General features: G+C 64.7%; 41 protein-coding genes. 14 read left to right on the top strand and 27 right to left on the bottom strand.

Annotated features, from left to right (window positions below):
* Nucleotides 1-142 precede the first annotated feature (142 nt).
* Nucleotides 143-328, bottom strand: coding sequence for a hypothetical protein (locus AAGA68_23475; protein ID MEM9388036.1), 186 nt, complete (start codon nucleotides 326-328; stop codon nucleotides 143-145).
* A 172-nt stretch (nucleotides 329-500) separates the two neighbouring features.
* On the opposite strand from AAGA68_23475, the gene soxR reads away from it, so the two are divergent.
* Entirely contained in the window at nucleotides 501-992 is a 492-nt protein-coding gene (gene soxR / locus AAGA68_23470) for a redox-sensitive transcriptional activator SoxR (GenBank protein MEM9388035.1), read from the top strand.
* A gap of 8 nt (nucleotides 993-1,000) precedes the next feature.
* On the opposite strand, the gene AAGA68_23465 is transcribed toward soxR, so the two are convergent.
* From AAGA68_23465 to AAGA68_23450, 4 genes are all read right to left on the bottom strand, one after another.
* Nucleotides 1,001-2,053, bottom strand: a complete 1,053-nt coding sequence (locus AAGA68_23465; GenBank protein MEM9388034.1) for a coproporphyrinogen III oxidase — start codon at nucleotides 2,051-2,053, stop codon at nucleotides 1,001-1,003.
* 74 nt (nucleotides 2,054-2,127) lie between these two features.
* Nucleotides 2,128-3,879, bottom strand: a complete 1,752-nt coding sequence (locus tag AAGA68_23460) for an NADP-dependent isocitrate dehydrogenase (protein ID MEM9388033.1) — start codon at nucleotides 3,877-3,879, stop codon at nucleotides 2,128-2,130.
* Between the two features lie 137 nt (nucleotides 3,880-4,016).
* A complete protein-coding gene (locus AAGA68_23455; GenBank protein MEM9388032.1) occupies nucleotides 4,017-5,012 on the bottom strand; it encodes a hypothetical protein in 996 nt (331 codons plus the stop codon).
* An 83-nt stretch (nucleotides 5,013-5,095) separates the two neighbouring features.
* Nucleotides 5,096-5,563, bottom strand: a complete 468-nt coding sequence (locus AAGA68_23450; GenBank protein ID MEM9388031.1) for a DUF302 domain-containing protein — start codon at nucleotides 5,561-5,563, stop codon at nucleotides 5,096-5,098.
* 154 nt (nucleotides 5,564-5,717) lie between these two features.
* On the opposite strand from AAGA68_23450, the gene AAGA68_23445 reads away from it, so the two are divergent.
* Nucleotides 5,718-7,667: a cation:proton antiporter gene (locus AAGA68_23445; GenBank protein MEM9388030.1), complete on the top strand. Its 1,950-nt coding sequence runs from the start codon at nucleotides 5,718-5,720 to the stop codon at nucleotides 7,665-7,667.
* Entirely contained in the window at nucleotides 7,668-8,339 is a 672-nt protein-coding gene (locus AAGA68_23440) for a hypothetical protein (GenBank protein MEM9388029.1), read from the top strand.
* Nucleotides 8,340-8,397: 58 nt separating this feature from the next.
* On the opposite strand, the gene AAGA68_23435 is transcribed toward AAGA68_23440, so the two are convergent.
* Nucleotides 8,398-10,365 (bottom strand): hypothetical protein, encoded by a 1,968-nt coding sequence (locus AAGA68_23435; protein ID MEM9388028.1) that lies wholly within the window; start codon nucleotides 10,363-10,365, stop codon nucleotides 8,398-8,400.
* Between the two features lie 134 nt (nucleotides 10,366-10,499).
* Complete coding sequence (locus tag AAGA68_23430; GenBank protein MEM9388027.1) at nucleotides 10,500-11,390, bottom strand: 1-acyl-sn-glycerol-3-phosphate acyltransferase; 891 nt, start codon at nucleotides 11,388-11,390, stop codon at nucleotides 10,500-10,502.
* Nucleotides 11,391-11,514: 124 nt separating this feature from the next.
* Here AAGA68_23430 and AAGA68_23425 point away from each other — a divergent pair, with 124 nt between their 5' ends.
* Nucleotides 11,515-12,024 (top strand): gamma-glutamylcyclotransferase family protein, encoded by a 510-nt coding sequence (locus AAGA68_23425; GenBank protein ID MEM9388026.1) that lies wholly within the window; start codon nucleotides 11,515-11,517, stop codon nucleotides 12,022-12,024.
* Between the two features lie 17 nt (nucleotides 12,025-12,041).
* On the opposite strand, the gene AAGA68_23420 is transcribed toward AAGA68_23425, so the two are convergent.
* From AAGA68_23420 to AAGA68_23405, 4 genes are all read right to left on the bottom strand, one after another.
* Nucleotides 12,042-12,416, bottom strand: a complete 375-nt coding sequence (locus AAGA68_23420) for a DUF2237 domain-containing protein (protein MEM9388025.1) — start codon at nucleotides 12,414-12,416, stop codon at nucleotides 12,042-12,044.
* Between the two features lie 10 nt (nucleotides 12,417-12,426).
* On the bottom strand, nucleotides 12,427-14,373 hold the full coding sequence (locus AAGA68_23415) for a gamma-glutamyltransferase (protein MEM9388024.1): 1,947 nt from the start codon (nucleotides 14,371-14,373) through the stop codon (nucleotides 12,427-12,429).
* A 97-nt stretch (nucleotides 14,374-14,470) separates the two neighbouring features.
* Nucleotides 14,471-15,499, bottom strand: coding sequence for a putative sulfate exporter family transporter (locus tag AAGA68_23410; protein ID MEM9388023.1), 1,029 nt, complete (start codon nucleotides 15,497-15,499; stop codon nucleotides 14,471-14,473).
* Between the two features lie 91 nt (nucleotides 15,500-15,590).
* Nucleotides 15,591-16,160, bottom strand: coding sequence for an adenylate kinase (locus AAGA68_23405; GenBank protein ID MEM9388022.1), 570 nt, complete (start codon nucleotides 16,158-16,160; stop codon nucleotides 15,591-15,593).
* Between the two features lie 234 nt (nucleotides 16,161-16,394).
* On the opposite strand from AAGA68_23405, the gene AAGA68_23400 reads away from it, so the two are divergent.
* Nucleotides 16,395-17,630, top strand: a complete 1,236-nt coding sequence (locus tag AAGA68_23400; protein MEM9388021.1) for an MFS transporter — start codon at nucleotides 16,395-16,397, stop codon at nucleotides 17,628-17,630.
* Here the strand turns inward: AAGA68_23400 and AAGA68_23395 are convergent.
* Genes AAGA68_23395 through AAGA68_23380 form a run of 4 tightly spaced genes read right to left on the bottom strand, consistent with a single transcriptional unit; the run spans nucleotide 17,594 to nucleotide 19,508 of the window.
* Nucleotides 17,594-18,271 (bottom strand): SdpI family protein, encoded by a 678-nt coding sequence (locus tag AAGA68_23395; protein ID MEM9388020.1) that lies wholly within the window; start codon nucleotides 18,269-18,271, stop codon nucleotides 17,594-17,596. The genes AAGA68_23400 and AAGA68_23395 overlap by 37 nt on opposite strands.
* Entirely contained in the window at nucleotides 18,264-18,554 is a 291-nt protein-coding gene (locus AAGA68_23390) for an autorepressor SdpR family transcription factor (GenBank protein ID MEM9388019.1), read from the bottom strand. The genes AAGA68_23395 and AAGA68_23390 overlap by 8 nt, the downstream gene beginning before the upstream one ends.
* A gap of 13 nt (nucleotides 18,555-18,567) precedes the next feature.
* Nucleotides 18,568-19,146, bottom strand: a complete 579-nt coding sequence (locus AAGA68_23385) for a hypothetical protein (GenBank protein ID MEM9388018.1) — start codon at nucleotides 19,144-19,146, stop codon at nucleotides 18,568-18,570.
* Nucleotides 19,147-19,154: 8 nt separating this feature from the next.
* Nucleotides 19,155-19,508 carry a hypothetical protein gene (locus AAGA68_23380; GenBank protein ID MEM9388017.1) on the bottom strand — a complete coding sequence of 118 codons (354 nt, stop codon included), beginning with the start codon at nucleotides 19,506-19,508 and terminating at the stop codon, nucleotides 19,155-19,157.
* A 287-nt stretch (nucleotides 19,509-19,795) separates the two neighbouring features.
* Between AAGA68_23380 and AAGA68_23375 the strand changes: the two genes are divergently transcribed.
* Nucleotides 19,796-21,562 carry a hypothetical protein gene (locus AAGA68_23375; GenBank protein MEM9388016.1) on the top strand — a complete coding sequence of 589 codons (1,767 nt, stop codon included), beginning with the start codon at nucleotides 19,796-19,798 and terminating at the stop codon, nucleotides 21,560-21,562.
* Nucleotides 21,563-21,722: 160 nt separating this feature from the next.
* Here the strand turns inward: AAGA68_23375 and AAGA68_23370 are convergent, their stop codons facing one another.
* The 8 genes from AAGA68_23370 to AAGA68_23335 all read right to left on the bottom strand — a co-directional run bounded on the left by AAGA68_23370 (nucleotide 21,723) and on the right by AAGA68_23335 (nucleotide 28,778).
* Nucleotides 21,723-22,874 carry a peptidoglycan-binding domain-containing protein gene (locus AAGA68_23370; protein MEM9388015.1) on the bottom strand — a complete coding sequence of 384 codons (1,152 nt, stop codon included), beginning with the start codon at nucleotides 22,872-22,874 and terminating at the stop codon, nucleotides 21,723-21,725.
* Between the two features lie 479 nt (nucleotides 22,875-23,353).
* Nucleotides 23,354-23,863 (bottom strand): hypothetical protein, encoded by a 510-nt coding sequence (locus AAGA68_23365; protein ID MEM9388014.1) that lies wholly within the window; start codon nucleotides 23,861-23,863, stop codon nucleotides 23,354-23,356.
* Nucleotides 23,864-24,119: 256 nt separating this feature from the next.
* Nucleotides 24,120-24,554, bottom strand: coding sequence for a hypothetical protein (locus tag AAGA68_23360; protein MEM9388013.1), 435 nt, complete (start codon nucleotides 24,552-24,554; stop codon nucleotides 24,120-24,122).
* Between the two features lie 45 nt (nucleotides 24,555-24,599).
* The gene (locus tag AAGA68_23355) at nucleotides 24,600-25,775 is read right to left on the bottom strand and encodes an HDOD domain-containing protein (protein ID MEM9388012.1); all 1,176 of its coding nucleotides are present in this window, start codon (nucleotides 25,773-25,775) and stop codon (nucleotides 24,600-24,602) included.
* Nucleotides 25,775-26,530, bottom strand: coding sequence for a HAMP domain-containing sensor histidine kinase (locus AAGA68_23350; GenBank protein MEM9388011.1), 756 nt, complete (start codon nucleotides 26,528-26,530; stop codon nucleotides 25,775-25,777). The genes AAGA68_23355 and AAGA68_23350 overlap by 1 nt, the downstream gene beginning before the upstream one ends.
* A gap of 53 nt (nucleotides 26,531-26,583) precedes the next feature.
* Entirely contained in the window at nucleotides 26,584-27,720 is a 1,137-nt protein-coding gene (locus AAGA68_23345) for a response regulator (GenBank protein MEM9388010.1), read from the bottom strand.
* A gap of 226 nt (nucleotides 27,721-27,946) precedes the next feature.
* Nucleotides 27,947-28,411, bottom strand: a complete 465-nt coding sequence (locus AAGA68_23340; GenBank protein ID MEM9388009.1) for a hypothetical protein — start codon at nucleotides 28,409-28,411, stop codon at nucleotides 27,947-27,949.
* Nucleotides 28,412-28,454: 43 nt separating this feature from the next.
* A complete protein-coding gene (locus tag AAGA68_23335; GenBank protein MEM9388008.1) occupies nucleotides 28,455-28,778 on the bottom strand; it encodes a hypothetical protein in 324 nt (107 codons plus the stop codon).
* Nucleotides 28,779-28,916: 138 nt separating this feature from the next.
* On the opposite strand from AAGA68_23335, the gene AAGA68_23330 reads away from it, so the two are divergent.
* Entirely contained in the window at nucleotides 28,917-29,411 is a 495-nt protein-coding gene (locus AAGA68_23330) for a GNAT family N-acetyltransferase (GenBank protein ID MEM9388007.1), read from the top strand.
* Nucleotides 29,412-29,423: 12 nt separating this feature from the next.
* On the opposite strand, the gene AAGA68_23325 is transcribed toward AAGA68_23330, so the two are convergent.
* Nucleotides 29,424-32,324, bottom strand: coding sequence for a GGDEF domain-containing protein (locus AAGA68_23325; GenBank protein MEM9388006.1), 2,901 nt, complete (start codon nucleotides 32,322-32,324; stop codon nucleotides 29,424-29,426).
* 196 nt (nucleotides 32,325-32,520) lie between these two features.
* On the opposite strand from AAGA68_23325, the gene AAGA68_23320 reads away from it, so the two are divergent.
* Nucleotides 32,521-33,609: a galactose oxidase gene (locus AAGA68_23320; protein ID MEM9388005.1), complete on the top strand. Its 1,089-nt coding sequence runs from the start codon at nucleotides 32,521-32,523 to the stop codon at nucleotides 33,607-33,609.
* Between the two features lie 11 nt (nucleotides 33,610-33,620).
* Entirely contained in the window at nucleotides 33,621-34,547 is a 927-nt protein-coding gene (locus tag AAGA68_23315; GenBank protein ID MEM9388004.1) for a DUF2817 domain-containing protein, read from the top strand.
* On the opposite strand, the gene AAGA68_23310 is transcribed toward AAGA68_23315, so the two are convergent.
* The gene (locus AAGA68_23310) at nucleotides 34,544-37,495 is read right to left on the bottom strand and encodes a S8 family serine peptidase (GenBank protein MEM9388003.1); all 2,952 of its coding nucleotides are present in this window, start codon (nucleotides 37,493-37,495) and stop codon (nucleotides 34,544-34,546) included. The genes AAGA68_23315 and AAGA68_23310 overlap by 4 nt on opposite strands.
* Before the next feature lie 166 nt (nucleotides 37,496-37,661).
* Here AAGA68_23310 and AAGA68_23305 point away from each other — a divergent pair, with 166 nt between their 5' ends.
* The 3 genes from AAGA68_23305 (at nucleotide 37,662) to katG (ending at nucleotide 41,399) form a co-directional block, all read left to right on the top strand.
* A complete protein-coding gene (locus tag AAGA68_23305; GenBank protein ID MEM9388002.1) occupies nucleotides 37,662-38,444 on the top strand; it encodes an alpha/beta fold hydrolase in 783 nt (260 codons plus the stop codon).
* Nucleotides 38,441-38,821, top strand: a complete 381-nt coding sequence (locus AAGA68_23300; protein MEM9388001.1) for a hypothetical protein — start codon at nucleotides 38,441-38,443, stop codon at nucleotides 38,819-38,821. The genes AAGA68_23305 and AAGA68_23300 overlap by 4 nt, the downstream gene beginning before the upstream one ends.
* Nucleotides 38,822-39,146: 325 nt before the next feature.
* Complete coding sequence (gene katG, locus AAGA68_23295; protein ID MEM9388000.1) at nucleotides 39,147-41,399, top strand: catalase/peroxidase HPI; 2,253 nt, start codon at nucleotides 39,147-39,149, stop codon at nucleotides 41,397-41,399.
* On the opposite strand, the gene AAGA68_23290 is transcribed toward katG, so the two are convergent.
* Nucleotides 41,400-41,630: a hypothetical protein gene (locus AAGA68_23290; protein ID MEM9387999.1), complete on the bottom strand. Its 231-nt coding sequence runs from the start codon at nucleotides 41,628-41,630 to the stop codon at nucleotides 41,400-41,402.
* A gap of 473 nt (nucleotides 41,631-42,103) precedes the next feature.
* Between AAGA68_23290 and AAGA68_23285 the strand changes: the two genes are divergently transcribed.
* Nucleotides 42,104-42,733: an OmpW family outer membrane protein gene (locus AAGA68_23285; GenBank protein ID MEM9387998.1), complete on the top strand. Its 630-nt coding sequence runs from the start codon at nucleotides 42,104-42,106 to the stop codon at nucleotides 42,731-42,733.
* 16 nt (nucleotides 42,734-42,749) lie between these two features.
* Here AAGA68_23285 and AAGA68_23280 read toward each other — a convergent pair whose 3' ends face one another.
* Nucleotides 42,750-43,601 carry a DUF2189 domain-containing protein gene (locus AAGA68_23280; protein MEM9387997.1) on the bottom strand — a complete coding sequence of 284 codons (852 nt, stop codon included), beginning with the start codon at nucleotides 43,599-43,601 and terminating at the stop codon, nucleotides 42,750-42,752.
* A 271-nt stretch (nucleotides 43,602-43,872) separates the two neighbouring features.
* Here AAGA68_23280 and AAGA68_23275 point away from each other — a divergent pair.
* Nucleotides 43,873-44,191: acetyl-coenzyme A synthetase N-terminal domain-containing protein (locus AAGA68_23275; GenBank protein ID MEM9387996.1), on the top strand; the 319-nt coding region annotated here is incomplete at its 3' end.

The following is a 44,191-nucleotide window of genomic DNA, read 5'->3' as shown; positions in this document are numbered from 1 at the left end:
GTGTTGAACAGTGCACCCTGCGCTGTGGTAACGTCGTCCATTGGAAGGCCTTCTTTGTGTCCGAAAGTGCTGTGTCGTAACACCTTTCTAACACATCGAGGGCCTTCTTCTCTTTTGGCTCATGAATAATCCAGGCTAGTAGCTAGGTGGCCTTGGTGCGAGTGATACCGCAACGGCTGCAACGCTGCGTCGTGATGAGTTTACCCTGCTTGACGTCGAAGCGACGTTCCTTATCCACCACCCACCGGTGCAGTCCGCGAGCGCACAGGGTCTTCCCCTCGGACTGCTTCTTTCGGGAGGGCTTCTTGAACGGCAAGATGTCAGCCATAGCATTGGCTCCGACGAGGAACCCCTCCATTGTATGCACTGCGCCGGGTGCCTGCAGCACCGAACGATTCAAGTAGCCCGTCCATGCGGGTCATGCGACCGAAGAGGGGACCGGCGGCGCGCTTGCAAGGAGGCAAGCCTGTGCCACTTCGACTTGAGCCGGAGGGAACGTAATGGCAGAGCGGTCCGATTCCCACCCGACGGTACCCCCTCTGCCCTCGCAGGAATGGCTCACGATCGGCGACGTCGCAACGCGCACGGGGCTCGCCGTCTCGGCCATCCGCTACTACGAGCAGGAAGGCCTGGTCCACCCAGTTCGCACCCACGGCAAGCAACGCCGCTACCGTCGCGCCGACGTTCGCCGCCTGTCCTTCATCATCATCGCCCAGCAACTCGGCTTCTCCTTGAGCGATATCCGTACACGCCTAGAGGCGCTGCCCGACGGCCGCACACCCACCCGCCGCGACTGGCAGCGCATCAGCCGCGCCTTCCGCGATGACATCGAGGAGCAAATCGAGATTCTAAAGCGCACCGCCGCCCGCCTGGACGGTTGCATCGGCTGCGGCTGCCTATCCTTAAAGCACTGCCGCCTCTACAACCCCGAGGACCGCGCCGCTGCAAGGGGCCCTGGTGCCCGCTGGCTCCTGGGCGACCCCGACGACTAAGCGAACGCTCAGGCAGTTTCGTGGTTGGCCACCGTGGGTGGAACCACGTCCCCTGCAGCCTGCAACTCCAGCGCCTTGGGGTGCAGCTGGTAGTGGTAGCGGACGGCTGCGGCCAAGCGTTGCTTGCGTGCCTCGTCCACTGGGCATACGCCCGCGTCTTGCCCCAACGCCTCGATCAGGCTGCGCAGCAGACGATCTTGTGGTGGCGCCATACGCGCGACCCATGACGTCAGCAGTCCCGCGTCCACGAAGGGCGGCAGAGACCCCATGATGCCAACGTCGTTCTGGTCGTGGACCAGCAACCCGCTAGTGGTACCGCGGTCGAGGGTGAGCACCTGGAACAGGTACACTGAGTGGTAGGCCAGCTGCCCTGCGCGCTGCTCGGTGGTGGGCGCCGCCGATCGAGCCAGAGCATCCGACAGGATAGCGAGGTAGCTGTCGATGGCCGCCTCGCCGACACCGCAAGCCAAAGCTGCGTCCTCCCCAGGGTCGTTCGAGAAGAAGTGCTCCAGGTAGAAATGGGCGACGCCGCGATGGCGCTCGAGAGCGGGTATGTAGAAGTAGCGCTCGCCCTGGGCCTTGGCATGCTCGAATTGCTCGGGTGCCGCGGTCTGCAACGCCTCCAAGAAGCGGCCTGTGTCGTCCGCGTGGGGGTGGGAAGGGTTGAGATCCGCCATCACGCGCCAGTACCCAGCACCATCCTTGCGTTCCGTGAAGCTCACATGGATGTGAACGGACGGCGCCAAGGGGTGGCGCGGGTGGATGATCGTGGAGATGGCATTGGCCGAACCGAGCTGCTTCTGCGGCGTATCGTCGTAATGCACCTGGGAGACGTTTACGGAGCCGCGCCAGAACACATCACCCTCGCCCGTCTCGTAGCGCACACCGCCACCGTGGCGCCCCCCGTCGCGCAGCCAGTCGACGGCGCTCAGGTGCTGGTCGCTGCCCCGATTCCTCGCGAGAGCCTCGAGACCGGCGACGAACCGCTTCTGTAGCCCGCGAACTATGGCCAATGCCGCTTGCGCCGCGTCCGAGCGAGCGGCCACCTGCTTGCTGTTCATTGAGAGAGGTCCTGTTCCCACTGCTGCGCCCATTGTCGCTGGCGAGGCGACACGGTCCCCATTTCGGAAAACCCCTATGCCGAAAGAGCCTGATCCAGGCGCGTTTCGATAGCGTCGAGGAAGCCCTGCATGTCCACTATCTGCTCTCCCTGCGGATCGTTGGTCTTGCCGCGCAGATCCGGGGTCACGATGTAGTCCCCCACCGTGTCGATGAGGGCTTGCTTTAAGGTCCTCGCGTAGGCGCTGAGCGCCTCGTTATGGTCTCGGTCTGCGCGGGTCTGCAGGGCGTTGGCAACGGCGAAGATCAAGGCGGACGAGTTGAAGTGCGATTCCTTGCCGTCTGTTTCGACGTAGCGCAGGTAGAGGTCGTGGGCCGTGCCGTGGGGGGCCTCGAACAACATGGTGCCGTCGTTGCTCTCGATGATTGAGCTGGCCGTGGCGAGGCTGCCACCGAGCGCGGCTGATATGTCGGAGAAGATATCCCCGTCCAGATTCTGAGCAGGATACAGCGCATTCCGCGGCGGATCGGTGATCATCTTCGTTAACTGGCGAGACGGGCGCATGATCATGAAGGAAGGCATGCGCGTGCCGTGCGCGGCAAGCTCCTTGCGCACCTCGGTGATAACGGTGCTGAACACATCGTCGTACTCCATGTACTCGCGCTTGAGCCCAAAGTACACCTCCTTGTCCTTGCGTGATGCGTCGCGGAAGACCTGCGTCACCCAGTCCTTGATCGCTTCGCGATCGTTGTGCATCAGAAGGATCGGATCACCCTTGCTGACCTTGCGCGCGTGCCTTTCTACGCCGTCGATGACGACCTTGAGCATCCCGTCCTCAGGCGCGGCGGCATTGAAGCTACCGTACTGGTCGCCGCCGCCGGCACTCATGCGGGAAATGGACACGTGCGCTTCGCGCTGGGGGATCCCGAAGCGCTTCAGGCGCGTCACCAGCTTGTAGAGCTTACGGCCAGTGGTGTTGTCAGGCACGCCCCACAGGGCACGCTCTGGCGGGTTGGCCACGATGCGGGCGGCCTGGGCGTCGATGAGTTCGTAGTGGTACGACAACCCCGCCCCCGCCAGTCGGTCCTTGTAGTGCTCCTCGTAGATCTCTTCGATCGCGGCCCGCATGACCCCGTCGTAGCCGGGGATCACGGTGTCCTTCAGGCCCAGGTAGACGTCGCGCTTCTCATCGAGTGCTCGAGCGAAGAAGCGATGTGCCCACTCGCGGACCCGTTCCATGTCGTTGCTGGCGATTAGCCAGGGATCGCCGCGCCAGATGTCGCGCCTATGCAGCTCCACGGGATCGCCGCTCGCCCCCACAAACAGCAGCTTGACCACGCCGGACACCTCGGACAGGCCATTGGCACTGTCTTTGATGCCGCCCGTCTCCATCGTGTCCACTTCGATATCACGGCCGACCCAACCTGGCCGGCTGATCTCGATGTTGTGAAACAGGATGTCCTCGCGCGTGATGTTGCCACCGATGCCCTTGCGGATCGCACCGTTCGGCGAGCGCGTCGCGAGGCGGTGCAGCGCCCCCTCCTGCACGTGCGGGTGCTTGGCGAGAAGACCCTCAAGCTGTCGCCTGTTCACGGTCATGCCGGCGTTCTTGACCCCTACACCGCACGACTTTAGTGCGTCGATGGCGTCGGTGACTACCACCCCGTTGGTGAGCAGCCTGTTTTCCGCCGAGAGATCGAACTCCACCAAGGGGATGGCGAGGCGCGAGGTGACGAACTGCTCCAGGATACGCTCGAAAGCCACCTGGGCCATCTCATCGCCGTGAAGGATTACCAGGGGGCCGGAAACCTCGATCTTCTCTGCCATGAACGCTCCAGTGTCCGAGGCCCGGCAAGGGCACTTCGGCTAAGTGAACTCTTGGGTGAACAGGGGCGAGGGCGGAGCCTGCGCCCCGCGCGCCCCTGCTGCCTAAGATGATACCGCAAAAGGAAAAAATCTGCCGCCTAGAGGGCCAGCGCGGCCCGGCGCAGCACCTTGCCCCAGTGCTTGTCGGCCAGGTACGCCCAGCTAGCGGGATCCTCCAGCACGCGATCTTCGAAGAATGCCGCGTAGTGCTTCACGAGCGCGGTCGGGTCGGCGCTGATCAGGGGCACACCCAGCTGGGGCATCACACGCCCCTGCCCCCGGCAGCTGAACCAAAGCGGTACCAGGGGCACACCCCGCTTGGCGGCGAGGTTCGCTGCCCAGGGCGAGAGGCTTACGGACACGCCGAAGATCTCCGTCTGGACCGTTTCAGCCCCGCTGACCACGTTGTCCACCGTCGCGGCGATGGCGCGACGCTCGCCGAGAGCGCGGAAGATCGCCCGTGACAATCCCATGGGGTTGCCGCCGCGAACCATCAGCACCTGCACCCGCATGCGTTCGAACATCTCCAGGGCCAAGCGCGTACGCGCGGCCGTGTTGGAGTTCTTGGCCACCAGGAGCATCGGAAATGCCTGGTTCAAGCGGGCCGCCGCGAAGGCGCTGGCGTAGTTGTGTGCCACGGCCAAGACGATACCTTCGTATTCCGTTAGTAAGCGCTCGACCATCGCGCTCTGCTCCGTTGGTAGTTCCACGCGCGCCAGCGCTGCGTCGAGCCCGCGGCGCCGCAAGTCCAGGTAGGCCTGGAGCGTGGCGCACCCATTGTCCAAAAAGCGGTGGTAGATCGCTCGGGGATCCGCGGGCCCTGACCTGTCCGAGGCCACCGCCGCGAGATCCATGAGCGCCTGGCGCAGGGGATTGGCACGCCAGTGATAGGCCCAGCGGAGCAAGCGGGCGGCCACGCGAACGGGCACCATCACAACCCAGTCTGGCGCTCGCTTGGCCAGGCTGTGCAACAGCGGCAGCAAGAGGTTCTTCAGGCCACGCCCGCTAAACCTGGAACGGCCGGCGACCGCCTCCGACCGCCCTTTCTCCACCACGGTCAGCTCGCCGAGGTACAGCGCCGACGAGCGCAGCACGATCGCGGTCGCCGCGCCACGCTCGCGGAGAGCCTCCCCAGCACCCTGGGATGGCGACCGAGGGGCACCTGCCACGGGGCGGCCTAGGGAGCGGCCGCCGCCGTGGTGAAACCCTCTAAGGCCTTGGTCATCCGCTTGACTATCTGGTCGCGATCGCCGATGTGGTGGCGTGCGGCGAGTGCTGCGGGTGCGGTGTAGGACAGGTGCACGGTGCCGTCCAAGTCTTCGTAAGCGACCACGCGGATCGGCAGATCGAGGCCAACGCTTTGCGCACTGCTCATCAGCGCCGTACCCACTTTTGGGTTACCGAAGATCAGCAGCTGGGTGGGCCGTAGGGCCCTTTCCACCTTGGCGGCACCGGCCGCATGGTCGATTCGGGCAAACACGGTAAACCCCTTCTCGCGCACGATCGCCTCCAAGCGATCGAGGGTCTGCGTAACGGAGTGCGCGCTCGTGCGCGTCACCAGCGCGTCCTCGTGCGCAGCCATGGCGACCTGGCTGACACCGATTAGAGCGAAGGCGGCACACAGGCCTGTGATGAACTGACGCATAGTGAATTCCTTTGCAAGTGAGCGTACTTAGACGAGAGGATACCGGCTAGATATCACCGAGGCCTCCCGAGCGCTGCCGCCGCCTCGGGCCAGAGCACCGGCGATGCCCTACACTGCGGTCCCCTGTGCTGCGAAAAGGCCGATTTTCCCGTCCATGACCGATTACCTGCTGCTGATTTTCCTCTTCCTTGGTGCCGGCGTGTTCACCGTGCCCGTGGCCTCCCGGCTCGGCCTGGGCAGCGTCCTCGGCTACCTGATTGCCGGTATCGCCCTCAGCCCCTTACTCCACGCACTGCAGGTCGATGTGGTGGCGATTCAACACTTCGCCGAGTTCGGCGTAGTGATGATGCTATTTCTCGTCGGCCTTGAGCTCGAGCCGGATCGCCTGTGGGCGATGCGCTCGCGCCTGTTGGGCCTCGGCGGCCTGCAGGTGCTGGGCACCACGGCTGCGATCACCGCCCTTACGATGGCCCTGGGCCAGCCGTGGTCGATCGCCCTCGCCGCCGGTCTTGTGCTCTCCCTGTCCTCCACCGCCATCGTCCTTCAGACACTGAACGAACGTGGGCTGATGAACTGCGAGGGGGGACGCGCCTCCTTCTCAGTGTTGCTCTTTCAAGACATCGCCGTCATCCCGATGCTCGCGTTCATCCCCCTACTCGCCCTGCCCGAGCTCAGCCTCGCGCCCTCGGCGGACGTGGCCATGGCTGCGGTGGGCGAAGGCACGCCCCACGCGCCCGCGGCCAACGGTGGTCACGGCGGCGGCGAGGCGATGAGCCTGGTGGCCGGCCTGTCCGGGTGGCAGCGCATGCTCGTGACCTTAAGCGCGATCGCGGGAGTCATCTTCATCGGACGGCGAGTCACGCCGTACATCTTCCGCTTCATCGGTGTCGCCCGCCTGCGCGAGTTGTTTACGGCTGCAGCCCTAATGATCGTCGTCGCCATCGCCCTGCTCATGGCGCTGGTCGGGCTTTCACCAGCCCTCGGCACCTTCCTCGCTGGCGTTGTGCTGGCCGAGAGTGAGTACCGCCACGAACTCGAGGCGGATATCGATCCCTTCAAGGGCTTACTCCTTGGCCTATTCTTCATCACCGTCGGTGCCAACATCGACTTCGGCCTGTTGGCCGCCGAGTGGTCCCTGGTGCTTGGGCTGACCCTATGCCTGATGTTGGTTAAGTTCACCGTACTGCAGGGGCTCGCACAGATATTCTCCCTGCGAGGCACCGATCGATGGTTGCTTGCCTTCGGTCTGGCACAGGCGGGCGAATTCGGCTTCGTGCTGCTGGCCTTTACCGTCGCCAACGGCGTCATTCCCGGACTGCTCGCCGATCGCCTGCTGCTGGTGGTCGCGCTGTCCATGCTGCTCACGCCCGTGCTCTTCATCCTCTACGACCGCCTGATCGTGCCGCGCTACGCCGTCGGTCAGGAGCAAGAGGCAGACGACATCGATCGCGACTGCGACATCATCGTCGCGGGCCACGGCCGCTTCGGCGGCATCGTCAACCGCATGCTTCGTGGCGCAGGATTCGAGACTACGGTGGTCGACTACAGCTCCTCGCAGCTGGAGATGTTGCGTACCTTCGGCTTCGAGGTGTACTTCGGCGATGCCACCCGCCCGGACCTCCTGCACGCGGCCGGCATCGACAAGGCGCGCCTCTTGGTTATCGCGATCGATAACAAGCAGCAGATCACCGAGCTCACCCGCTACATCATCGAGCACTACCCCAAGGTGCACGTGCTCGCACGGGCCGTGGATCGCCTCCATGTGTACGACCTGTACAGCGTGGGCTGTCGCGACATCATCCGCGAGACCTACGACAGCTCGATTCGCGCTGGACGCTCGGCCTTCGAAGCCCTCGGGTTCTCCCGCGAGGAGGCGGTACGCATGGCGGGCGAGTTCGAGAAGGTAGACCGCCAGGCCATGCTCGAGGTGGCGCCCCTGTACGACATCAACATCCCCCCGATGGAGAACGCGCCCTACGTACAACGGGTAAAGGAACTTCGCGCTGAGTGGGAGGCGCAACTGCGCGGGCGCATGAATCCGCCCAAGCCGACGGCAACGGAAGCGGCACAAGCACCGGTGCCGCGCCCTGAGGAGGGCGCCTGAATGAAGCGCACGGGCGCCTTGACGCTCACCGCGTTGATCGGATTGCTCGCATTGGCTCCGGCCGACGCCGCCCCCCGTCTGAAGCAGACCCTGTGGACGATTCGGACCTTCGAGGCTCCGCGGCCGGTAATGCTGCGCGCGGGCCCTGCCCTCGAGGAAACAGTGCTGCGCGAGCTGAGTAGCGGCGCGGTGTTGCGTGACCTGGGATGCGTCGATGTCGGTCCCGACCAGGCGTGGTGTCGCGTCGCGCTCTACGCCAACCGCCAGGTGCGTGGTTGGATTCCGCGATGGACCCTGCGCCCGGCCACGAAGCAGGACCTCGAACCACCGCGGTCCCCAACCCGGCCGGCACCGACCGCACCCGCACCGAACCGCGAGCTGCTGACTTACGATGCGATCGGGGCCGTGCCGTGCTCCGCGCCCCGCGATGACGTCGCCGAGCAATGCGCCGCCCGCCTCGTGCGTGACGGGCGCGGCGCAACCCTTCTCCTCGCAAGCCCCGCCAAGGCCAACGAGCACACCCTGCGTGTGCTGCGCTACGAGGACGGCGAATTCCGCTCCCGCGACGGTACCTTCACGTGGGCCTTGGCCGAGGGCGACGGCCGCTGGCGCGTCAGCATCGGCAACCGCGAGCACTACCTAATCGATGGCACCTGGTTGCGGAGGCGATAAAAAAGCGCCCGATCCACCGCACTGGATCGGGCGCAACGGGAGGCCCGGTCAGGCCTAGCTAGAGCGCGCTGGCTGGCGCGCGCAACACCACCACGAGGCTGCGTGCCTCCAGCGTGGTGGCTAGCGGGGCGTATGCACCAGCCGCCGTGATGCTGCGTACCAACGTCGTGCCGTCCAAACGTAGGGCGAGCGCATCGGCGAAGGTCGCGAAGTCCTCGAACATCTCCGTTCCCTCGCCATCCACGATGGCGTAGCGACTCGCCTCGCCCGCCGGCACCAGCGTCGGCAGGATTTGCGGCGCCCCGAGTGGCACGCGCAAGCCCGGCACGCGGATCCGCCCACGCTCCAGCGCCTCGGCGTTCAGAGCCACACCGTCAGCGCCTATGCTAGAGAACGCTTGATCGCCAAGGGCGGGGTTAAAGATGAAGCGGAATACGGCGCGCAGGCCTTCGAACTGGACCGTGGTGAATGCCTCGAAATCCGGCGGCGCTTCGCCGAAGGTGTTTACGTAGCCGAACACCCGCGCCGCGCCCCCAACTGGCGCCTCAGCGCCAAGCCCGTTCGTATCGATCTCGTAGGCAGTAGGGTCAGCGTCCATCTCCGGCGCAAAGCCCGTACCCGAGAAGTCGAACACGTCGGATCCGCGCGTATTCATGAAGGCTAGATCCAAGGTCAGTAGCCCGGCTTGGTTGTCCGCCACGATGCCTGATACCTGGGAGCGCAGGAGCTGCACCCGACCCTCGGTGGCGTCGAGCTCGAGCGGAGGCAGGATCAACGGCGCGGCGGGGTCGATCTCCCCGTCGTCGTCATCGTCCTCATCGATCACCGGCACGTTAGCGACGCCGAAGATCCGCACCTGTTGACCCACTGAGATGGCGCTGGTGGTCAGCCCCTCGATCGGGTCGACCGGTCGCGTAACTTGGGTGGCGGGCCCAACGCTCACCGTGACCGAATCGAAGAAGGCACTCGGTTCATCACCCGAGCGAACCACGGTGGCACCGCGCACAGTGAATTCATCGCCTTCCCGAGCGACCACCGTCCCCACCACCGTGTCGCTCTCGATGCCCGGCACGCTGCTGCCGGCGAGCACGCTGTCTGCGGTGAAGCTGGCCTCACCAGTCGACAAGATACCGAAGGCGACCGTTAGCGTGTCCTCGGGCAATGTAGCCAGAGCAGCGAGACCCTCGGCGCCGGTCAACAGCTCGCCGTCGATGTCGTAGGTGGTCTGATCGGTGACGCGCACGGCAACATCGCCGAAGCGCCCGTCGCCACGACCCAGAGGCCGCACGTCTACCTCGTAGGCGCTGCCGGTGGTGTCGACCGCTTCCAGCACACCGCGTACGCGCAGCTCCTTCTGCTCGATTGGGTTCACCTCGGCGAGAAGCACTGGCTGCACGGTCACCAACGGCGGCGACACCTCGGCGTCCACCTCGTTGGACGACTCCAGGTCGAAGTCGAGCGCCAGCAGCGCGGCACGACCTGCTGCAATCGAGAACTGGGTACGATCGGTCAAGGTCACCTCGATCGTGGTCTGCGCAAGGGCGTTGCCCTCAGCGTCGACCACGCTCGCCAGCACAGCTTCCCCGTCCTGCTCCACCACCACCTCGGCATTGGTGAAGTCCAAGGTCATCGAGCCACCCACATAGGTTCCGGGTGGCAGCCGTGGAGCGCCGAGCAGTTCGGACAGCTCCACGTAGTCGGCGAAGTCGATTCGGGTGGTCCCGGGAAGGGTTTCCACGATGTCACCGCTGGCGCGTTCCAAGCGCAGGGACACGATGTCAACGGCGTAGCTCAAGACGTCGCCATCCGCATCCGTTACGGTGACCACGCCCACACCACAGCTGTCGAAGGTGTCCGCGTCGTTTGGGTCACAGACGGACACCGGCGTGTCACCACCGTCTCCGACCGGTCCCGGGTTGTCTAGGTTGGCGCTGCCACCGCCTCCTCCACCGCAGCCAGCAGTGACCGCCAGCAGACCTACGCCGGCCAGCGTCGAAATCCATCGCAGCCTGTTCATGATCTTCATAGCAAACTCCGATCCGCATAGTGCGTTCGTTGATATCACGACCCAGACAACGGACTGGTGCACGGGCGGTTGACGCGAGCAAGCAGAAGATCAACGCGCTGTCGCCTGCCCGCGACAGGTGACAAGTCCCCGAATCAACAGAGCTTTTTACGATCGATTGGGACGTAGGAGGGGGAATCGAGGAAGGGGAGATCTAGCTCTTCGGGAAGCACGCGCTCCACGTAGTGTTTGAGGCTCACAGTCAGCGCCTCGTTGGTAGTTTGCTCGAGGGCGGTCACGTCAATCGTCGGTCCGAGGCGCAGCGTGAAGCGCCGACCGGCCTTGTTCATGAACTCATGGAACAAGGTGATGTCTCGCAGCTCTTGCGAGAGGCGATGGAACAGATGGAACAGCAAGGAGTAGGGCCCTGCCACGTGCAGGGGCACGAGGGGAACAGCGTGCTTGCGAGCCAGCGCGACCGCGGAATGCTCCCAGGGAGGATCTTGTAGCCTACCGTCGATGTGCTTGGACATCAGGCCCGCAGCAAAGATCACCAGCGCCTTCTGCTGCTGAAGCGCCGCGCGAGCCATTCGCAGGGCTACCTTAGTCGACCTAACGTTCCGTTTCGCTGGTGGCCAGACGACGGGTATCAGCACGTCGTCGAAGCGTGGACAGATCCGCTGCGCGTCTGCGTTGGCGAGGAATCTCAGATCCCCACGCACCTGTTTCAACGCGTCGAACACTGCGATCCCATCGGCGATCCCGGTGGGGTGGTTGCACACGACTACGCATGCCCCCGAAGGCGGTAGGTGATGCAGCCCCTCGGCGAGCACCTCAAGGCCCAGCAGCTCACTGATGTAGTCGAGCGCCTCTTGCCCGCCGAGGGGCGCTATCGCGTCGGCCATGCGACGCGCCTTGTGGTATCCGAAGAATGCGTCGCGCAGGGGGCCCAGGAGCGGCCACCAACGGCTGCGCAACAGGCGTGGCGCGCGCTCGGTGAGCATCTGATCGATGATGTGCAGGTCATCGTTGGTGTTGGCAGCCACGCTAGGCTCCATCCGTGGCGTGCTGGGGAGGATCGAGCATGGTGCCTCCCGACGCCGCGACGCAAGGCGAGCCTGGCGTGTGCGAAGATCGAGTGCCCGGTCGCGACCTGAGAAGCAGCGCCCCATGATCTACTTCGCCTACGGCTCCAACCTGCATCCGGAACGCCTGCGCCGACGCGTGCCCTCGCGCCAGGCCCTCGGTGTCGCCATCCTCAGCGGCCACACGCTGACCTTCACCAAACGCGGAGCGGACGGGTCGGGAAAGTGCGCGATTGTGCCGACGGATGACCCGCAAGCAAGCGTCTACGGCGTGCTGTACCGCATGGCACCAGACGATCGCCTGAGCTTGGACCACGCGGAGGGTGTGCACGGCGGTGGATACGTCCCGATCACCGTTGAGGTGACGCACCGAGATGGAGGGACAGTTGAGGCCTTCACGTACTTGCCCCCGAACCGCTTCATCGACCCCGCCCTGCAGCCCTACGATTGGTACAAAGCCCTTGTGGTGCACGGTGCCCGCCATCACGCGCTGCCAGCCCGGTGGGTATCGCAGCTCGAAGCGGTGGCAGCGATGGCAGATCCGGATGCGCAGCGTGCTAGCCTCAACGCGCAGATCCTCGCCAGCCTTCGCTAGGTGCTGCTTCGTTCAGCTCAGGCGGTTAGCGCGTAGGACTCGAGTATCTCCATCGGCACGATTTCCAAGGCGCGCTGATGGGTCGCCGCCAAATCCACCTTCGGGCCCGCATCCTCGTGCACAGCCTGCAAGAAGCGCGACGCACAGACGCACCAGCGATCACCCGGCTTCAGCCCAGGAAACTGGTATTCGGGACGCGGCGTGGAGAGATCGTTGCCGAGGTACTTTGACAGGGCGAGAAACTCCTCGGTCATCACCGCACAAACGGTATGGCTGCCAGCATCCTCGGCGCAGGTGTCACACATGCCGTCGCGGAAGAAGCCCGTAAGCGGATCCTGAGAGCACGGCTGCAACGGTTCGCCGAGGACGTTGAGTGATGCAAGCTTCTCCATGTGTGTCCTCCTACCAGGCGATGCCGTAGTCATCGCCATAGTCGCTGGCGCCGCCCCACAGGGTGCCGTGTTCGGCGTCGATCCAGATGGCCGTGATCGGGCTGTAGGTGCGGTCAACCATCTCCACCGAGTAGCCCATCTTCGTGAGCTGCGCACGCACCCACTCGGACACCTTGGCGGTCACCTGCAAGCGCCCGGGCTGCGCCTTGTGCGCCCCGAAGGAACTCTGCATCTGAAAGCTAGTGATATTGTGTGCTTCTGCCGCCTGCTGAACATCCATGCCGAACTCGACGATGTTGAGGAAGAACTGCAGCAGGTTCTGATCCTGAGTGTCGCCTCCCTGGACGGAGAAGGCCATCATCGGCTTACCGTCCTTGAGGGCCAGGCTGGGCGTGAGCGTGGCCCGCGGGCGTTGCCCAGGCTGCACCACATTGTAGGGGTTCATCGCCTCGTTCAAGACGAAGGACTGCATTCGCTGACTCAAGCCAATGCCGGTGGTGCCGGCGATGAACGCAGGCACCCAACCGCCGCTCGGCGTGATGGAGACCACCCAACCTTCCTCATCGGCGGCTTGGATCGAGGTGGTGCCGGCGAGGAAGTCACCGTCGGCCTCGGTCATGTTTTGCCGAAGGGGCAGTGGCGCGGTGTGGCGCGCTTGTTGAAAGCCATCCTCGCCGACGCCTTGCGCGTCCGGCGGCACGTTGCGCCACTGCTTGAGCAGATCGAGGAACGGGTTGCGCTCACCTTGGAACGGATAAGGATCCCCGGGGCGAACGGTCGGGTCGTTGCGCTGCGGGTTGATGAGTTTGCGTCGTTCGGCCGCGTAGTCCTTCGATAGCAAACCGCGCACCGGCTCGGCCGGCGGAACGTAGGGGTCGCCGTAGTAGAAGTCACGATCGGCGTAGGCTAGGTTCATCGCCTGGTAGAGCGTGTGGATGTAGCGCGTGCTGTTGTAGCCCATGCCCTTGAGGTCTATCGGCTCGAGGATATTCAGGGCCTGCAGCATCACCGGCCCTTGCACCCAGGTCGTGAGCTTGTAGACGTCGATGCCCTTGTAGCTCGTGAACACTGGCTCTTCCAAATACACCTGCCAGCGATCCAGGTCCTCGAGCGTGAACAGCCCGCCGGCCTCGCGAGTGGCGCGTACAAGCTCCCTCGCGATGTCGCCGCGGTAGAAGCGCTCGTAGGCAGCGTAGATGGCCTCCTTGCGCGACTTGCCCTGGGCAAGCGCTTGCGCTTCGGTCTCGACCAGCTGGCGCAAGGTGCGAGCAAGATCCGGCTGACGGAACATCTCGCCAGCCACCGGTGCTGCGCGACGGTTCGGACGCTCGGGGTCGTAGTGCGGCAGAAACACCGCGCGCGAACTTGGCCAGCGCGCGATGACCTCACGCCTGCGTTCCATGTTGTTCGCCTGGGCCGCCTCGATGGGGTAGCCGTCGGCCATCTCGACCGCGGGTGCGAGCACCTGCGCCAAGCTGGAGCGTCCGTACTCCGCCAACATCACCATCAGCGCCCCAGGCGTGCCCGGCGTCACCGCGGCGAGCGGCCCGTACTCTGGCGGGTACTGCATACCCTGCTCGCGAAAGTACTCAGGCGTAGCTCCCGTCGGCGCCACGCCGAGCCCGTTGACGCCCTTCACCTCGCCCGTCTTCGGGTTGTAGATCAACGCCTGGGTCTCTCCCCCCCACCCAAGCGTGTCCCACATGGTGGAGGTAGCAGCGAGCATGGCGCAGGAGGCATCTACCGCGTTGCCCCCACCTGCGAAAACCACGGCCCCTGCAGTCGCTGCGAGGGGCTTGCCGGTGACCGCCACCCAGTGCTTGCCGTGCAGCACCGGCTTTGCCGTCGCTTGCGCGTGAGCGGCGTCGGACACACCTACGAGGCAGAGCAAGGCGGTCGCCAAGGTGACTGGCAACGCGCGCGCTGGGGGGGCAAGAGACAGGAGGCTGGGGGTCATGGTGGGCTCCGCGGTGACACGCGGGGGATGGTACCTGGGCAACGCGGGCGGTGGGTAACGCCTGCCCTTGATTCGCCGTCTAGCGAGATATCTCAGATCACCTGCTGACCAGCAGCGTGACGCCTGCCAAGACGAATACCGCGAGCAATAAGGTCTGCGCCACCATCGCCAGCAGTGGGCGCACGCCCACGCCGGTGAACTGCGCCAGCGAGGTCCTTACGCCCAAGGCCGCCACGGCGATCACCAGCGCCATCTGCGACAGGCTGCCAAGCACTGCCACCAACGAAGGGGGCAGCAGGTTGGCGCTGTTCACTAGCATCAACACCACGAACCCGATCACGAACCATGGCAGCAGCGGCGGGCGTTTTCCCGGTACCGCGGCGGCACTCGCCCGCATGACCAGGGAAATCGCGAGCACCACGGGCATCAGACAAGCGACGCGAAGGAGCTTCACTACAGCTGCTGTCTCCCCGGCGAGGTCCGAGATGATGTAGCCCGCACCGATCACCTGGGCCACATCGTGGATCGTCGCGCCCAGGAAGATCCCAGCGGCCCGATCCGGCAGGCCGAACAGTCCCGCCACGATCGGATACAGGGTCATGGCGATGGTGCTGAGGGTGGTCACACCGACCACTGTGATGGTGGTGTTGCGCTCAGCATCGCCGTCCTGCGGCAGCACGGACGCGATGGCGAGTGCAGCCGAAGCGCCGCATATCGACACCGCGCCCGCGGACAGGACCGCGTGCGGGCGAGTCAGACCAAGGGCGCGGGCGATCGCCATCCCGCCCAGCAATCCGACCACCACACCTGCGAGAACCAGCAGCACCACGCCCGATCCAAGGTCCTGCACTTCACCGAGGGTAAGTCGGGCGCCCAGGAGCACCACGGCGATCCGCAGCAGCCCCCGTGATGCGAATACAACGCCCGGTGATACGGAACGGTCGTCGGAGAGGTAGTTGAAGGCGATGCCGAGGAGCAGTGCGAACAGCATCGCTGGGCCGCCGTAGTGTTCAGCCAGGTAGCTCGCAGCCAATCCGATCACGACGGCCAATGACAGGCCGGGGACGCGCGTCTTAGCGGACGTAAGCGCCCGCGCCAGGGCGGCCTTGGGAGGGCTGTAGGTCATGGGCGCGCATCATAACGAAGTGCCCTGCGCGACGCGCATGAACTCACCCGCCGCGCGCCGCCGGCGCTGAGAGCCAGCCGCGACGGTCGCCCTAAACCCCTAGGGCTCCCATGATGCGCGCGGTCACTGCGTCGAGTTCGCCAACGCCGTCGATCGTGTGCACAGCAAGCCCGACCCCGCGGAAGTAGGCGACGCAAGGCGCGCTCTGATCGTGATAGGTCTGGATTCGATTGGCGATTACCCGAGGATCCGCATCGTCGGCGCGGTCCTGTTGCTCGGCGCGGCTCTTCAGGCGAGCCTTTAGCTCGTCCTCCGGGACTTCGATCACCACCACCCCTTCGACGCTGCGTCCCCACTCGGCGCACAGCGCGCTCAGCACCTTCGCTTGGCCCACGTTGCGCGGGTAGCCATCCAGGAGCACGCCCTTCTTTGCGTCGTCCTGCTCGAGGCGATCGCGAACCATCTGGTCGGTGATCTCGTCGGGTACCAGGGCGCCGCGCGCCATGATCTCCTTCACCTGCTGGCCGAGCGCCGTGTCGCGCTTGAGGTGATCGCGAAACATGTCACCAGTCGACACATGCACGATCCCAAGGCGCTCCTTGATGCGCGCAGCTTGGGTGCCTTTGCCCGCTCCGGGCGGTCCGAAAATGATTAGGTTCATCCCCCCATTAAACCACAAGCGCGAAGGGCGACTGCGCCCTGCCCCAAAGATCCTGCGAAGCCCGCCACCGGCCCTCCCAAAGGACCGCGCTGGCGCGCGCGGCGCTAAAGCCGCGGTACGGGTCGCAAAGTCGGTGCGCCGTTCGTGACAGCGCTGTCGCTCGGGACGAATACTCCATGGGTATCACGGGCCGCCGGCGCGCGGCTAACGGTCTTCGAACTACGAGTGGATGCCGTGGCGCTTGAACGTAACCTTGCGATCCTATTTTTGATCCAGGCCACCTTCACGGCCGGTGCCGTTATGCTCGGTATCGTCGGCGGCGTGGTGGGCAACGATCTCGCACCGCATCCGCGCCTGGCCACCTTACCGATCTCTCTCGCCGTACTCGGTACAGCCCTTGCGACCGTCCCTACCAGCATGGCCATGAGGCGGCTCGGCAGGCGCGCCGGTATCGCGCTGGGCGCCGGCATCGCCTTGGTCAGTGCCCTGCTCGCCGGCACCGCCGTGAACGCCGGCAGCTTTGGTCTGTTCTGCCTCGCTGCCACGGGCCTAGGCGCCGCCCTCGCGTGCGGGCAACAGCTTCGCTTCGCCGCCGCGGAATCGGTGCACAGCGATCGTGCCGGACAGGCGATCGCCTGGCTGTTGCTCGGTGCGATGGTCGGCGCCGTTGCCGGCGGCACGCTGATCGCCAGGATCAGCGCGCTCGGCGTTGAGCACCCGCTTCGCCTCGCCTTTTGCACGCTGGCCTTGGGCCATATAGCCGTGTTGGGCCTCGTGGCCGCTATGCGCCCCTTTAGCGAGGGTCGAACCGCATCGTCGGCTCCGGAGGATGCGCCACGCCCGCTGCTGACGATCGCCCGCCAACCGGCCTTCCTTCTGGCGGTAGGCGCTGCGGTAGTCGCCCAGGGCACGATGGCCTTGCTGATGACGGCAACCCCCGTTGCGATGCACGTGGTTGACGGTCACCCCTTGCGCGCCACAGCGGCGGTGATTCAAGCACATGTGGTGGCGATGTACGCTCCATCGCTGGGCGCTGCGCTGCTGATCGGGCGCCTGGGAGCACAGCGAATGATGTGGTTTGGCGCGGCGATGATGCTCGCGTGCATCGCCATCGGCATCAGCGGCCGTGCGATTATGCACTACGGGACAACACTGGTGCTGCTCGGCGTTGGGTGGAACTTTCTTTTCGTCGGCGCCACCACAGCGTTGCTGAGCACCTACCGTGCGAACGAGCGCTTCAAAGCACAGGCCGCCAACGACTTCAGCGTATTCGCCGTGGCGGCCCTCGCCAGCCTACTCGCGGGCGCGACGGTACTGAGCTTAGGCTGGGAGAAGGTGCTGCTGCTGGCTGCGGCGCCCCTATTGCTGATCCTCGTGTTGCTTGTGGTCGCTGCGCGCCGCGAGAGCCACCGCCACGCCCTCGCGGGCAACCGCTATTCTCGGGCTGGATCGGTACGCCAGACCACGTAGGAGTAGGCCACCAGGATCACGGTCGCGGTCAACAGCACTGCAACGCTCGCCATCATCAGGGTCTGCGGCCACGGCAGGACCGCCCCCAGCACCATCACCAGCCCCACTAGGACGAACACCCGCCCCGCCCACCGGTGGGTCTTGCGCCAGGATAGCTCCGAGGAGAGGGTCCACGGCGTGCGCACGCCAATGAAGTAGTTGCTTCGCGTCTTGCCCATGTAGTTTCCCGTGACGACCAGCGCAGCACCGACGATGGGCGGAATGACCCGGGCGATCTCCACCGTCGCTCCCAGCGCGGCAGCGGTGGCCAGGCCGTGAATCACCAACATGGAGAGGCCAGTAGCTAACATCACCATCAAGTAAGGCAAACGACTCTGGGCGAGGTGGCGACGGCGCGGCTCCAGTGCTGGAAGCAGTGCGAAGACCAGCACCATGAACAGCCAGATGGCAGGCATCAGCCCGAAGGCCTCGGCTCGGGAACCGTAGCGATTCACCTCACCGCTAGAATTCCAATGCACAGGCAACTCAGATCCGGGCTCGGTGCTTAGCCAACCGAAGGCCGAGATGAGCGTCATCAGAGCGAACACCACCAAGCCGAAGGCGAAGGCGCGATTGCGTAGCTGCGATAGGGCGTCAGTCATCTTCACTCTCCTGCTGATCCGGTCTATCGATAGACAGGCGGCTCATGAACTCCAGCAGCGCCTCCTCCAGCACGGACACGTTCAGCTGGTACACGATGCTCGTCCCCCGCCGATCGCCGTGGATCAGCTCGGCCTCGCGCAGCACGGAGAAGTGGCGCGACAGGGTGGCCTTGGCCAGCGGAAACTGCGCCGCCAATTCGCCCGCAGACATGTCGCGATCGCGAAGCAGTTCCAGGATGTGGCGCCGCGTCGGGTCGGCTAGGGCACGAAACACCTGACTCATTTTCGTAATTTAGCTAAATAGCGAATGAGTGTCTAGCTTGTCTCGTGCCTCGCACCTCAGTGGAGTCGTCTCGTGTGCGCCGGACCGCGCAGAAAAGCATTGAGGAACAAGATATTAGCCCCCCATCCAGGGCACCTCTGAAGTTTGGGTCACTGACGAATGCCACCACCAAGCCTCTGCCCCGTTTGGTCACGGCAACGGCCGGCTTCCACACCCACTGCGCTCGGTTCTCCGCCCACAGATGGCCGCCCGCGCCCAAGTCCTGGGCTGACGCAAAGCGCATGGCATTGACACCTTCATCTAGGGCCGAGGGGCGGTATACATCCCGCCCCTCCACCAGGAGGTTCACACCGCCATCACCCACCCCCGCTGTGAGCCAGTGTTGGCGATCGGCAACGGCTCGCAACAGTACGCCGGGGAGAGGATCAGGCATGGGATCCCGACGCCGCAGCGCGGCCGCATTGTCTGGCGGGCCTTCGATCAGCGAGCCCGCGATGGTGGCGCTCTTTTCCCGATCCTCCACTTCGCTGCCAGCCAAACGCTCACGTTGGGTGGAAAGGAGCGCCACATCAGGGTCCGTGATGAAGCGCAAGGCCTCGCCTATGGCGACGAGTACGCCACCCGCCTCCACCCAAGTGCGCAGCGCAGCCGATCAGGGGAACCCACCAACAGGTTCACGAGCGGTCGTCCTTCCCAACTGCGGGCATACTCGATCAGACGCAAACGGTCCGGTGCCGCCTCGGCGAGCGCCTGTAGGTAGCGAAGCGCCTCTGCAGACCCGGTGATCTGTGCGCCAAGCGGATGTCCCACGACCTGCTCGAGGGTGGGGATGCCAGGATCGTACGCGGTCGCGGTCCACCCGCCAGGAACGGCGGCCGCACTCAAGCTTGCCGCCAACCCGACGATTAGCCATAACATCGCGCCGACGCCGGCGCGCAACTCCCGTGCTGACATACTCTCTACCCTGCGAACGGTGCAGCGCACCAAATGATACATCCGCATCAGACGTAGTGCTCTCGCCGCTCTTGAGAGGCTGCCGCGCCGCAGTATGCGCGACTACCTAATCCCGTATTTCGCCGCCTAGCGAGCCGACAACCCACCGCCGCCAGACACACCACGTGACAAAGTCACCCGCTGTGGTATTTTCCCTACACCTGTGGGCGCATGAAGTGGCCACGGGAGAACAAGAACAGCTCTCGCAATCCGCACTAAGTAGAGAACCTACGGAGAGGTAACACCGAATGAGTGATTTAGCAGCCCGTGCAGGCTTACTGTCGCTGGTCGCCCTGGGCGGCTGGTGGGCGGTGTCGGCAAATTCGCCGGACGCCAATCAGCAGCAGCCCGAGGTCGAGCGACTATCCGTGCCGATGAGCGCGTCCGTCGAAGTCGTCAAGCGCATGAAGGAACGCTCGGGTCCCGTCCGCGTTTCTGGCGATCGCGCCAGCTACGTGGGCACCCGCGCGTACCCGATTCAGATGACCACAGTGAAACCGCGCGCCGCCACCGCTAAGAACGGCACGGTAAAGGTGTCCGGTGGGCGACGAATCGAGTCGCCGCTTAACGATGCACAGCTCAACCAGGCGATCAGCCGCGCTGAGCAGTCCGCCAACCGCGTCCCCGCTGCCCGTCAGCAGAGCCGTCGTCGTGGCCCGATCATCCTCAACAGCTTCGAGGCCATCGGTGCCGAAGACTGCTGTGTGGATCCTGTGCCGTTTAGCGCCACCGTGCCGCCGGATCCCGATATCACGGCCGGCCCGGATCACATCATCGTGGTCGTCAACGTGACCTTCGCCATCTACGACAAGGCCGGCAACGAGCTGCAGCCGCCGACCGCCTTCAGCGAGTTCTTCGCTGGCGTGGATCCGGCCTGTGAGCCCGGCGGTCCCTTCGATCCGGATGTCGTGTACGACGAGTCCACCGGCCAGTTCATCCTAGGTGTGGACGGCAACGGCACCGACTACTGCATCGCCGCCACGACCGACGGTGATCCCCTCGGTACATGGAACCGCTTCGCCTTCCCCGCTGACATTAACGGTGAGTTCTTCGACTTCCCGCATATGGGGGTTGGTACGGACGCTATCTACGTCGGCTCCAACCAATTCGGCGACAGCTTCGTCGGCGGCCGCATCTTCGCGGTCAACAAGGACGATCTGCTGAACGGCGATCCGATCCGCGTGGTCCAGCGCCTGGTGCCGGACTTCAACAGCACGCCGCAGCCGGCGCAGCTACGCGGCGCCAACGACGGCACCTTCCCCACCGAAGGCCCCAACTACTTCATGACGGAAGTGTTCGACGGTCCGACCCACAGCGTGTGGGCCTGGGATGCTCCCTTCGGTGCTGACGTGCTGACCAAGCTTGGTGACGTCGACCTCGCAGCGGCCTCCAAGCTCGACTGCGCCGACCAGTCCTGCTTCCCGGTCTCCGTGCCGCAGGCAGGCTCCGATGTGTTGCTCGCTGGTAACGACTTCCGCGGCCAGGAGACCGAGTTCCGAAACGGCAAGCTGTGGACCACCCAAACCGTGTCCTGCGACCCGGGCACTGGCGTGGTCAACTGCGCGCGTTGGGCACAGATCGATCCGGCCGAAGTCACCGTGGGCGCTAGCACGGACGGCGTGATCCGTGCCGGTGTGCTGACCGCACGCGACGGTGTGCATCGCTTCTTCCCCAGCCTCGCGGTAGACCGCTGCGAGAACATGGCTATCGGCTACACCAAGAGCAGCGACTCGATGTTCCCGTCCGTGGCCGCTTCCGGTCGCTTGTTCGTCGATCCGCTGAACCGCCTGCGTGCCGACTCGGACATCATCGCCGGTACCGAGGCCTACCGCTCCTTCCAGGATCCGAACTCGCCGAACCGCTGGGGTGACTACACCGGTATGGCGACCGACCCGGACGGTCGTCGCTTCTGGTACGTCGGTCAGTACGCGGCGGAGAGTGAGAACGTCAACGCCAATTGGAAGACCTTCGTGGCCGAGCTCACCTTCGGCTGCCGCCTCCCGCTACCTAACTAAGGGTTTCGCTAGGCTACGGGATACCATCGGGTGTCCCACCCAAAGGGCGGTGCCATCGCGGCACCGCCCTTTTCCTTGCACAAGCGCGATAGCACGAGAAAGGGCTGCGCCCCATCGCGGAGCGCAGCCCTTGGCAACAGCACGTGTCGCGCGCCGGAACTTAGAAGTTCAGGCTCAGGTCCTCAACCACTTCCATGGCGATGTAGTTGGTACCCGTCGGCAGGCCGTTGGACTTGGCGTAGCTGTTGGCTGCGGCCAAGGTCTGAGGACCGATAATGCCGTCGATCGGACCGTTGTAGCGACCAGCGTCCTGAAGCGCGCGCTGCAGGGAGGCAACGTTCGGTTGGGTCAGGTTGACGGCACACACGACCTGGCGCCACTCGAGGTTCTCCTCGTCGGTCTTCACGCGACGGGTCACGGTCTCGTACTGGGCCGGGATCGGGATGCGACGCTCCGAAGCCGAATCCACCAGCTGGGTCACGGTCACGGTGTCGTACTCAGCGGGGACGGTGACCTCACGGGTGGTCGCAGGCGTGACCAGCACGCGCTTCTCAATGGTGCGGTACTCGGCGGGGATCACGATCTCACGCGTGGAGGCAGGTTGGTCGACGACGCGACGGGTGACCGTCTCGTACTTGGCCGGCACTTCCACCAGACACATGATCTCACCGGTATCGGTGGTGGCGCTATCGACAACGTTAGCGGCGAAGCTCGACGCGGGGCCGCGCTTCCATTCGGTGCGCGCCGGCGAGATCAGCACCTGCTCGGTGACCGTGCGGTAGGTAGCGGGCACTTCTTCGATGCGCGTAGACTCACCCTTCACCAGCACACGCTCGGTGACGGTCTCGTAGACGGCGGGCACCACTTCCAGGCGGCTAGACGCTTCCTTGACGAGCACCGTCTCCTGCACCGTCTCGTAGCGGGCGGGGATGATCTCGACGCGCTCAGACTCCTCGCTCACCAGCACGGTCTCGCTCTCCGTGGTGTAGCTCGCGGGGATCAGCACGCGAGCGTAGCACTCACCGGGCACGGGGTTCGGCGGGAACAGGGGGTCAACGGACAGCATGGCGGTCATAGCGTTGCCGTCGCTGCCGCTGTTGCGGGCGGCGCTCTCGGCAGCCTCGAGCTCGCGCTCACGCTGCATTAGCTCGCTTTCGAGCGAGGAGATACGCTCGCGCTGGCTGTCGATCAGCTCCTGGCTCTCGTTAGCGGCACCTTCGACCATGGAAGTCTGCGTGTCTTCCGTAGTGGCACAGCCGCTGGCGAGCAGGGCCATCCCGACGAAGGTACCTGCGGTAAAAGTTCTGGTCATTTTCATTCTCTCTCATGGCTCCCTAGAGGGTAGTAGTCGTCGGCCCCTACCGACGCTGGGCGCATTCTAGGCAGAGCATCACGAATGGGAAGATCTCGGAACATAGGTTCACAATCACGTTTCTTTTCCTACTTTTCCTGCCAGCAGGTGGACACCGAAGCGAGCGAAAAAGTGGCGCGCAATCAATTGCTTGGGACTCTGAGCAAGCGATATCACGCTCCTGAGGGCACCTTTCGGGTTGGATCCTTTCGGGCGTTTTCGTGACCGCTAGGGGATCCCGTTGGCGCCTTCGCGCAACGACCGGCCGACGCTCGCTCCACCCGCCCGATCGACAGACGCAATGTGCTTTAAAACGATCCAGCCGCGTGCGCAGGCCCGCAACGACTCCACCCACCGTCCGACTGGCGTTTTGGGGGGCTTGGGCGACGCGTACTGGCGCCGCGTAGGGAGCTGATTTCCCGCCAGGCGACACGCGCCCCTCAACTGAATGCTTGGAGCCGCTCGCAGGCGGAACTCACCAGCCAACGCGAATAGGCGCGATGCAGGGGGATCGTCCAGCGCCACGGGCCGAGCGTCCCGTGTTGCTCGCCGTCTTCGTTCACCTTCGGCACCAACGCGGATCCGAAGTACAGGCGCACTCCGTGTGTCTCCGGTTGCGTGCGCCACCACGTGCGGGTACGCGCGGTGCGGTCTCGTAGCAAGAGCTCCTGGGGCGTGCGATGCTCGACGGTCCACACGGCAAAGGTCTCTGCACCGCCGGTGATGAGCGCGGCGACGGCCTCATCACTGCTGTCGGCTGAAGCGAGGGTTCGTAGCACCGCTCGTTCCAACCTGAACACGCGCGAGTCGAGGAACGCGCGCACCCATCGGCTGTGCTCCACCCCACTCGTGCAGAACACGCTGAAGCAGTCAACGTAGCAATTTGGACGCTGGTAGGCCTGCAGCAACGCCCCAGCGGGCAGCGAAGTCGATTCGATCGAGGAAAACACGTGCAGCGCTCCGTCACTGATCCGAGCGATTGGGCCGTGGGCGCCCTGCCCCTCACTATCGCTGAGTTCCCCTCCCCCAGCAACGCGCAGTACCCTCCCTCGGTGGCGCCTACGACATGCGCAAGGTAACCGCGGGACCCTGCAGCTGTCCTGCCCTCGGCTGCCCGTCAGCCCGTTCCCAGAGCGATCAGCTGGCTCGCCCGCGCCCAGCTGGTGACGACAAGCGGCAGCCTCCATCCACGGGCAACCAAACGCCTTAGATGCCAAGCCAAAGGTTGGAGAGGTGCATGGCCACACCGATCAGAGCGGTGGCAAGACCGAGGGTGCCAAGGCTGCTGCCACGGCCCAATGACACACCGGATAGGCGCAGCAATCGAAACAGCCCGAAGAGCAACACCACCAAGGCCGTGAGCACCGCTAGGGCGATGTTGGCGGCAACACCGAGGCGGGCGTCGAAGGCGCTCAAGCCACCGGCAACGGCTATCCACACCACGGCGTACAGGCTGATCCAAATCGTCAATCGGTAGTTCTCGCGCTGGCGTGGCGTGCCCCCGAGGGGCTGCGGCATGGTTGCGTCGACGCCCCTACGCCACGCCTGCGGAAGCCTTGGCAGGTACAGATCGATAGCGATCAACGCGAGCCCGAGGCACTCTACGCCCGCACTCAACCAGCCGAGGAATCCGATGTTCATCCGCCGATGATAGCGGCTAAGCTACCCTCTGCGCGCCCACGTACACTATGCGCCGTGCACCATTGCGCTTACCTCTCGGCAAGTCTCGGCGAATCGCTCCAAGGTCACTTCCGACAGCGCCGCCCATTCGCCGAGAGTCTCATCGGACAGTGCTTCAATGGGCGTATGCGTGAACAACGCGGCCAGGGAGATAAGCCAACCGTATGGCCACTGCGCGCTGTCGCTAGGGGGGCGGTGGTGGTGATAAACCGCTTGCACCAGCGACTCGGGTAAGCCCCACAGATCGAGTACGTAGGCCCCCGCCGCTGCATGATCCATTCCGTAGCGCTCACGCTCCGCGGATACGAGGGCCTCGCCATGAAGTGTGGTGAGATCAGCGTAGCCCTCTGCGTCCACGGCCAGCAGCGCCAGGCGGCCGATGTCATGTACGAACGCAGCCAGGCGCAGCTCGCCGCGCACAGCCTCGTCGAGTTCGAGATGGCGGCTCAGGCGGTCTACAAGGGCTGCGACCACGTGGCCCTCGCGCCAGAGCCGCTCCAATGACCCAGAGTCAACTCGACCGCCGAATGCCTGGAACAATGCGTGTGAAATCGCGAGGTCGCGCAGCGTCTGCAGCCCGAGAAGCAATACGGCCTGCTTGATGCTGGCCACCTCTTCGCGTACGCCGAAGTAAGGGGAGTTGATCAGCTGCAGGAGCTTTGCGCTCATCGCCGGGTCGTCCGCGATGACCTGCGCGATGAGCGAGAGGTTGGGCTCCTCCTCTTGTAGTTCGCCCATCAACTCACCGTGCGTGCGCGGAAGCGCCGGTACGCTGCGAAGACGAGTGAGGCGTTTGAGCGTGGAGGCATCTGCGCTCGGCGGGCGCCAGCGCTTGGCAGCCCCCATGGCGCGGGTGAGTTGCTCTGCGGCGGTCCGCCTCGCCAGGCACTGGTGGGCGAGCGCTACGGAGGCCAACCCACCAGCCTGTGGCGGGTCATCGGTAAGCGCCAGGCGCGTACTCATCGGGGACTGCTCGGCCACCTCATGAAGCCACTCGCTACCCATGAGTCCGACATCGCTGACGACGACATCGAAGGGCTGGTCGCCGTCCACCTCGTTGAGGCGCTGGCGTGCCTGATCGGGAGAGGGCGCATGCACCCAGGTCCACTCGTCCTCGGCGCCGGACAGGGCCTCACCAAGGGCGTCAAACTCCTCCTCCGCAACCGCCAACAGCGCGTGCACTAGCCGCTCACCGCAGGCTCGATCGGCACTAGCGGCACGTGCAGAGCGAAGCGGGCACCGCCACCGGTCACATCCTCAAGACGCACCTCACCTCCGTGGCCCTGCTCAACGATCTGTCGCACCAAGGCCAGCCCCTGCCCCGTCCCCATACCTACTGCTTTGGTGGTAAAGAAGGGCTCGAATATCTTTGCTTGCAGCTCTTGCGGCACACCGGGACCGTTGTCCTCGACCGCGAGCACAGCGGTATCTCCCCGGCGCTCAGCGATCACGCGAATTCGACCACTGACGTGGTCAGCCTCGCGCACCGCCTGGGTGGCGTTGACGATGAAGTTGACCAAGCACTGGGTGATCGCTTGGGAGTCGCAGAAGAGCTCAAGTCCATCATCGACCTCATCGATGACGAGTGCCGCATGCTTCCACTGACCGCGCGTCATCGTCATCGCGTCGTCCACCAGGGCTGAGGCCGCCACCGAACTGAAGCTCTCTTGCCCGGGATGCGAGAGGTTGCGCATCGCCCCCACGATCCGCGCGATGCGACCGATGCCGTCGATGGCGTCCATGCAGGCATCGCGCAGGTCTGCGGCAAGGGTCTGCAGCTCCGCCGGAGTCGCCTCGTGACGGCCGTCGTTTTCGATCGTCGCGCTGAGCAACTCATGGATCCCGTCGGCGAGGAAACGCAAGTTGTCTTCCACGTATTGGGTTGGGGTGTTGATCTCGTGAACGATGCCCGCCGCCAGGGCTCCGATGGCCTCCAACTTCGCCCGCTCTTGCGACCTACGCCGAACTTCGCTGGACGTGGGATCGGACATCAGTCGGCGGCCTGAGCCGGCATCTCATAGATCCACACCTGTTGTTCGATCTGTTCGTGTTGCGCGAAGGACTGCAGCCGTTCGATGGCCCGCTCCGTCAGGACCTTGCCGCGCCCCATCAAGACAGTGCCGGAGGGCGTGGTCACAGGCATGCTGAGCACCATCTCCTCGCGCAGCTCCTTCACGGCCACGGGAATGCCCTCCTTGCCCTCGGGGGCGACTACGCCCTTCGCAGCCGACAGGTGCTGCGAGAGTGCCTCAAGCAGCTCGGGGTCGAACCACTCCTTGTTTGCGGCAAGCGCCTCGTACGCCTGTTGATCGCTGAGACTGCGTTGGCATTGGGCGTCGAAGGCGAGGGTCACCCGCAGCAGCCGTCCGACGAAGGGGATCTGCTCACCCAAGAGCGCATCTTCTGGTAGGCCACTACCATCGTAGTTCTTCATCTGGTACCGCACGCCCTCTGAGAGGACACCGAGGCGCGGCACGGCGTCGGCTATCTTGGCGCTCAGTTCGGAGAATCTCGCGCTGCGCTGCGCGTCGGCACCCGTGTCCGCGCCCGCCACGCCGACCAGCGCTAGGGGTGCGAGCACGGCGGTGGACCACCCGACGGGTTGTTGGAGCTGCGTGAGCAAGCCATCGAGCAAGGCCTCTATCACGGGCACCCGATCCAACATGCCGGGTGCGATGAGCTCCAGCAGCTCACAGCTGACTTCGGCCGCGCCGTCGCCCGGACAATCGAGCACCTCACGTTCCGCCCGGCGCACCTGGAATTTCTTCACGCCATCGACAACGGCTTCAGCGAAGGCGCGCGCGCCGCAGGGCTTGACCAGATAGCGGAACACACCGCCGCGATTGATCGCCTCACTAGCCGTACGCATGTCGATGTTGCCTGTGAGCATGATGCGCACCGTGTCTGGACTGATCCGCTCGACCTGCTCGAGCAGCTCGAGACCGTCCATGCCCGGCATGCGCATATCGCTGACGACGACCGCGTACGGACCGTTGGTGCGAATCATCTCGAGCGCCTGCGGTCCGGAGCTCGCCAGGTCGAGCGGCATGACCTTCCGCAGAGCCCGGGCATAACCCTGCCCCACCCGCGGTTCGTCGTCGACACACAGTACCTTCTCTTGGAGCATCCCAAGCCCTCTCAGCGTCGCGGGGAGCGACGCGCAGGGTGAGAGCATTTCACGCCCGCCCACTCAACGCTCCAGGGCCGTATCACAGAACCCCGTGTTCGAGCCTGGCAGCTGTGAGCTGAAGTGGATCCCCTGTGATCTGGTCCGCATCGACCTGTCCAGACAGACGCGGTTTTGTGCAGCTCATCACACGGCTCGGAACTCGCTCGCGCGCAACGCTTGGTGCTTAGCTTCGCAAGCGCTTCAAGACGTCAACCAAGGCGCTGATCTGCGCCGGCTGAGTGAACACTTGCGGGGTGATACGCACGCAGGCACCGCCGCCCAAACCCACCCTGATCACGGTAAACACACCCGCAGCCTCCAGCGCTTGCTGCAATGACCGCGCGTCCTGCTCTGTCGAGCGATCGCGAAGTCGAAGGGAGCCTATTCCGCTCCACGACGCTTCATCGAGACCACCGAGGGTTTCGACATGCTCCATTTCGCCTGCGGGCTCCGTCCACAGGCTGCGCAGGTAACGTAGGCGTGCCTCCTTGTAGGCGCCGCCAACCGCATGGTGAAAGTCCAAGGCTGCGGGGACGGTCATCACCGAGGCGAAGCTAGAGGTGCCCGTGTGTACCCTCGACGCCACGCTTGCAGACCGGTGAGCCTCGTCCGGGCAGGGCGCGACCCGGTCCAGGGTCCCCGTCCGCATGTAATGGTCGGCTGCGTAGTCGCGACGCGCGTACCATGCACCGTCAATTTCGACCCGCCTCAGGTTGGCGATTTCGCTCGCGCACGGGGCGCGCCATACGCCCCCAGTAGCCGTGTTCGAGGTTCGCAATTCCTTCGGTGCGGTCGTAGGCTTGGGCTACCTTCGCCCAATGCGCCTCGTCTTGGGCAACCCGCTGCGGATCGGCGCTACCAGCGCTCGTGGACCCATTCGTTTCGACCGGTGTCGCACCCGGGGAGAGATCGCCCATGGACACGGCGCAGCTCGGCTGCACGCCGACCCCGCCCAGCGCACCCAAGACCAAGCGACGCCGCTCACTTACCGCTGTACCTGCGCGTGCTGCTGTCACCTCCGACTCCCCCGTGACCTGAACCGAGCCATCACGTTGCCCCGCTGCAGGATAGGTGTGTAGCGACTGGCGAGCAGCCCGCTCCACGACGCATACTTTGCATTTGGCGTCGAGATCACCTCGATCAGGTGAGGGCCCGTGTTTCGCATACGTGACTATCGTGATGACGACCTAACCGCCTTGCATCGAATCAACAGACTGAGCACGCCAGGGGTGAGCGAGGAGACGCTCACCACCTTGGGGCGATGGTTTGACATCGCACAGAACAGCTTTGTCGCCGTCACCGATTCGGAGCAGCCCGTAGGGTTTGTGATCCTCATGCGCCCCGGTACCACCGCTTACCCGAGTGCCAACCTGCGCTGGTTCGAAGCCAACAGCGAGCACCTGGTGTACGTAGACCGCATTGCCGTGGACGCCACGACGCGTGGATCGGGCCTTGGCGAGCAACTCTACCGCGCCGCCTTCGAGGCAAGCGCGGCGCACTATCGCTTCATCGGCTGCGAAGTCAACCGCAAGCCCCCCAACCCAGGGTCTCTGCGCTTTCACCAGCGCCTAGGCTTCGAAGAGGTGGGTACCCAGGTGCTAGAAGCGGGCACGAAAGAAGTGATCTACCTGCAACGCGCGCTGCCCTAAGGGGCGCGACCCTTAGGCGGCCTGCTCGAAACGATTCCTACCACGGTGCTTGGCCAGGTAAAGGGCCTCGTCCGCGCGCGCGATCATGTCGTCTACGCTTGCGTCAACGCCCGCAGTAAAGGTCGCTACACCGATGCTCACGGTCTCCCCATCGAGCGCCTTTGGCAGGGCACTCACTAGGCGCCGGGCGAGCGCGGCCGCGGCCGTCCGATCAGACCCAGGCGCCACCACGGCGAACTCCTCGCCACCGTAGCGGGCGACCGTGCAATCGGCCCGTACAAGGCCGGCAAGGGTCTGCGCCAGCTCACGCAGGAGGCTATCACCCGCCTGGTGCCCCCAGGCGTCGTTGTACTGCTTGAAGTGATCCACATCAATTAGCAACAGGGAGAGCGTCAGGCGCTCGAGGTGAGCGCGCTCGAAGAGCATCGAGAGTCGTTGATCGAACATGCGCCGGTTACCGATGCCCGTCAGCGGGTCCCGCTGCGCTTGCTGGGTCAGCAGCCGATTGGCCTCGCGCAGCTGTTCCGTTCGTCGACGCACGATGTCGTCGAGCAGGCGATTGCGCGCGGCGAGCGCGTGTAGCTTGCGCCGGCTATTCGCGTAGGCGGCGAGCACTAGGAGGACGGCGGCACCACCGGCGATCGCGATACGCACCAGATCGCTATCGTGAGGATGGGGCGTAAGGCTCAGGGACACCGGGGCAGCCTCATAGACATGGCCGCTGCCCGTGCGCGCCTGCACCTCGAGCGCATGCTCCCCAACGGCCAGATCGAGCGTGGCCTGCGGCTCGCGCTGCCACGGGCTCCAGTCTGACGCCTCGCCCTGCAAGCGGTAGCGGTAGCGCGCCGGCTCAGTTTGCGCCAGATCAGTCAACCCGAAGCGGGCCGTCACTCGCGCGCTGCGCCCCCGCAACGCGACGGGGCGGTTCACTGCCAGGGACTCGGAGGCAGTTTGCCCGGGATCACGGCGCTCAAGGCCAACCACGGAAAGGGGCTGCGCCAGGGTGCTCGGCTCCCCGTGAGGTCGGTGGTGGAACAGGCGGGCGCCGCCGAGCCAAAGGGCACCCTCGCGTCCGTGGGCGAAGGCTTCGACGGGCCCGGCCCGCAGCTCAGCCAAGTTCGTGACAGCCCAATTGTCGTTGTCGAGTCGGTAGAGCGCGCGATAACTCTGCGCGAAGAGCTTGCCCTGCGAGTCGACCTCAAACCAAGGCAGCTCCTCGCCGACTAGCAACCCGCGCAGGCCCTTGATGTCGTCCTCGATAAAGGCCTGCCCGTCCCACCGGTATAGACCCGCATCGGTCGCCACGACGATGCCCGTCGGCGTCTCGCTGACCTCCGCGTAGGGCGTATTTCCGTAGGCCAAGCCTAGCCCTTCGCCAAGCGCGTCGCTGAGCACGATGCTGGCCCCGTTATCCTCCACCAGGGTGGCCTGCATCAATCCGCGGTTGGTCCCTAGCCAGACGGTGTCGTCCTCGCCGGTGGGGACCATTGACCAAACAACCAGCCCGGGTCGGCGCAAGCTGGCGAGTTCGCGCCACTCACTGCCCTCGTAACGAAGTGCACCGAGCCCCATCTCGGCGCCGACCCACACCAGCCGATCATCCCTTCGATCGGTGATCATCAGACGCGGGAGAACTCCCTCCAGTCCCACCAGCCTCAAGCGCCCACCCACCAGGTGCTGTACGCCCGCGCGGTCAGCCACTAGGCGGCCGTATGGTGTGTCGTGGACCTGCCAGGTGTCCTGTGTCTCCCAAGGCAGGCGTTTGAAGGGCACCACCGGCAGCCCGTCATCGGCGAGCTCCGCGGCAAACACACCCGCGTCGGTAGAGAGGATCAGCTCATCATCGGCACTGAGTATGTGCATCACCGAGCCGGTGAATCCGGCCTTTGATCCGTACTCGATCCACTGCGCAGGCCAGGGCAAGCGCAACAGGCCGCCGTCGTCGATCAGCAACAGTGCGCCGTCGGCGCCGCGCTCGATGGAAGAAATGTAGTTATCGGTCACCGGCACGTGCGCAAAGCGCTTGGTGCGCAGGTCGAGCACACGCAAAACCCCGTCGGTGCCGCCAAAGGCGACCTTGTCCCGTTCGAGGACGTGCAAAGCACTGAGCGGGGCGAGGTCGTCGTAGGAGAGCCCATCGATACTGTTCACGACGCCGTTGTCCCAAAGTCGCAGCTGCGGGGACCAGTCGTAGATCAACACCCGCCCGTCGGGCAGCTCGTGGATGAACGCTACGTCGTCGTCAGCGAAGGCCTCGCCCGTGGGCACCGACGCAAACTCGCCCTTGAGCAAGCGCAATATGCCGCGTTCGAACCAATGCACCCACAGGGCTCCTCGCACCGCGGCAATCGCGCCGAAGCGACCGGGGTTGAACCACAGGCCCAACGGACGGCCATCGCTGGCGAGGGCGAACAGGTGTTGCTCCGCCGCGAACCACAGCTGCCCGTCCAACTCGACGATTTGCAGGATGTCACCGAAGGTCGCGCCCGCAAGCTCACCCTCGAAGGCAGGGGTGAGGTCGACATAACGCTCAGCGCCGTCCGCGCGACGCTCTAGGTAGCCGAAACACTCGGCACCACCGACCCAGATCCTGCCTTGCGCATCGCGATGAAGGGCACGCACCGGGCCGCGTGACACGACCTCGATCAGCGCCCAGCGATTGCCGTCGAAGCGAAGCACGCCGTTCTCATGCCCCACGTACACCATGCCGTCGGGGCCCTGAGCGACCGAAAAGTACTGCGGATACAAGTCTAGGTCCGGGCGGAAGCGCTGAACGCGTACGTCTTGCGCCCCAACGCTAGGAAACTGTGACAGGCAGACGACCAAAAGCAGCACGAGCCGCTGGCACGTCCCTAGCGCACCGGCAGGCCACCCTGCGGGCTTGCGCTGACCGGTGAGTGCACGAGCACTCACTCCCATGGTTTTCCTTGGCCTCTTGGCGACACTGGCGACTCCGTCCGCCCGTCGGTTGAGCAACACGGAGCATACCTCACGGGCCGACGTCGTTGGCGGTCAGTTCCCAGCTGCGATACGCGTCGGTTGCTCGCTCAGGGCCTAGGAAAGGTGCTGATAGACTCCTGTGGAAACTTACCATCGGTGACATTCGCCCGTGCCCGCCCAGACGCTTCCCCAGCTCCTCCTCCTTACGGCCTTTGTCACTGCCACCGTCAGCGTGGGCGCCGAACTCACACCGCCACCCTTGCCGATGCCTACCTCCAACAACGCCGTGGTCACGGTGACAGACAACGCGGGTCGCGCCTACTTGGTGAGCTTCGCCGGACTCGGCTCAGGCAAGACCTACCGTGACACCCATGCGCGCACCTTCGTGTTGGCAACGGACGCGGCAAGCTGGCGCGAGGCCCCGCCCCTGCCTGGTGGCGTCGGCCGCCTCGCTGCGACCGCCGTGGCGCTCGGATCACGAGCCTACGTGTTTGGCGGCTACGCGGTGGGCAGCGACGGCAGCGAGCGGTCCACCCCGTGGGTCCACGCGTTCGATCCTCTGACCGCAACTTTCGAGAGTGCACAGGCAATGCCCGTGCCCGTGGATGACGCCGTGGCAGTGGCGTATCAAGATCGCTTCGCCTATCTCATCAGCGGCTGGCACGACGACGGCAACGTCAATCTCGTGCAACGCTACGACCGCAACACCGACAGCTGGCAGCAGGCCACGCCCGTGCCGGGCCGAGCTGTGTTCGGTCACGCCGGAGGCATCGTGGGCAACACCATCGTCTACTGTGACGGCGTCGCTGTCCGAGTGCACCACGCGCGCCGCCGCGACTTCGTCGCGAACAGTGCCTGCTACACCGGCAAGATCGACCCAGACAACCCACGGCGCATCGACTGGCGGCGTATCGATGACCATCCAGGCCGGCCGCGCTACCGCATGGCCGCCGTCGGCGCCCGCGCCCTCGGCGCCGTGGTGTTTGTCGGCGGAAGCAACAATCCATACAACTACGATGGCATCGGCTACGACGGTGAACCCGCCGAGCCGTCCGCAGATCACTTCTACTACGATCTGCGCACGAACCGGTGGCAAATGCTGGCGAGCGACGCGCCTGCGACAATGGACCACCGCGCCCTCGCACCATGGGCGGGCACCTGGGTGACCGTCGGCGGTATGCTGGCCGATCAGCGCGTCACCGATCAGGTCGTCGTTCACACCCTACTCCCTCCGCCTGCCCATCCACCTAATCGATAGGAGAGGTTTCTATGCCGCGCTTCTACCCCATCGGCACCCCGGGCACGCCCTGGGGTGATGTCGAACGCCGTGCCTGGTTCGAGGCGCAATCGCCGACGCGCAGCTATCAAGAGCAGGTGCTTAGGCGCTTGCAAGATGAGCTGCCCGAGGCCTTTACGATCACGCAGTACGGTGCCCTTCCCGTGGACGCCCAACGCTACCCGCTGTTCGCCCTTAGCGCTGATCGAGCCGGTACCTCCGCCCCCTGGATTCTGGTCACCGGTGGCGTACATGGATATGAGACAAGCGGCGTACAAGGGGCCCTGGACTTCGTGCGTGGCCACGCCCAAGCCTACCTCGATCGCGTGAACCTCCTCGTACTGCCCTGCGTCAGCCCTTGGGGCTACGAGATGATCACCCGATGGAACCCGAACGCCGTCGACCCAAACCGCTCCTTCATCGCCAATGCACCGGCCGAGGAAGCCGCCGCCGCGATGGCTCTGCTCGGCTCGCGCAAGCTCCGCTTCCTCATGCACATCGACCTGCACGAGACAACGGATAGTGACGAAGAGGAGTTCCGCCCGGCACTTGCCGCACGGGATGGTAAGGCATTCGAAGCGGATTCGATCCCGGACGGTTTCTACACGGTTGGCGATCAAGACCGTAAGGTGCTTGCCTTCCAGCAAGCCATCATCGATGCGGTCACCGAGGTCACTCACATCGCGGACGTGGATGCCAACGGCAAGCTCATCGGCGTGCAAGCCGACGCGCCGGGGATCATCCACATTCCGAGTCGACGACTCGGCCTGTGCGCAGGGGTTACCGACGCGCCTTACACGAGCACGACCGAGGTCTACCCGGACAGCGACCGGGTCACCGATGCCCAGTGCAACGCTGCCCAAGTAGCTGCCACCTGCGGCGCCCTCGACTTCGCCCTAGGTCACCGCGAAGCCGCCTAAGGTGTCAGCCGCGCGCCCACGGCAGTCGGGATGCCCGTTGTGCCCATGGCGCTTCGCACTGCGGACGCCGCATTGCCATTGCCCGCCTGCGCGGCCGCAGTCGCTTGGGCGCTGGCGAGCTCGCCGTTGAAGGTGGTGATGAAATCGAGATCGTCCTGATCGGCCTCGATCGTCACGGCCTGCAGCTCCAGAGGGTCGAGGACGGGGAACGCCCCACAGGCCTCCGCCGCATCGCAGATGAAACCGTCGGCGTCCATGTCAGTTCCGCTGACGATCAGGTAGCGTCCTGGAGGCACGTTGGGAAACGCGTACGGCAAGCTCCCGCGCACCGTGCCCGGCTCAGCTTGGGCGATGACCGTGCCGCTATCGTCATCGATCAACAGCACGAACTGGTTGCCGGCGCTGCCCAGTTGGGCTTCGCCGTTCACCACCTGCATGATCACCGCCACGGCCACCTCGCCGCCGTTAGTGGAGAAGCGTACTTCCCCCTGGTAGGTCCCAGGTGCCAAGCCCTCACGCGCGACGCGCAGTAGATACTCCCCTTCGCCGTTCCCATCGGCCTGCGCTACCTCCACCGTGAGCCAAGGCGCCGACGGGTCCACTACGGGGGGCTCCACCTGCAAGTCGCCCGTACCAACGTTGCTCAAGGCGATTCGCTGAGCCGCCACCGTGATTCCGAAGTTCAGCGCCGGCGGCGTTGCCACGGCGACCGGACGAGGCTCGGGGAGTTCTCCCCCGGCCACTTCGATCGCTGCCAATACGGCGTCCAGCGCGTTGACCAGCCCATGCCCGTAGAGGTCATCCCGTCCGCTCGCGCCCAAGTCATCGCTCAGCGATCCGTTCTGGATCAACTCGTCGATCAGGGCCGGCGTGAGCTGGGGAGCCACAGCCCTCATTAGGGCCACCACACCGGCCACGTGTGGCGATGCCATGGAGGTGCCTTGTAGGAACCCGTAGCCGAGGCGAATCTCACCGGTCGAGTCATCGCCAATCGTGCTCAGTACGCCATCGCCAAAGCCATCGCCGTTCACGTCCGTGCCGGTGCTCCCGCCCGGTGCCGCCAGATCGATGCTGGGGCCAAAATTCGAGTAGCTGGCGATGTTGCTATTGATGTCCACCGCAGAGACGGAGATCACCCCGTCGTAAGCCGCGGGATAGGACGGCGCGCTGGTGGAGCTATTTCCCGCCGCTGCCACCACCATTACACCGGCGGCGCGAATGTCGTCGATCAGATCCTGGGTGCTTTGGGAAAATCCCGCGCCCCCGAGGCTGAGGTTGATCACGTCGGCACGCTGTGCTGGCAAGCGACCGGAGTCGTTTGGTAACCCTGCGGCATAGCGCATCGCCTGAGCAATGTCGAAGCTGGACCCGCCCAAGCGACCTAGGGCCCGTAGGGGCATGATGCGCGTGTTCCAGCCACTCCCGGCGACGCCAGTGCCATTGTCCGTCAGGGCGCCAACGGTGCCCGCCACGTGAGTCCCGTGGAAGCTGCTGCCGCCGCCGCCGCCGAGATCGCCCGGATCGTCCGGATCGTCGTCGATGCCGTCGCCATCGCGTGCGTTGTTCGCACTGCTGATGAAGTCGAAGCCTGGCGTGAGCTTGCCCGCAAAATCCGGATGCGACGTCAGCACCCCCGTGTCGATCACCGCGACGATCACCGACGCGTCTCCCTGGGTGAGATCCCAAGCAGCCGGCAGGCCGATCGCGGGATAGTGCCACTGCAGCGAGGCGAATTCATCGACCGGCTGAAGCGTGGCGTAGCGCCAGTAGTTGGGCGATGCGGAGCGCACGTCATCGCGCTTCTGCAGCGCCTTCACGGCGAGCAAGGTCCTCAACTTCTTCGCTGTCGTCTGGTCCTTTGCGAAGGACAGATAGTGCCTTGCAGCCGAGCTATCGCTCGCACGTCGCATAGCGCGCGTATCGAGCAGGCGACGGCGCCTTTGGCCTCCGCCGAGCAGCTCCAGCCCCTCGCGCTTGCTCAGGGCCTCCATTCCACCCTTCGCGGTGATCGTGTCTTCACGCACGCGGGCAACCGCTTGATCGACGACGAAGTCATCGCTTAGGCGCAGGGCCGTGCCGTCATCGACCACCTCTGCCACGCTCTGGCCGACGCTCAGTAGGTAGCTGGACGCGCCGGAGAATGCCATCACCGCCACCAGGTACTCGCCGTCTGCGGGTATCACAATCTGCTCGAAGGCGCCAACCGATAGGGACACATCGAGCACGTTGCCCTCGAGGTCGAGGAGCAACAAGTCGAGGTCGTTGATGGCCGGGCGCTCGGACTCGATGAACAGCGACACCCGTTGATCGGCCACGGCATTCAGGCGGTAGAAGTCGTCCACGTCACCGATCGACCGAAGTTGGCCGATCTGCGTACCGGTACCGGGTTGGTTGGCGAAGCCTCCGACCAGCACGGGGTTCGCCAACGGTTGGGCGGTGGCGATGTCGTCGTTTCTTAGCAATGGGGTGCCGGGATCGTTGACGTCTCCATCGCTGTCAACCCCCGGTGCGGCGAAGACGCTGCCAGCGATATCGAAGTTGGCGAGGAAGTTGATTTCAAGCTGATCCGCATCGCTCGCGCCGTCGTCATCCTCGACTGAGAGTTCGAAGGTCGCGCTGGCGTCGGCGTTGAGGGTAGGCACCTGGAACTGTAGGCGCGCCGTGTCCGCGTTCTGAAGTTCCACCGGGGGACCGTCGATCTGGCGCCAGCCGACGCTGCCAATGACTCCATCAGCATCGCTCACGGTGCCAAGCACGCTGACCTGCTCGCCTTCGCGGGCGCTGAACGTCGCACCAGCATCGGCGACGGGCGCTTGATTCGGTGCCGGGGCGATCGTCTCGGCCGGGCCCGAGCTTTGCGGCGTACCGCCCCCGCCACCACAGGCGCTGAGCACGGCACATGCCAAGCCCAGGCCAATAGTCTTGTGAGCACCGATGGTCACTGACATCCGATCACCCGCTGTGCTGGCATTGAAATCGCTCGCTCCGTACCGTTAGGAACCCCTCGACGCCTGAGGGTTCATTCCGCTGTTCGACATCGAGTTGCGGCGAGTTGCCGAAATCTGCGATGCCTCCTATCCTGCGGCTCCCTACCGCGCTCGAGGCTCTTGTCCTATGTCCGCCCGACTCCCTCAGTCACGCATCGCCCTCGTCGGGCGGGCGCTGCTGCTGATCACGATGGTCGTTGGTGTGGGGCAGCTCCTGCAACTGCCGGCAACGCAAGACATCCGCTTCGACCGCTACGGCGACGGCAGCCCCGTCACCATCGCAGTGCACGGCAGCCCGGGAACGCGCGGCGATTTTTCCCTCCTAGCACCGCTCATCGACGGCACCGTATACGCGCTCGATATGCCCGGTTTCGGCGGGTCACGAATGGGCGCGCGGGACTATGGCGTGGATGCTGCGGCCGAGGTAGTGCTTGCGTTCATGAATCGCCAGAGCATCGATCGCGCCCGCGTGCTCGGCTACTCGTGGGGCGGGGCGGTGGCCGTCGAAGCGGCAATCGCTGCGCCCGAGCGGATTTCGCAGATCGTGCTCCTCGACAGCATGGGCATCCCCGAGGCGGAGCCGATCCCGGTGTATCCCCTTGAGCGCCTGCGTTACTGGATCAGCGCGCCGTTCCTGCTGGCCTATCCCGGCAGCCTGGTGCTGGACCTTCGAACCCGACATGGCTTTCTGCGCAGCTACCTGGACACGGATCTAAACGAGGTCGCCTACCACTTGCGCTCACTGCAAACACCCACACTCATCGTGCACGGTCGGCACGACACGGTGGTGGAACCCTGGGCAGCCGAACGCATGCACGAGCTCGTACCGCATAGCGAGCTGCGTTGGTTCGACGGAGGACACGGCACCATCTTCTACGACGGTAGGGTAATCGCCGAGGCGCTCCAATGACGCGTCCGCGCGTCCGTATGTTGGGCTTCCAACTCTGGGTGATCGCCTGGGCTAGCGCGCTGCTGCTCGTGTTTACGCAAGGCTATTTCATGTCTCGCCAATGGTGGCTGCTGCCGGCGGGCATCGCGCTGTGCGCCGCCTGCCTGTGGGGAGGACGGCGTTGGGGCACCGCCATCGCCCGTCAGCGCTTCACCGCGAGCAACGTGCTTCGCTTGGTGGCCGTGCTTCACCTCTTGCCTCTCGGCGCTCAGCTCACTGCGCTAGGGGACGCGCGATGGGACAACCTGCTACTCGCGCTAGTCGGGTGGGCACTCCTAGAGGCGGCAGGGTGGCCACAAAGACCCCACATACCTGCTGGCGTCGATCCTCCTAGGTAGGGGAAACTAACGACGCACACAGAGTCGCGTGACCCCTACACGCCGGCAATTCTCTTGCCTCTAGCGTGAGTTTTGCCGTGCAACACGAACGGTGAAGCTCGCCCCTTGGAGCGGGGGCGATAGACTTCATGCCCGGATGCGGCGTGCCGAGGCACTGATAGGCCACGGCTCTCTTAGCCATAGTAATTGAGCCTTATCCGGCGCTAACAATCGGTGGCAGACTATCAAATCGAGTCAACTGGTGCTGCCATTCAGCGGGCATCACGTGCGGCCCACTCGTTGATAATTCATCCGTCTGATAATCGTTGCGGAGACTCAGATACCCATGATCAAGCATGCGAAAACCTTAGCTGCCGCTATCGCGGTGGCCATGGTGCCGGCCGGCGTGAGCCTCGCCGCCGGTGAAGCAAAGACCAACAAGTTCTGGTGGCCAGAGCAGCTGAACCTTCAGCCGTTGCGCCAGAACGCCACGCAGTCCAACCCGATGGGCACGGACTTCGACTACGCCGAGGCCTTCGCCTCGGTAGACCTGGACGCCGTGAAGGCCGAACTCACCACCCTAATGACCGACTCCCAGGACTGGTGGCCCGCCGACTACGGTCACTACGGCCCCTTCTTCATTCGCATGGCCTGGCACAGCGCAGGCACCTATCGCACCCTCGACGGCCGCGGTGGCGCGGCAGGCGGACAGCAGCGCTTCGAACCGCTAAACAGCTGGCCTGACAATGGAAACCTTGATAAGGCCCGTCGCCTGCTGTGGCCGATCAAGCAGAAGTACGGCAACAAGATCTCCTGGGCGGATCTGATGGTGCTCGCGGGCAACGTCGCCCTCGAGGACATGGGCTTCAAGACCTTCGGTTTCGCCGGTGGTCGTGAGGACGATTGGGAAGCTGAGCTCGTGTACTGGGGGCCTGAGAAGAAGTTCCTCGCCGATGAGCGCTATCACGGCGACCGCAAGCTAGCGAAACCGCTCGCTGCGGTGCAAATGGGTCTAATCTACGTCAATCCCGAAGGCCCCAACGGCAACCCCGATCCCCTAGCGGCCGCCCGCGATATTCGTGAGACCTTCGGCCGCATGGCCATGAACGATGTGGAGACCGCAGCCCTAATCGCCGGCGGCCACACCTTCGGCAAGGCCCACGGTGCCCACAAACCTGACGAGTGCACGGGCGTCGAGCCCGCCGGCAACAAGGTTGAGGCCCAGGGCTTCGGTTGGACCAACAGCTGCGGCAAGGGCAACGCCGAAGACACGGTCACCAGCGGACTCGAGGGCGCCTGGTCAGCGAACCCCATCGCCTGGACCACCCAGTACCTCGACAACCTCTACGCCTTCGAGTGGGTAAAGAGCAAGAGCCCGGCCGGCGCCACCCAGTGGGTGCCCTCGGAAGCTGCTGCGGGTAGCCTCGTGCCGGACGCGCACGTGGACGGTAAGCGCCACGCGCCGATCATGTTCACCACCGATCTCGCCCTGCGCGAAGATCCCGCGTACCGCAAGATCACCGAGAACTTCCGTAAGAACCCAGAGGAGTTCGCGGATGCCTTCGCTCGCGCATGGTTCAAGCTGACCCACCGCGACATGGGCCCCCGCGCTCGCTACATCGGGAGCATGGTGCCGGGCGAGGAGCTGATCTGGCAGGACCCGATCCCGGCCGTCACTCACGAGCTGATCGACGACTCGGACGTGGTGGATCTGAAGCGCGTCATCCTCAACACCAACCTCACCACCCAGCAACTGGTGCGCACGGCGTGGGCCTCCGCCTCAAGCTTCCGCGCCTCCGATATGCGCGGCGGCGCTAACGGTGCGCGCATTCGCCTCGCGCCCCAGAGAGACTGGGACGTCAACGATCCGAAGGAACTCGGCCGCGTGCTGAAGACCCTCGGCAAGGTGCGTCGCGACTTCAACCGCAAGCAGTCGGGCTCCAAGCAGGTCTCGATGGCTGACATCATCGTCCTCGGCGGTGCCGCGGGCATCGAGCAGGCCGCCAAGGCCGCAGGCTACACGGTGACCGTGCCGTTCACGCCCGGCCGCGGCGACGCCACCCAGGACCAGACCGACGTGCGTTCCTTCGCTGTCCTCGAGCCTCGCGCGGATGCCTTCCGCAACTACTTCGCCGAGGGCGCCATCCGCTCCCCGGCGGACATGATGGTGGACAAGGCAGACCTACTCGATCTCGACGTCGCTGAGATGACCGTGCTGATCGGTGGCTTGCGATCGATCGGAGCTAACGCAGGTGGCAGCAGCCACGGTGTGCTCACGGCCACGCCCGGCACGCTAAACAACCACTTCTTCGTAAACCTGCTCGACATGAGCACGGCGTGGGGCCCGTCGGCATCGACCCCCTACGTATACGAAGGCCGTGATCGTACGAGCGGCGAGCTGAAGTGGACGGCCACGGAAGCGGACCTGGTGTTCGGCTCGAACGCTGAGCTGCGCGCGGTGGCCGAATTCTACGCCTTCAACGATTCGCGCGAGCGCTTCGTCGACGACTTTGTCGCCGCTTGGACCAAGGTAATGTCCGCCGATCGCTTCGACACGCCCGCCTCCGGCTCGGCCATGGCCTTCAGCGCGTCGAAGTAGCTAGCAGCCGGCGCCGGCCACCAACGGCGCCACGATGACGGTCAGGGCCCGTGGTGCGTTGTCACCACGGGCCCTTCTCATGTTGCGAGCGCAAGCGCACGACGGAGCGTCTGGGGCCCGCCGCTCGACGAACGCCCGCTCGATCACGTCGTCGCCCGGTCGGCCCCACTGCGAGGAACACGCGTAGCCCAGATCATCCAAGCCCTGACGGGTGTCCGTAAGCATCGCCACGCTGAGGCCGGTCCAACACCTCTGCGAGAGATCCGCTGGTCAACCTGCTCGGGATGCGCCCGCGCAGGGGTGAAGTCCTCGCAGTTGACCGTCGGCACCCAACACAGCTGCGCCCTCGCCTCCTCTCCTAGGTACTCGCCCTCGCCCAAGCCCTCCGTCAGATCCGCCCGATACGCTAAGTCATTCACACGCCACACACTGTGCACCAGCACACATCCATGCCCAGACTCTCTAGCGTCCGCCCCATGATGGATCTTCGACTCTCCAAGATCGGTCGACGCAGAGCATCACGGCACATGAACCCTCAATCAAACGCGGTACCCGCAGGCACCGCAATACCGCTCGAATTCGCAATCCCCCTAGGGGTTAGCCGCAGGGATGGCTACGGCTAACGGCGATTCCGCCTGCGGTGCAGAGAAACGTAAGGTGCTCCTCGCCGCCTTAGCGAACACGGTAATTAGGAGGAGTGGAAAATGAGCATCGCGAACGGATGGAGCGCCGCAGGCCTCGCAGCCCTGGCACTGACCCTCGCCGCACCGGCGACGAACGCAGATGCGGGCGACTGGCACGTACGCACAGGGGCCAAAGTCGTAGACCCAAAGTCGGACAACTCCGACATCGTCAGCGTGGACTCGGGCACCCAGTTCACTTTCGACGTTTCCTACTTCGTCACTGACAGGCTAGCCGTCGAACTGCTGGCGGCGGCGCCCTTTGGCCACGACATCAATCTGGCCGATACGGGAGATCAGGTAGGCGATACGCAACACCTTCCCCCCACGCTATCGCTGCAGTATCACTTCAACCCGCAAGGCCGCGTGCAGCCGTACGTGGGGGCAGGCATCAACCTGACCCTGTTCTTCGGTGAAGACACGGAGGGCGCACTCGACGGCACCGATCTCTCTCTGGGCACGTCCTTTGGTTTCGCGGCACAAGCGGGTATCGACGTTCAGGTGTTAGACCAGTGGTTTGTCGGCGCTGACTTGCGCTGGATCGACATCGACACCGATGCCACCCTCGACGGCACCGCCCTAGGCACGGTGGAGATCGATCCGCTCACCTACGGCTTCCACATCGGCCGTCGCTTCGGACGCGCCAGCCGCTAGCACGAGCACCCCGCCATCAGGCCGTCGGGGCGACGGGTCTTCTAGGACTCGCCGTCACGCCGGTCTGATGACGCGGGAATCCGCTCGCATCGATCGTGGCGTGATAGCCGTGCCAGGCTGCGTGGCCAATGACGGGCATGGTCACTGCGAGCCCCACGAACGCCGTGAGCACGCCCAGCAGCAGCGCCGCCACGATACAGCCGAGCCAAAGCACCATCACCTTTTTGTTGCGCAGCACGGCGTTTACGGACGTGATTACCGCAGTGATCATGTCCACGCGCCGATCCACCACCATCGGCAGGGAAAAGGCGCTGGCTGAAAACGCGACGGCCGTGAAGACCGCGCCCACCGCGGTGCCGATCGAGTAGTAGGTGATCAAATCTGACAGCGGCGGATCACTCTGCTCGGGGAGAAAGATACTCATGACGGCTCCCACCCTCGCCCACACCAGGAACACCACGATCAGCACGAGGGCAAAAACGAGGCCGTTATCTAGGTGACGCCGAAAGGACGTGTGCAGTGCGGTTCTCAACGAGGCCGGCTGGCCACGCTCCAACTGGGCACTCAAGGCGTATAGCCCGATGCAGAGCAGGGGCATGAGAAAGACGAAGCCCCCGAGCATCGAAAGCAGGAACAGTGCACTGCCATAGCGCCAGGACAGGGCGCTAACCAACACGCTGGCCAAGGCCATGAACACGCCGTAGGCAAGGCTTTGAGGCCAAGCGCGCTTGTAGTCGTTCCATCCCTGACTTAGCCACCCCAGCGGCGCGGAGCACGGCAACTGATGGCTCGGTGCCACAAAGGGGTAGGTGTTTTCCGCAGCGTCGTCCGCTCGCTCTGCCTGTTCAGGTTCGCCTTCGCCGCCCATGGCTCCTCCCTGCGCGCCCCAGCGTATCTATTCGAGCAATGCGGCAAGCCTCTCACGAGCACGGAGCGCCGGCCAGCGGGCGGCGGTCCGGCAGCCCTTAGGGCTCACCGGTGCGCCACGGCACGAGCGCTCCCGGCTCGACTCGAAATGCGAAGCACCTTCGGTAACTAGCTATAGATCGCCATGCTCACCCTCTGATCCACTTGGTTGCAATCCATGGCATTGCACTGATTGCAAGACACCACTACGCGGCCAACGGGGGATGATGACAATGGTCACCAGCAAGAGCGAGCTCGACGATACGCACCAGTCACAGACCTACCGACTGAATGCGCGCAGCTACGAGGCGATGTACCGGCGCTCCATCGAGACCCCGGAGACCTTCTGGGGAGAACAGGGCAAGCGGCTGGACTGGATGCAGCCCTACACGCGGGTGAAGAACACTTCCTTCGGTCCCGCCAACGTGTCGATACGCTGGTTTGAGGATGGCAAGCTCAACGCGGCGGCGAACTGCCTCGATCGCCATCTAGAGGAGCGCGGAGACCAGGTCGCGATCATTTGGGAAGGTGATGATCCCAGCGAACACGAGC

The sequence above is a fragment of the Pseudomonadota bacterium genome, from assembly GCA_039193195.1.
Lineage (GTDB): Bacteria > Pseudomonadota > Gammaproteobacteria > Steroidobacterales > JBCBZW01 > JBCBZW01.
Note: the sequence above shows the minus strand (reverse complement) of the source record. Positions and strands in the feature narration are given on the sequence as shown.

Excerpts from the sequence above, each read along its gene's own strand:
- AAGA68_23475 (MEM9388036.1), bottom strand. The coding sequence starts at position 328 with ATGGCTGACATCTTGCCGTTCAAGAAGCCCTCCCGAAAGAAGCAGTCC.
- soxR (MEM9388035.1), top strand. The coding sequence starts at position 501 with ATGGCAGAGCGGTCCGATTCCCACCCGACGGTACCCCCTCTGCCCTCG.
- AAGA68_23465 (MEM9388034.1), bottom strand. The coding sequence starts at position 2,053 with ATGAACAGCAAGCAGGTGGCCGCTCGCTCGGACGCGGCGCAAGCGGCA.
- AAGA68_23460 (MEM9388033.1), bottom strand. The coding sequence starts at position 3,879 with ATGGCAGAGAAGATCGAGGTTTCCGGCCCCCTGGTAATCCTTCACGGC.
- AAGA68_23450 (MEM9388031.1), bottom strand. The coding sequence starts at position 5,563 with ATGCGTCAGTTCATCACAGGCCTGTGTGCCGCCTTCGCTCTAATCGGT.
- AAGA68_23445 (MEM9388030.1), top strand. The coding sequence starts at position 5,718 with ATGACCGATTACCTGCTGCTGATTTTCCTCTTCCTTGGTGCCGGCGTG.
- AAGA68_23440 (MEM9388029.1), top strand. The coding sequence starts at position 7,668 with ATGAAGCGCACGGGCGCCTTGACGCTCACCGCGTTGATCGGATTGCTC.
- AAGA68_23435 (MEM9388028.1), bottom strand. The coding sequence starts at position 10,365 with ATGAAGATCATGAACAGGCTGCGATGGATTTCGACGCTGGCCGGCGTA.
- AAGA68_23425 (MEM9388026.1), top strand. The coding sequence starts at position 11,515 with ATGATCTACTTCGCCTACGGCTCCAACCTGCATCCGGAACGCCTGCGC.
- AAGA68_23420 (MEM9388025.1), bottom strand. The coding sequence starts at position 12,416 with ATGGAGAAGCTTGCATCACTCAACGTCCTCGGCGAACCGTTGCAGCCG.
- AAGA68_23415 (MEM9388024.1), bottom strand. The coding sequence starts at position 14,373 with ATGACCCCCAGCCTCCTGTCTCTTGCCCCCCCAGCGCGCGCGTTGCCA.
- AAGA68_23410 (MEM9388023.1), bottom strand. The coding sequence starts at position 15,499 with ATGACCTACAGCCCTCCCAAGGCCGCCCTGGCGCGGGCGCTTACGTCC.
- AAGA68_23405 (MEM9388022.1), bottom strand. The coding sequence starts at position 16,160 with ATGAACCTAATCATTTTCGGACCGCCCGGAGCGGGCAAAGGCACCCAA.
- AAGA68_23395 (MEM9388020.1), bottom strand. The coding sequence starts at position 18,271 with ATGACTGACGCCCTATCGCAGCTACGCAATCGCGCCTTCGCCTTCGGC.
- AAGA68_23390 (MEM9388019.1), bottom strand. The coding sequence starts at position 18,554 with ATGAGTCAGGTGTTTCGTGCCCTAGCCGACCCGACGCGGCGCCACATC.
- AAGA68_23380 (MEM9388017.1), bottom strand. The coding sequence starts at position 19,508 with ATGTCAGCACGGGAGTTGCGCGCCGGCGTCGGCGCGATGTTATGGCTA.
- AAGA68_23375 (MEM9388016.1), top strand. The coding sequence starts at position 19,796 with ATGAGTGATTTAGCAGCCCGTGCAGGCTTACTGTCGCTGGTCGCCCTG.
- AAGA68_23370 (MEM9388015.1), bottom strand. The coding sequence starts at position 22,874 with ATGACCAGAACTTTTACCGCAGGTACCTTCGTCGGGATGGCCCTGCTC.
- AAGA68_23360 (MEM9388013.1), bottom strand. The coding sequence starts at position 24,554 with ATGAACATCGGATTCCTCGGCTGGTTGAGTGCGGGCGTAGAGTGCCTC.
- AAGA68_23345 (MEM9388010.1), bottom strand. The coding sequence starts at position 27,720 with ATGCTCCAAGAGAAGGTACTGTGTGTCGACGACGAACCGCGGGTGGGG.
- AAGA68_23340 (MEM9388009.1), bottom strand. The coding sequence starts at position 28,411 with ATGCGGACGGGGACCCTGGACCGGGTCGCGCCCTGCCCGGACGAGGCT.
- AAGA68_23315 (MEM9388004.1), top strand. The coding sequence starts at position 33,621 with ATGCCGCGCTTCTACCCCATCGGCACCCCGGGCACGCCCTGGGGTGAT.
- AAGA68_23310 (MEM9388003.1), bottom strand. The coding sequence starts at position 37,495 with ATGTCAGTGACCATCGGTGCTCACAAGACTATTGGCCTGGGCTTGGCA.
- AAGA68_23305 (MEM9388002.1), top strand. The coding sequence starts at position 37,662 with ATGTCCGCCCGACTCCCTCAGTCACGCATCGCCCTCGTCGGGCGGGCG.
- AAGA68_23300 (MEM9388001.1), top strand. The coding sequence starts at position 38,441 with ATGACGCGTCCGCGCGTCCGTATGTTGGGCTTCCAACTCTGGGTGATC.
- katG (MEM9388000.1), top strand. The coding sequence starts at position 39,147 with ATGATCAAGCATGCGAAAACCTTAGCTGCCGCTATCGCGGTGGCCATG.
- AAGA68_23285 (MEM9387998.1), top strand. The coding sequence starts at position 42,104 with ATGAGCATCGCGAACGGATGGAGCGCCGCAGGCCTCGCAGCCCTGGCA.
- AAGA68_23280 (MEM9387997.1), bottom strand. The coding sequence starts at position 43,601 with ATGGGCGGCGAAGGCGAACCTGAACAGGCAGAGCGAGCGGACGACGCT.